This window comes from Blautia hydrogenotrophica DSM 10507, from assembly GCF_034356035.1.
Classification (GTDB): Bacteria; Bacillota; Clostridia; order Lachnospirales; family Lachnospiraceae; genus Blautia_A; species Blautia_A hydrogenotrophica.
The window spans coordinates 1-57,671 of sequence record NZ_CP136423.1 but is presented as its reverse complement, the minus strand read 5'-3'; the positions used below and the strand labels follow the sequence as shown (position 1 = coordinate 57,671).

The window sequence follows — 57,671 nt, the reverse complement described above, 5'->3', positions numbered from 1 at the left end:
TCAACCGTCTCTTCATCTTTTTCTGTGCGAACTGTCCATTCCATCCCTCTCACTTGCGCCTTTCCCGTCTCTTTCAAGTTGTCGACTTTTTCCAAAATCACTGCGCTTTCTCCGATCAGACTGTCCACGTTTGTCTTTTCTCTGTTGGAATTCATAAACCGGATGGCCCAAGGTCTCGTAAAAATCAGCAATACCAAGGATATCACCAAAAATAGGAGTACTTGAATAACCAGATTCACCTGAAAAAAAGAAGCGATAGCTGCCACCAAAGCGCCCCCGGCGAACCAAATCGTCGTAAGGCCGACTGTCATTGCCTCCGCTAGTAGCAGCACCGCTACCAGCCCTAACCATATCATCGGAGTCATCTCTCAAACCCTCCTTCTCCTCTGTCTCCCCGCTTCGTACATTAAAATTCCAGCTGCCATAGCCGCATTCAAGGATTCCACCTGTCCTTCCATGGGAATTCGTATCCAGCAATCTGCCTTTTCCGAGAGCTGTCTACTAAGACCGTTTCCTTCATTTCCTACAAAAAACGCAGTCCCCCGAAGATAGGATTCCCCGTCATAAGTATTTTTACCCTGAAGATGAGCAGCATAAGTGCTGACCTTCTTTTTTTTCAGCAGTCTCAATGCCTCTTCCATATTTTCTATATATACAAAAGGCATTCTATAGATAGACCCCATTGTCGACCGAATCACTTTGGGATTAAAGATATCTACCGTATTTTTGCTCAACAGTATTCCATCTGCCCCGGCCCCTTCCGCCGTTCGGATAATCGTTCCCACATTCCCCGGGTCTTGGAGATCTTCTAAGACCATCAACAGAGGATTCTCTTTTTCTAGAATTTTCTCTAAACGATAATGGGGACAACGCAGCAAGCATAGAATCCCCTGTGGGGTTTTTGTATCGCTGATCTGCCGAAAAATCCGATCATCCACAATTTCCACTGGCAGGCTCCCTAATCTCTTTTGAATCTCCTGCTCCTCATACAGCCTGTCCGCAATATAAACTTTTTCAATCCAGGAGTCCGGTGCCTCCTGAAACATTTTCAGCCCTTCTGCAACAAAAAGCCCTCGATCTCTCCGGGCTTTTGTCTTCTGCTGCAGTTGTATGATATTTTTTATCTGTCCATTACTGGCGCTCGTAATCATAATAACTCCTATTCACAAATCCGGGATAAATCTTCATTCTCTCCGATGACAATCAAAATTTCATTTCTCTGAAGCATTTCGCTGGGATCAATATTAACCGTCACCTTCTCTTCTTTTTTTATCCCTATCACATTGAGATTCAATCTCTCACGCAGGTTAAGCTCAATCAATGTCTTGCCAATCCACTCTTCTGGGACTTTAGTCTCCACGATGCTAAAGCTATCCGAAATCTCAAATAAATCCACAAATCCACCTGAAATCAGATTTTTAGCAACTCTCATCCCCATAGCCTTTTCAGGGTAAATCACCTCGTCGGCGCCGATTCTCGTCAGAATTCTTCCATGCAAGGGATTCATCGCCTTAGCAAGAACATAAGGAACACCCGCATCTTTTGCATGGATGACCGCTGTGATGCTGGCCTCCATACTCTCAGCGATACCGATCACAGCCACATCCGTATTTCCCACGCCCAGAGACTCCATAACCCCATTTTCTGTCACATCCGCGCAGACTGCATAAGCTACTCTGTCCGACATCTCCTGCACTATCTCTGGATCTTTGTCCACCACCATGACATCGCAGTTTGCCTCCGCCAAAGTCAGTGCAACTGTATATCCAAACTTTCCAAGCCCTATTACTGCATAAGATCTCTTCTTCATACTTTACTCCTATCCAATCAGAACTCTTCCCTCAGCCAGCCTCACATTCCCTGGTCGTTTGTTGGATTTCAGAAACATAGCTGTCACCAGAGTGATCGGTCCAATCCGACCAAAATACATAGAAAAAATTACCAACCATTTGCCCGCGGTGCTCAATGCTGGAGTCATTCCTCGGCTCAGTCCCACAGTCCCCAGAGCGGAAGTTAGCTCATAAGTAATATCTACGAAGTCTGCGTGGGGCATCATCACCGACAACACAATAACCACGATAATTAAAACGGCAAATGAAATCATAGACACCGCTATCGCAGCTCTCACCTGCAATTCCCGAAGCTTTCGGTGGTATACTTCCACATCCTGTTTTCCTCTCAGATAAGCATTTACTGTCAATATCAGCACTGCTATCGTGGTCGTTTTGATTCCCCCTGCCGTTCCCATGGGAGAACCACCGATAAACATCAACAGCAGAGATACCAGCACACTTTGGTCTCTCAGACCAGCTTGGTCAATCGTGAGAAATCCTGCCGTTCTGGTAGTGACAGACTGAAAGGCTGAGGCCAATACTTTCCCGCTGGGCGTCAATGTTCCAATTGTCTCAGGATTATCATACTCAAAAATCAAAATGAATACCATACCTGCCACTAAGAGAATAGCCGTCATATTAAGGACCAGTTTGCTGTGAAGCTGCAAATTTTTCCATAAATTCCTCAGAGTGATCTCTCTTCTGTATACCTTTTTGATATTCTTCCCCAAATCCCACCAGACAATGAATCCGATTCCACCTGTGATAATCAGCAACATTGTGATCAAATTCACAGGCACATTTTCCACATAGGAACTCAGGCTGTCCGGCCCTAAAATGTCAATTCCTGCGTTACAAAATGCTGAGACAGAATGAAAGACAGAATACCAAATTCCTCTGGCAATCCCATACCGTGGAACAAAAGTAAATGCATAGAGCACCGCGCCTAATCCTTCCGCTATAAAAACTCCCTTGGCAATTCTCTTGACCATCACAACCATGCCTGATAGATGGTCCTGATTGTAAGTTTCCTGTATAATCCGACGGCTCTTCAGATTAATTTTCTTTCGAACTGTGATGAACACCAGACTCACCAAAGATACAATTCCCAGGCCTCCCACCTGAATCAGTCCCAAAATCACGATTTTCCCAAACAACGTCCAATGTGTCGCTGTGACCTGTGTGACGAGCCCTGTCACACAGACAGAAGTCGTAGAGGTAAACATCGCATCTGTAAATGAAGTATATTCCCCCTCCACAGTCGCCCATGGAAGCCAAAGAAGAAGTCCTCCTACGAAAATCACCCCCGCAAAGCCGAGGGTAATGATCTGAGGGGTACTCAATTTAATTTTACTTTTAAATCTTTTCCCATCCATATTTTATTTATTGAGCTTTGAATAGTTATGCGACAGAGAATTGCAGACTTCGACCTGATATTCCGGCACATCTTTTCTCATTGCCAGAGCCTCGTTGATATCAAAATCCACATACTCTCCATGTCTATAGCCCACCACTCGGCAGGTCTTTCCTTCTCTTAAAAGATCTACTGCTTTTGCTCCCATTATAGAAGCATACACGCGGTCTTTACAGGTCGGAGACCCTCCCCGCTGCATATGCCCGAGAATCGTTGCTCTCGTCTCAATGCCTGTGGCAGCCTCTATTCTCTTTGCCATAGCTTCTGAATGACCGATACCCTCCGCATTGATAATAATATGATGTTTCTTACCTGCTTTGCGGCTCTCAATGATATTGTTAATCAGTTTCTGCTCATCGTAATCATAACGCTCTGGCAGTAAGACATCCTCCGCTCCGTTGGCGATTCCACACCAGAGCGCAATATACCCTGCATTTCTTCCCATTACTTCAATAATACTACAGCGTTCATGAGAAGTCGAGGTATCTCTAACCTTATCAATCGCTTCCATCGCAGTGTTTACCGCTGTATCAAACCCTATCGTATACTCTGTACAGGCGATATCCAGGTCAATCGTCCCTGGAACCCCAATCGTATTAATTCCTAGATTTGCTAATTTTTGTGCACCCGCAAAAGAACCGTCTCCTCCAATGACAATTAAGCCCTCAATTCCATGCTTTTTGCAGACCTCAGCGCCTCGCCTCTGTCCCTCTTCCGTGCGGAATTCCGCACATCTTGCAGTGTACAAAATTGTACCGCCGCGCTCGATGGTGTCTGAAACATCTCTGGCTGTCATGTCTATAATCTCTTCATTCAAAAGGCCATTGTATCCCTTGTAAATGCCTTTAACCTTCAGTCCGCTGCTGATTCCCCTTCTCACAACAGCGCGGATTGCCGCGTTCATTCCCGGCGCATCCCCACCACTGGTTAAAACTCCAATTGTCTTAATTGCCTTTTTTTCCGTCATAAAATCTCCTCCATCTTATATGATGATCTATCGCGGTTTTTATACTTTTACACACTTTTGTCCATTCTAAAGCATTTCTAAAAATTTTTCAATACTCTTTCTACAACTTTCACGTTCTGTCCGCCAAACTTTCCAGCCAGTTTTGCCAGCATCCCATCCTCTATCTGAACATTGTATGACACCGGCAAACGCTTCATGGCCTTGACATCTTTCAGGTAAACCACTACCGCATTTCGTCCCGGTGATTCTCTCAAAAGCTGCGTCAATTCTTCATCCTTTTGAGCATAATCCTGCCGAGACTCAAACTGAATCCAAAGTTCCCTCGGCATCTCATCGAAAGACCGAATCTTTTCACAAATCAATTTGCTGGCTCGGTCATCTTCTGCCGAGATTCTTCCCTGTATGAGAACCTTGTTATCCACCTCGATCAGTCTTTGATTCTTCTCGTAATCCCTTGGAAACACCACAACTTCCACGATTCCCACCAAGTCTTCCAAGGTCAGAAACGCCATGACTTTATTCGTTCTAGTGTACTTAACCTTTTTCTCCGTTATCATACCACCAATGATAGCTTTAACCCCATCTTTTACCTTGGGAAAACCAGTCTCCTCGTCAGGCTGAAAATCTGAAGTCCATGCGGTCACATTCTTTTCCATCAAAGCTCGATATTTCTCCAAGGGATGTCCGCTGATATAGATACCAAGCACTTCTTTCTCAAAATTCAGCAGCGTGTCCTGGTCATACTCTTCCACCTTCGGAAGCTGTATTTCATAGTCCTTTTTATCCTCCTCACCCACAAGATCAAAAAGGCTCATCTGTCCCGCCATCATATTTTTCTTTTCCTGTATCGCACTCTCCATAACCAGAGGATAAACCATCATCTGCTGCCTGCGGTTTCCTTCCAGACAGTCAAAAGCTCCTGCCTTGATAAAATTTTCCAGGCTCCGCTTATTGATATCTTTATTATTTATTCTGGTCACAAAATCCTTCATCGAGACAAATTCTCCATTGGTTTTTCTCTCTTTAACGATCTCGTCAATCACAGATTTTCCAATGCTTTTTATAGCTGCCAGTGCATAACGTATTGCACCGTGATCCACAGAAAACACGGTTTCACCGCGATTAATATCTGGCGGCAGTATCTGTATTCCCATCTTTCTGCAGGTGAAAATATACTCCGATACCTTTCCTGGATTATCAATCACCGAAGTCATCAATGCCGCCATAAACTCCACCGGATAATAATACTTCAAAAAAGCCGTCTGATAGGAAACTACCGCATAGGCAGCTGCATGAGACTTATTAAAAGCGTATTTTGCAAAATCTATCATATTGTCATAGATTCTATTGGCAATCTTCTCATCTATTCCATTGTTGATGCAACCCGGTACACCCTCTTCTTCATTTCCATAGACAAAGCTCTGCCTTTCTTTTTCCATCACAGAAGCTTTTTTCTTAGACATTGCTCTTCGTAAAAGGTCACTTCTGCCTAACGTATAACCTCCCAGATTTCTCACAATCTGCATAACCTGTTCCTGATAGACGATACACCCATAAGTCGCTTTCAAAATCGGTTCTAGCTGAGGACAATCATAGGTAATCGTCTCCGGATGATTTTTTCCTCGGATATACTGGGGAATAAAATCCATCGGGCCAGGACGATAGAGGGAGATTCCAGCGATCACATCCTCCAAGCTCTGAGGTTTTAGCTCTTTCATGAAGCTTTTCATCCCTCCACTCTCTAGCTGAAATACCCCGTCCGTATGTCCTGTTCCCAGAGAATCCAAAACTTTCGGATCGTTATAGTCAATCGCATCCATATCCAGATGAATGCCTTTGTCCGCTTCCACCAATTCTACTGCATTTTGAATCACTGTCAGCGTGCGAAGTCCCAGAAAATCCATCTTCAAAAGTCCCAGCTCTTCTAGAGTAGTCATCGTGAACTGGGTAGTAATCGTACCGTCAGCCGCCCTTGACAGTGGCACATACTCATCCACATCCTTCTGGCTGATTACTACTCCGGCAGCATGCATAGAAGTATGTCGCGGTAGTCCTTCCAGACGCTTTGCCATATCAATCAAATGGTGAATTTCCGGGTCTTCCTCGTATACTTTTGCCAGTTCTGGATTTTTTTTCAAAGCCAGATCAATCGTAATGTTCAGTTCTGTAGGTATCATTTTCGCAATGGTGTCCACCTGAGAATAAGGCATATCTAATACTCGCCCCACATCCCGAATCACACCTCGAGCAGCTAAAGTACCGAAAGTCACAATCTGAACCACCCGGTCTTTTCCGTATTTTTTCACCACATAGTCGATAACTTCCTGACGGCGCTCGAAACAGAAATCCACATCAATATCCGGCATCGAGACACGTTCCGGATTCAAAAAACGCTCAAACAGAAGATCATAACGCATTGGGTCCAGCTTCGTAATTCCCAGTGTGTAGGACACCAGACTTCCCGCAGCACTGCCCCTTCCAGGGCCAACCATGATTCCATGGTCCCTCGCATACTTTATGAAATCCCATACAATGAGAAAATAATCCACATACCCCATATTTTTTATCGTGTCCAGCTCATAGCTTAGGCGTTGTCTCAGTTCCTCCGTCACCGGCTGATAACGTTCTTCCAATCCTTCAAAGCACAATTTATTCAGATATTCCCAAGACGTATACCCCTCAGGCACATCATATTTTGGAAGCTTTGTAACTCCAAATTCAATGTCCACATGGCACCGCTGTCCGATTTTATAAGTATTCTCAAGAGCCTCCAAAGCATAGGGAAAAAGCTCCGCCATCTGTTCGGCAGACTTTACATAATACTGTCCCCCCACGTAACGCATCCTATTCTCATCGGACAGTTTCTTACCTGTCTGAATACACAAAAGAATATCATGAGGTGCTTCGTCTTCTGCATAAGTATAATGCACATCATTGGTAGCCACCAGGTCAATTCCCGTCTCCTGATGCATACGCAAAAGCTGCTGATTCACCGTCTGCTGCTGAGAAATGCCATGGTCCTGCAATTCCAGGAAGAAATTTCCCTTTCCAAAAATCTCTTCATACCTCAGTGCCGCTTTTTTTCCTTCCTCATACATTCCTCTAGTCAGATATCTGGCTACTTCGCCGGCTAGACAGGCACTTAACGCTATAATTCCTTCGTGATACTCCCTCAAAAGGGCCAGATCAACTCTAGGCTTATAGTAAAAACCTTCCACAAAGCTCTTTGAGACAATTTTCATCAAATTACTGTAGCCTTGATTGTTCTCTGCCAAAAGCACCAGATGGTAATACCGATCTTCTCCTGCCCCAGTTTCCCTGTCGAATCTGGAACTCGGAGCCACATAGACCTCACATCCTAAGATTGGATTAATTCCTGCTGCTTTGCAGGCACGATAAAAATCTATACATCCATACATAACTCCGTGGTCCGTGATGGCCGCACTGTCCATTCCTAATTCTTTGACCCGCTCCACATACTCTGTAATCTTATTCGACCCATCCAGCAAACTATATTCTGTATGAACATGAAGATGTGTAAAATTCATCACCAATTCTCCTTTGTGTCGCACAAGGCATCTTTGTCACCATTCATCTATCAACATATCATCGTATTCGTGTCAATCTCTTCTGTAAATTCTTCCATCTCTAATCTCGATCTCTCCGTTTTTCAACATATGTCCCACTGCCCTTTTAAACGCATTTTTACTGAGACCGAATTCTCTCTCGATCACCTGAGGAGAGACCTTGTCATCAAAAGGTAACACTCCTGCAAACTCATCTATCACCTTTCGAACCAGTTTCGCGTCTTCTCCAATCTGAAGATACGCTTTTTGATGAGCGCTCAGATTCATTTTCCCGTCCTCTTTCACCTCAGTCACGCGGAATTTTCGAACCTCTCCAATTCTAAATTTCCCCTGTGCCTCCCTCTTTGGCACCATCGCACAGTAATGGTCATCCACTGCCACAAATACTCCGAAACGTTCACTGATTTCATAGACACGACCCTGCACTTCATCGTTCATTCCATAGGGAGTTCTCAATGACAGATATGGATAAACTTTCATGGTCGCACATAATCTCTCACTTTTATCAATATAGAGCGCCACCAGACACTCCTGCCCCTCCTTTACCCTCATCGTCTGTTCACGGAATGGAAGCAAAAGATCTTTTTCAAGTCCCCAGTCCAAAAAGGCGCCGATTCTAGAAGTCTGAACTACCTTCAAGACGGCCGTCTCTCCCACCTGAAGATCTGGTTCTCTCACAGTGGCAATCATACGGTCCATAGAGTCTTTATAAATGAACACCTCTAGAATATCACCTTCCTTTGTCTGTTCCGGCACCTGTTTGATCGGAAGCAGTACTTTCTCCTTCACATCTGCCTGCATAGGCTCTCCCAGATATACTCCAAAATCCACTTTCTTTAACACCTGTAATTTCTGTTTCTTACCTAATTGAATCATAGATTCTCCTTTTCTTTATTTTTCTTTCTTGCTAAATTCCACTATAGCATAAGGCTTTCCAGTTTCCTGATTCAATGACACCACACAACGTTTGGGCTCCTCGGATACCCAAGGTATAATCCGTTCTCCCAGTCTCGCCTGCATTTTATACTCTGCCCGCATCTGCCAGATTTCAAAATCCTTTGGAAGATACTCTGTAGCCATCGTAATATACTGGCTGTTGTTCACATGATGATTGGTATCTAAATGATGTTTCTGCACCAGAAAACTTTCCCGCTTTTCTCCCTGACTCAAAAGTCCGATTTTTCTAGGTGCGTACTCCATCTCCAATTTAGGTTCCAATTGATATCCCTGTGTGTTCTCCGGCTGCAATTTTACCGGCATCCCAGAATCCGTATTCATAAAACTCCACAGAGTATTCGCCTTGCACAAGCTCTCGCCCTGAGAAGTGCGCAATATAAAGTTCCTCATTCCCATAAAACCTTTAAAATCATAAGGCCAAGTTTCCACTGTCAGCTCTTCCCCATGTTCTGGATAGCGCTCCACAATGATCTGCCAGGATGACAAAACCCAGCCTCTGTGTATTTTTCTCAATTTTTTCATTCCTAAGCCTACATCCTCAGAATGAAACGTACAACAATCCTGAAAATAATTTAAAATAGCTGGCAGTGTCAGCTTTCCATCTTCATCGATTTCACTGTATCTTACTCTGCTCCTAAATTGATACCCCATATCTCTCACCCGTCCTTTTCATCCTTCATCGATATGATGTTTCTAATCTAAATTTTTTGCTCGCTTTGCGAGACACCTCAACCTAGCGTATCAAGGTTTTTTCTATTACATAACACAAAAAGGACTTTGCAGACACCTGCAAAATCCTTCTCTCAGACAGGGCTACCAGGATTCGAACCTGGAAATGACGGAGTCAGAGTCCGTTGCCTTACCATTTGGCGATAGCCCTATTCACGCGACAAAATGAATTATATACTATGTCTTTTAATAATGCAAGCACTTTTTTCATTTTTTTCAAAAAAATGTAACTGCTTAAGCAGAAGATTTTACATTTATTTTCATTATAGCATAGGTTTTTTCATTTTACATTAAGAAAACATGTGGTATAATAGGAATACGTTACAATTTAGACTTTCAATATTCCGCGAGGTGTTTTTGTATATTTTGTACAAAAATCCCGAGACATACTCGCGCCAAACTGCTGCAACAGCAGTTTGTGTGCATTGCGAAGCGTGTTGTTGCTCACGGACTGCAAGTGAGTGAACAGGAATACTTATAGCGATGCTACCCTCAATTGATAAGGGTAGGACTGATAAAAAGTCAATTATACTCGTGAAAACATAAGAATAAGGAGAACAACTATGAGAGCAAATAATTTGACTCTGTTGACAGATTACTACGAATTGACAATGATGCAAGGCTATTTTAAAAATCCCACAGACCAATCAGTAATCTTCGACGTTTTCTACCGCAATAATCCCTGTGGAGGAGCCTATGCTATCAACTGTGGTCTGGAACAGGTCATTGAGTACATCGAAAATCTTACTTTCTCTTCTGATGATATCGAATATCTGCGCAGTCTTCATACCTTTGACGAAGATTTCCTGGAATATCTGTCCGATTTTCACTTTTCCGGTGATATCTATGCTATTCCTGAAGGTACAGTCGTATTCCCTCATGAGCCTCTGTTAAAAGTTATCGCTCCCGTCATCGAGGCACAGCTTTTAGAAACTGCAATCTTAAATATTATCAACCATCAAAGTCTGATTGCGACCAAGGCATCCAGAGTCGTACACGCCGCCCGCGGGGACGGTATTATGGAATTTGGACTTCGCCGTGCTCAGGGACCTGATGCCGGAATTTTTGGCGCAAGAGCTGCCATTATCGCCGGCTGCATCGGTACCTCCAACGTACTCACCGGACAAATGTTCGATGTCCCAGTACTTGGTACCCATGCTCACAGTTGGATCATGAGCTTTCCAGATGAATATACCGCATTCAAAACCTACGCAAAGCTCTATCCGGACGCCTGTATTCTGCTCGTGGATACCTACGATACTTTAAAATCCGGAGTTCCCAACGCAATCAGGGTATTTGAAGAAATGCGTGAAGAGGGAATCCCTCTGACCCGGTACGGAATCCGTCTGGACAGCGGCGATCTAGCCTATCTGTCCAAAGAAGCTTATAAGATGCTTGCCGCCGCTGGATTTGACGACGCCGTCATTTCTGCTTCCAGTGATTTGGACGAATACCTGATTGACAGCTTAAAAGCTCAGGACGCAAAAATCAACTCCTGGGGAGTCGGCACAAACTTAATTACCTGTAACGATAACCCTGCATTCGGCGGTGTATACAAGCTAGCCGCAATCAAGGATAAGGACAGTAATGAATTTATCCCCAAAATCAAACTCTCCGAGAACACAGAGAAAGTCACAAATCCCGGCAACAAAACGATTTATCGAATTTACAATAAATCCACCGGTAAAATCAAAGCTGATTTAATCTGTCTCGCAGACGAAACCTTTGACGAGAGCGAAACTATGGTAATTTTTGATCCCATTGACACCTGGAAAAAGACTCGTGTCCTGGGAGGAACCTATATTATGAGAGAGCTTTTAACTCCAATATTCCTAAATGGCAAAAAAGTTTACCACTCACCTTCCGTGATGGAACTTCAGGCATACTGCCGTCAGGAAATGGATACTCTCTGGGAAGAATCCAAACGTCTCATCAATCCTCATGAAGTCTATGTAGATCTTTCTCAAAAACTTTATGATCTGAAAACTCGCCTGCTGGATGAAATGGGTTCTGAGAATCTCTATGACGATCAAGAATTCTTCTAACATAAAACCTCCTTTTGTTTCATATAGTTATACGAAGCAAAAGGAGGTTTTTTATGTCTCAGTATACACGTCTTATCAATCGGTCCCATCCGTTATCCCCTGATTATCGCCCGGTCTCTCTGATAGATGCCGGAATTCCTTTTGACGCCCCTCTCACAGATCCAAAGCGTCTTTTGGAGCCACAGGCTGCCTATGCGGCACGAGAGTTATTCGCACTGGCCTCCTCCTGTGATATCCAACTTTATGGTATCTCCGGTTACCGTTCCTACAGTCGTCAATCACAATTATACAATGGTTCTTCTCAAATTGCACCGCCTGGCGCAAGCGAACATCAAAGTGGTCTTGCCTTGGATGTGTCCTGTCTCAGCATTGGCCTTAATTTGTCAGAAAAATTTGCAGACACCCCTGAGGGAAAATGGCTCTATGCCCATGCTCCACTCTATGGCTTTATTCTGCGCTATCCTAAGGATAAACAGCATATTACCGGATACCCCTGGGAACCCTGGCATATCCGGTATGTCACTAAATCTCTGTCTGTCTACTTAAAATGGACTGGGATGACATTGGAAGAATACCATCAGCTAAGTCACTGTTCCATCTGACGGCCTAAAAAACCAGCGGCTGTCTGGACCAGTTTTTTCTCAGTCTCTCCCATAATGTCTTTCTCTTCTCTGCCCATCAGAATAACCGCGCCAATAGCATCGCCTGAACAGATAATCGGCCAAATCACTTGTGAAGGAGCTTCATTTTTCTGTTCCTTGACTACCTGAATGTGTCCTTTTTCTCCAAATTTACTGCACTTTGCTTCTCTTCCTCCAATCAAAGCTTCCAGTTCCTGGCTGATTTCTTTTCCTTGGAACTCCCTGCTTCCACTTCCAGAGGTTGCCACGATTTGATCGTGATCCGCGATACAGGAAATCAAACCTGTCGTCTGAGAAAGAGCTTCGGTGTATTCCTTCGCAAAAATGCTAAGTTCGCCAATCGGTGAATACTTCTTTAAGATAATCTCCCCTTCACGGTCTGTAAATATCTCCAAAGGAGTTCCCTCTTTAATCCGAAGTGTGCGACGAATTTCCTTTGGTATTACCACTCTTCCAAGATCGTCAATTCTTCGGACAATTCCTGTAGCTTTCATATAAAAATCCCTCCGTTTTATATCTTCATCGTGTAGATGATTGTAGTATCTGTAAAAAAGAGGAATTTATACGCGTTTAACCTTTCTCACTTTATTTGAACTATTTTCTTTTTCATTATATAATAAAGAAATGAGGAAATTTTAACAATTAAGGAAGGTATCTGCCATGAATCAATCCAACATGCTCACAGGCTCACCAGGAAAAACTCTTTTCCTTTTTGCAGTCCCCATGATGATTGGAAATCTGTTTCAGCAACTTTATAACCTCGTAGACTCTGCTGTAGTCGGTAAATACGTAGGCGAGAACGCTCTGGCTGCAGTGGGAGCCTCCTATTCTATTACCAATGTGTTTATCGCCATTGCCATAGGAGGTGGGATTGGAAGTTCTGTGATTATCTCTCAATATCTGGGGGCCGGAAATATACGAAAAATGAAGACTTCCATTTACACTGCCCTTTTCAATTTTCTGGGAATCAGTTTATTTCTAGGAGTCTTCGGAGCTTTTTTTCATCACCAAATCTTAATATGGATGGATACGCCTCAAAATGTATTGGCCGAGGCAGGTATCTACCTGAAAATATATTTTTATGGCCTCCCGTTTTTGTTCATGTACAATATACTTGCTTCTATTTTTAACTCTATGGGAGATTCGAAGACACCTCTTTGTCTGTTAATTTTTTCTTCTGTTTTGAATATCTTCTTTGATCTGGCGTTTGTGATAGGACTTGACCTGGGAGTCTTAGGCGTTGCTGTGGGCACTCTGATTGCCCAAGGAATCTCATCCATCGTCTCATTTCTTTTACTAATGCGCCGACTTAAAGCTAATTATCAAACCAATGGCCTCTCAGACAGTCCACAGACCTCAGATCCCCAAAAAATCTACAGTAGAACCATTACATGGAAAATGACCAAAATCGGCGTTCCCTCTATCTTGCAGCAGTCTATCGTCTATATAGGAATGCTTTTAGTCCAAGTCGTCGTCAACAGCTTTGGTTCCTCTGTAATGGCTGGCTACACCGCTGGAATGCGCATAGAATCTATATGCATTGTACCCATGACTGCCGTTGGAAACGCAATGTCTTCCTTCTCCGCCCAAAATTTAGGGGCTAGGCAACCTGAACGTGTGAAGCAAGCATACAAAGCCTGTTACCTCATAGATGCATCCATTGCCGTTTTTCTCTGCCTGATCTTGCATTTGTTCGGCAATACATTTTTGAGTGGTTTTCTGGATGCCTCTTCTGGTACAGAAGCTTATTCTGTGGCCTCTGCTTATATGATCTTCCAGTCCTTTTTTTATATCTTCATAGGACTAAAATGCTGTACTGACGCGATTCTCAGAGCCTCCGGAGACATGCTGATCTTTACACTGGCAAATTTAGTCAATCTCGCCCTGAGAGTATTTATTGCCAACCATTTTGCTCATAGTTGGGGCATTCAAGCAATCTGGATGGCTGTTCCCATTGGTTGGTCTATCAACTATCTAATCTCCTTGCTTCGGGTTCTCACAGGGAAATGGAAAAAAATACATTTGATCTAAAAAATCTCTCTTTCCGGGAGATTTTTTTTTCCAAAAACCTCTTGATTTTTGAATAAAAAGTGTTATAGTTATCATATACTTAATATATAGTTTTAAAAACTACTTGTCAAAGTTTTATTTATAACAGGAGGCGACTTTTTATGACATTAAAATTAAAAGACCCAGGTAGCGCAATCACCCATGGTATCGCAATGCTGCTAGCACTAATCGGCGCAGTACCATTGCTTTTTAAAGCAGCTAGCTCTTCTGGAGCTGAGACTATCATCCCCCTTGCTATTTTTATTTTCACCATGTTCTTGCTCTACACTGCAAGCACAGTCTATCACTCCGTAGACTCCACAGAGAAAGTCAATCGTCGTCTTAGAAAAATCGATCACATGATGATTTTTATTATGATAGCTGGCAGTTATACTCCTATCTGCTTGATTACTTTAAACAATACCCTAGGTTATGGCCTTTGTATCGCTGTGTGGACGATCGCAATCATAGGAATCATTTTTAAAGCGGCGTGGATTACCTGTCCGAAATGGGTCTCTTCCATCCTGTATATTGGCATGGGTTGGCTTTGTGTTTTGGCCCTGGTTCCTATCTACCACTCACTTTCCCATGCTGGATTTGGTTGGCTGTTAGCCGGTGGAATTATCTATACCATCGGCGGTGTCATTTATGGTCTGAAACTCCCAATCTTTGATGCCAAACACAAGAATTTCGGTTCACATGAGATTTTTCACATTTTCGTGATGGCTGGAAGTATCTGTCACTTTATCGTAATGTACTTTTTCGTCTGCCCATTGGCTGTCTGAATTTTAAAAAGCGCAGCTTGTCGTGGTGAAATAATTTCCCGCGGCGAGCTGCGCTAGTTGCATCCTTATTCATAGAAATTCTTTTCTTACTGTCAAAATCTGATTCTTCTTTTTCCTATAATAAATAACCCCTGTCAAATCTGCCAATATCCAGCCAATGGGGACCGATGCCCAAATTCCCGTCACTCCTATAGATGGAATCGGCGCCAAGGTATAAGCTAGAAAAACCCTGGTCCCCAGAGATATCACTGTCAATACCACGGACATGCCCGGTCTATTGACCGCTCTGTAAAAGCCATACAGAAGAAATAAAAACCCAATCCCAAAATAAAAAGCGCCTTCAATTCTCAGATACCTGACTCCCACTCCCACAATATCTATGTGAGACGGGTCCACAAATATTTCCATCAATGGCTTTGCAAAGACACAGACCACAAAACTGATAAATAGGCAAAACCCAAAGGATACCAGCGCAGAACTTTTTATTCCTTTTTGGATACGTTCCCGTTTTCCCGCTCCAAAATTTTGTGCAATATAAGTAGAAAATGCATTTCCAAAGTCCTGAACTGGCATATATGCAAACGAATCTATCTTCACCGCCGCCGCAAAAGCTGCCATCACAACTGTTCCAAAACTATTTACCAATCCCTGCACCATTAAAATGCCCAGATTCATAATTGATTGCTGAATACACGTCAGAAAAGATAGCCCCGCAATTTCCTTCAATATCTGTCCGTCCCATTTCATATGGTGTGTCTGAATCTGAAGATGCGGAAAACGAACTCTATAGTAGAGCATAATTCCGACTCCCGACACATACTGCGAGATGACAGTAGCCATCGCTGCTCCCTTGACTCCCCAGTGAAACACAAGTACAAAAACCAAATCCAGCACAATATTTAAAACTGATGAAAAGGCTAAAAATACCAGTGGTGTCACAGAATTTCCAACTGCTCTCAAAAGATTTGCGAAATAATTATAAAGAAATGTCGCAAAAATTCCCGCAAAGATATATAACAGGTAATCTCTCATCAGCTTCACAACTTCTGCCGGCACTTGAAGCAATTCAATAATGAAATCAATCTGAGCAAATACGATAAAATTCAGTAAAATTGTAACAGAACCAATCAATACAAAGGAAATAAAAAATCCTTTTTTCAATCTGTCATAGTTTTCTCTCCCAAATTCCATGGAAAAGAAAGCGCTGCTCCCCATACACAGCCCCAGTAATATCGACGTCAAAAAAACCATCAATGTATAAGACGAGCCCACGGCTGCGAGAGCATCTGCTCCGAGAAATCTTCCTACAATCAAAGTATCCGCCACATTATACAATTGTTGCAGTAAATTTCCTACCATCAGCGGAAAAGCAAATTTCAACAGATTCTTTGTGATACTTCCCTCAGTTAGACGATATTCCACAGTTTATTTTCCTTTCGAAATTAATATCATTCTTTATGAATAAAATAATATCAAATTTTATTCATATCGTCAATTATTACTTACTTTTCGTTTTATATGATCTGTGCTATAATATAACAAAAATATATTAAACAAAAAAGGAGAAGCTCTATGTACTTAGACAATCTGGATTCTTTCGATCAGCAAATACTTTCGCTGTTGACCAAAAACGCAAGATATTCCTATTCAGAAATCGGTGACATCATTGGTCTTTCCAGAGTCGCTGTAAAAAGTCGTATTGACGCCCTTGAAAAAAAAGGAATTATCGAAGAATACACAACTATCATCAATCCTCAAAAAATCAGCGGAGCAGTCTCCTGTTATTTTGAGATTGAGACACAGCCAAAATACCTGAATGCCATTATCGACAAACTAAAATACAACGACACAGTCACTCAGATCTACAGAATGAGCGGCAATTGCTGCCTCCACATTCATGCGGTCGCAGCTAGTCAAGACGAACTTGACCATTTTATTCGCAAAGAAATTGATTCTCTAGAGGGTGCCATCCGTATTCAAACCCATATTATTTTATCTCGAATTAAAGATGTCAAGGGCCTGCGACTCTAATCGCAGGCTCTTTTTAGGTACAGTTCGTGTATATCCTCATAACATCTCACATACTCTAATTAAGAGAACAACTTATCGGCGGTCAGATATGAGAACACGTCTTTCTATTTTTTTGTCTTCCTTTTTTATCCTGCTGTTCTTTCCTTTCCTCTGTACCTTCGTTTTTCACGGAGCACAGGCTTGTACTCTCCTCCAACCTGCCAAAGCAGAAAAATTTCTTCCCTATCTTCTAAGCCTACAGATTGACGATAATAAATCCTCAGAAGCTCTCAAAACCCAGGCAGTTATAGCCCGCTCGAATCTAAACTATCAACAATCCCAGGGAAAATCTCTCTTAGAAATATTAAAAACTCAATTTTCTGATATTTTGTCCTCGCCATCTTGGTATCGAATTTTTTTCATATCAGATTCTTATCAAAATGCCACCGAGAGCACCTCCGGTCAGATTTTGACTTTTGAAAATACTCCTTGCCTAACCCCTTATCACGAAGTCAGCTGTGGAAAAACCCGCAGCGGCGAGGAAGTTTTCCACAATTCTGCGTTTTCCTATCTAAAATCGGTGGACAGCTCACAGGACCTTGAAGCTCCCAACTATTTTACAACTCAAGATATTGCCTCCCAACAGTTTCCTTCTTCACTCGAAATACAAAAAACAGATTCTTCCGGTTATGTTCTCACTCTCAATGCTGATGACACAACTTTTTCCGGAGAGTATTTTCGCCATGAATTCGGTTTGGCATCCAGCTGTTTTTCCATACAAAAAAATGGTGACAACCTGCGTTTTCTATGTAAAGGTCAAGGACATGGTGTCGGATTAAGCCAGTATGGAGCCGAAATTATGGCAGAGGATGGCAGTACCTACGATGAAATTCTGCTTTGGTATTTTCCATCACTTATGCTGACTACAACTGACTTTTAAGATATCTTATGATAAGTGACACAAGCATATTTTCTCAAATAAATTGAAAACTATTGCATAGACTCTCAGATTCTGGCAACCCTATCTTTATAGAAAAGATGATAGAGGTGAAAAGAATATGATGAAAAAAGGAACCATCACAAGAATTATTGTCAATGGCGTGTTATTAGCTGCCATCATTGCGTTGGGTATTACACTATTTCAATCAAAACCACAGACAAAAGAAGCCGTTCCCGAGACTGAGAACACCGAAGAATTGGCTGAGGCTGAAGAAGAACCTTCCGTGGACGCAGATACCAATGATGTCCAGGCAAACTTAGAGGAGTCAGCAGAAACCAGTGATGAAGATTCTGAGCCAAGTGTGACTGAGGAAGAAACCCCTGTTGAAACAGAAGAGACAACAGATAACCCGGACAGTGAAACCAGTTCTGAAGAAGAGACACAAAGCACATCCGCTTCTGTTCTTCCACAGGTAAATTTCACAGAAGCCTCACTGATGCAGTGGCCAGTTGAGGGAGAGCTGATGATGGATTACAGTATGGAAAACACTACTTATTTTTCTACTCTAGATCAGTACAAACTAAATCCTGCAATTGTAGTAAAAGCCGTAGTCGGCGCACCTGTAAAGGCTGCCTCAAACGGAACGATCACTTCAATTGCTGACACAGCTAAGACCGGTACTACTCTTACCATGGATATGGGTAACGGCTATCAATCTGTATACGGACAACTGACAGATCTTCTAGTAGAAGAAGGACAAACAGTAAAAGAAGGTACCATATTAGGTTACATCGCTGAACCAAGTAAATACTACAGCATCGAAGGAAGCAGTCTCTACTTCGCTATGACAAAAGATGACCAACCTATCGATCCCATTACCTATCTTCCTTAAGGACAATATATAAAAAAGGCCCGTTTTGGGCCTTTTTTATATTTGTTACTGTTCACTCACTTACGCTTTTCCCTAAATTTAAAAATCTAAAATCATACGTTCACATATCAGAAAAATTTACGTATAATAAAGAAGATACCAAAGAAAGCCCGCAATCGACTTCTCTACTCTTACTTGTTCTTTATGGGAAATATACTATTTCATCGATTGCTTCAGATAGACTGGGATGCCTTCTCCGCCATCAGGTATTCGGCATCCCTTTACATAGATATCGCAGCATCTTTACCGTCAGAGGAATAAATATGAACTACACTTACATTGTCCAATGCTCGGATGGAACTTTCTATACAGGCTGGACCAACGATCTCTCACAGCGTCTAAACGCCCATAATTCTAGAAAAGGCGCTAAATACACACGAAACCGCACTCCTGTCGTTCTCGTCTATTATGAGGCCTTTTTAACACGTCAGGAAGCCATGAAAAGAGAATATTCGATCAAACAGCTGTCCAGGAAGGAGAAATTGGCATTGATTAACTTTTAATGTCTGCTCATGTGAACACGGCAGTCATTTGCTGAGATTATTGCACAAAAAAAGAATCTCAAAAACTGAGATTCTAAATTTATCTTTCATGAGGCATCGGGGATTCGAACCCCGGACAACTTGATTAAAAGTCAAGTGCTCTACCGACTGAGCTAATGCCCCAAAAGTGCCTAGTTCCGGAATCGAACCAGAGACACGAGGATTTTCAGTCCTCTGCTCTACCAACTGAGCTAACTAGGCACAAAATAGCGGGGACAGGATTTGAACCTATGACCTTCGGGTTATGAGCCCGACGAGCTTCCAGACTGCTCCACCCCGCGACAATATAAAACCATATAATGGTTACTTTTTTCATTCAAGCCGATGATCGGACTCGAACCGATAACCTGCTGATTACAAATCAGCTGCTCTGCCAATTGAGCCACATCGGCATATGAAGCACATTGACCTATGGCCTAATGGCAAATGGATGGAGGTGGATTCGAACCACCGAAGCAATTTGCAGCAGATTTACAGTCTGTCCCCTTTGGCCACTCGGGAATCCATCCATATAAATTTAAATGGGACCTATAGGGCTCGAACCTATGACCCTCTGCTTGTAAGGCAGATGCTCTCCCAGCTGAGCTAAGATCCCATTTGCACACACATGAGTATCATGTGGACGACCCAGAAGAGACTCGAACTCTCGACCTCCGCCGTGACAGGGCGGCGCTCTAACCAACTGAGCCACTGGGCCTTAATTAAAAGGCATTGCACCTTCAAAACTGCATACATGATTCCTTGGAAATCTGGCTGCCAGAAGCCTTCTCTTCCTCTCCTGGCTATTGGTCAAGCCCTCGACCGATTAGTAGCAGTCAGCTCCATACGTTACCGCACTTCCACCTCTGCCCTATCTACCTCGTCGTCTTCAAGGGGTCTTACTTCCTAAGAATGGGATATCTCATCTCGAGGGGGGCTTCACGCTTAGATGCCTTCAGCGTTTATCCCTTCCCGGCTTGGCTACTCTGCCATGCTCTTGGTAGAACAACAGATACACCAGCGGCCAGTCCATCCCGGTCCTCTCGTACTAAGGACAGCTCCTCTCAAATATCCTACGCCCACGCCGGATAGGGACCGAACTGTCTCACGACGTTCTGAACCCAGCTCGCGTACCGCTTTAATGGGCGAACAGCCCAACCCTTGGGACCTACTACAGCCCCAGGATGCGATGAGCCGACATCGAGGTGCCAAACCACTCCGTCGATGTGAACTCTTGGGAGTGATAAGCCTGTTATCCCCAGGGTAGCTTTTATCCGTTGAGCGATGGCATTCCCACTTAATACCACCGGATCACTAAGTCCTACTTTCGTACCTGCTCCACCCGTCGGTGTCGCAGTCAAGCTCCCTTCTGCCTTTGCACTCTTCGAATGGTTTCCGTCCATTCTGAGGGAACCTTTGAGCGCCTCCGATACCCTTTCGGAGGCGACCGCCCCAGTCAAACTCCCCACCTGACATTGTCCCCCAGCCGGGTCACGGCTGCTGGTTAGAAACCCAATACCGCAAGGGTGGTATCCCAACGCCGACTCCGTGAAAACTGGCGTCCTCACTTCTTCGTCTCCCACCTATCCTGTACATGCAATACCGAATCCCAGTATCAAGCTGGAGTAAAGCTCCATGGGGTCTTTCCGTCCTGGCGCAGGTAACCAGCATCTTCACTGGTACTTCAATTTCACCGGATGCATTGTCGAGACAGCGCTCAAATCATTACGCCTTTCGTGCGGGTCGGAACTTACCCGACAAGGAATTTCGCTACCTTAGGACCGTTATAGTTACGGCCGCCGTTTACTGGGGCTTCAATTCAGAGCTTCGTTTCCTGACTCCTCCTCTTAACCTTCCAGCACCGGGCAGGCGTCAGCCCATATACCTCACCTTTCGGTTTTGCATAGACCTGTGTTTTTGCTAAACAGTTGCTTGAGCCTATTCTCTGCGGCCACATCTTCTGTGGCACCCCTTCTCCCGAAGTTACGGGGTCATTTTGCCGAGTTCCTTGACAATGCTTCTTCCGTCGGCCTTAGGATTCTCTCCTCATCCACCTGTGTCGGTTTCCGGTACGGGTACTGTATAAACAATAGCGGCTTTTCTTGACACATGGCTTACGCTCTTCGCTACTAACTTTCGCTCCGCATCACGTCTTCCCATTGCCACGCGGATTTGCCTACGTGACTGGTACCTCGCTTGCACCGGGCTTCCCATTCCCGGCTCGCACTCACCACATATGTCCCCACAGTTCTGTTACACAGCAGTGCAGGAATCTCCACCTGCTGTCCATCGACTACGACTTTCGTCCTCGCCTTAGGCCCCGACTTACCCAGAGCAGATCAGCTTTACTCTGGAAACCTTGGATATTCGGCCATAAGGATTCTCACCTTATTCTCGCTACTCATTCCGGCATTCTCTCTTCCATGCAGTCCACAGCTCCTTCCGGTACTGCTTCGTCCCACATGCAATGCTCCTCTACCAATCTTTCGATTCCTCAGCTTCGGTGTCGTGTTTTAGCCCCGGACATTTTCGGCGCAGGACCTCTCGACTAGTGAGCTATTACGCACTCTTTGAATGTATGGCTGCTTCTAAGCCAACATCCTAGTTGTCTTCGAAATCCCACATCCTTTTCCACTTAACACGCACTTTGGGACCTTAGCTGGAGGTCTGGGCTCTTTCCCTTTTGACTGCCCAACTTATCTCGTGCAGTCTGACTCCCGATCATCAATTACACGGCATTCGGAGTTTGATATTCTTCGGTAAGCTTTGACGCCCCCTAGGAAATTCAGTGCTCTACCTCCGCAAATCTAAATCGAGGCTAGCCCTAAAGCTATTTCGAGGAGAACCAGCTATCTCCGGGTTCGATTGGAATTTCTCCCCTATCCACACCTCATCCCCACCCTTTTCAACGGATGTGGGTTCGGCCCTCCATTGCCTTTTACGGCAACTTCAGCCTGGACATGGATAGATCACCCGGTTTCGGGTCTACTCTTACTGACTTTGGCCCTATTAAGACTTGGTTTCCCTACGGCTCCAGACCTTTAAGTCCTTAACCTTGCCAGTAAGCGTAACTCGCCGGACCGTTCTACAAAAAGTACGCGGTTCACCACATAAGGGTGTTCCACAGCTTGTAAACACAGGGTTTCAGGTTCTCTTTCACTCCCCTCCCGGGGTTCTTTTCACCTTTCCTTCACAGTACTATCCGCTATCGGTCACTAAGTAGTATTTAGCCTTAGGGGGTGGTCCCCCTGATTTCCCGCAAGGTTCCACGTGTCTCGCGGTACTCTGGATCCTGCTCAGTCTCTTCGGTTTTCGTGTACGGGGCTTTCACCCTCTCTGGCCGGCTTTCCCAAAACCGTTCTTCTAACCTTAGAGAATCTTAAATGCAGTCCGTAACCCCAGTGTGCACGCACACTGGTTTAGGCTCCTCCCATTTCGCTCGCCGCTACTTTGGGAATCGAGTTTTCTTTCTTTTCCTCCGGGTACTTAGATGTTTCAGTTCCCCGGGTTCCCTTCCATACACTATGGATTCATGTATGGATGACAGAGGTCTTCTCTGCCGGGTTTCCCCATTCGGACATCCGCGGATCAAGGGATATTTGCTCCTCCCCGCGGCTTTTCGCAGCTTATCACGTCCTTCTTCGGCTCTTAGTGCCAAGGCATCCGCCCTGCGCTCTTTTTGCTTGACCATCTGCTGTTATAGCGTTAACAGCTTGGCCTTCTTTCCTCTTGATGATAACTTATCATCGATGTCTTCCTATCTTGCGCGTTACCTAAGTAAGTGCACCATTGAATGCGTCCCTACCAGGCAACACGGCGTTTTTCAAGGATTTATTTCTCATGTATGCAATTTTCAAGGTACAATCCTGACTGATGTTTTATCAGCCATGAAAACAGACAATCTCTTCTCTGCTTTCATCACTGGTAAAACCAGTTATTGGAACAGCATTTCCCTGCTGATGTAGGTTGCATGGTTCCGACCATGCCGTTTTATCTCAACAGCTTTCCACTGTTATTTTCTTTTAATCTGGCAGCCACCTACTCTCCCACACCGTCTCCAGTGCAGTACCCTCGGCCGTCTGGGTCTTAACCGTCGTGTTCGGGATGGGTACGGGTGTCTCCCCCAAACGCATCGCCGCCAGAAGCATTGAGTACTTAGTGAGGCGCTCCGCACCGAACTTAGTACGAAAGCTGTTCTTCGCACCCCTGTGCGCAAGAACTTCCTCCTCCCTTAATACCTCAACAGTAAAACACATGTCTCCTCTACTCCTTCTCTTTTCCTTAGAAAGGAGGTGATCCAGCCGCACCTTCCGATACGGCTACCTTGTTACGACTTCACCCCAGTTATCAGTCCCACCTTCGGCAGCTCCCTCCTTTCGGTTGGGTCACTGACTTCGGGCGTTACTGACTCCCATGGTGTGACGGGCGGTGTGTACAAGACCCGGGAACGTATTCACCGCGACATTCTGATTCGCGATTACTAGCGATTCCAGCTTCATGTAGTCGAGTTGCAGACTACAATCCGAACTGAGACGTTATTTTTGAGATTTGCTCCAGGTCACCCCTTCGCTTCCCTTTGTTTACGCCATTGTAGCACGTGTGTAGCCCAAATCATAAGGGGCATGATGATTTGACGTCATCCCCACCTTCCTCCAGGTTATCCCTGGCAGTCTCCCTAGAGTGCCCAGCTCTACCTGCTGGCTACTAAGAATAAGGGTTGCGCTCGTTGCGGGACTTAACCCAACATCTCACGACACGAGCTGACGACAACCATGCACCACCTGTCTCCTCTGTTCCGAAGAAAAGGGAACATTACTTCCCGGTCAGAGGGATGTCAAGATTTGGTAAGGTTCTTCGCGTTGCTTCGAATTAAACCACATGCTCCACCGCTTGTGCGGGTCCCCGTCAATTCCTTTGAGTTTCATTCTTGCGAACGTACTCCCCAGGTGGAATACTTATTGCGTTTGCTGCGGCACCGAATGGCTTTGCCACCCGACACCTAGTATTCATCGTTTACAGCGTGGACTACCAGGGTATCTAATCCTGTTTGCTCCCCACGCTTTCGAGCCTCAACGTCAGTTACCGTCCAGCAGGCCGCCTTCGCCACTGGTGTTCCTCCTAATATCTACGCATTTCACCGCTACACTAGGAATTCCGCTTGCCTCTCCGGCACTCAAGTCTGACAGTTTCCAATGCAGTCCACAGGTTGAGCCCATGCCTTTCACATCAGACTTGCCAAACCGTCTACGCTCCCTTTACACCCAGTAAATCCGGATAACGCTTGCCCCTTACGTATTACCGCGGCTGCTGGCACGTAATTAGCCGGGGCTTCTTAGTCAGGTACCGTCACTTTCTTCCCTGCTGATAGAAGTTTACATACCGAGATACTTCTTCCTTCACGCGGCGTCGCTGCATCAGGGTTTCCCCCATTGTGCAATATTCCCCACTGCTGCCTCCCGTAGGAGTTTGGGCCGTGTCTCAGTCCCAATGTGGCCGTTCACCCTCTCAGGCCGGCTATGGATCGTCGCCTTGGTGGGCCGTTACCTCACCAACTAGCTAATCCAACGCGGGTCCATCCTATACCACCTCAGTTTTTCACACCGCTTCATGCGAAGCTGTGCGCTTATGCGGTATTAGCAGTCATTTCTAACTGTTATCCCCCTGTATAGGGCAGGTTACCCACGCGTTACTCACCCGTCCGCCACTCAGTCAATAGAAAACTTCAACCGAAATCTCCGTTCTCTATCGCTTCGTTCGACTTGCATGTGTTAAGCACGCCGCCAGCGTTCATCCTGAGCCAGGATCAAACTCTCTGAATTAGTGTTTGATGTCTCAGGATAACCCTTGGCTATCCTAATTCCTCATTACTGCTTTTGGTTCGTTCAAACCGTTCTTGAATGTAAAGAATTTTCGAGTTCTATGTGTTTTACTGTTCAGTTATCAAGGTTCTTTGCTTCCCTCTCGCGAGTCAGCTTGATTATCTTACCAAACCGCTTTCTGTTTGTCAAGAACTTTTTTAGCTTTTTTAAACTTTTTTGTCAGTTCCTGGCGCCTCGCTTGAAGCAGCTTTGTTATACTACCATGTCTTTCCTCTCCTGTCAAGAACTTTTTTCAAGTTTTTTTGACTTTCTTTTGACTGATTAATATAACGAACGGAGAAGGAGGGATTTGAACCCTCGCGCCGCGCAAACGACCTACACCCTTAGCAGGGGCGCCTCTTCAGCCACTTGAGTACTTCTCCAATGCCTGATTTATATAAAATCTGCAATTTTTTTATGCGCCAATCACAAGCGCATATTGAATTATATATAAAAAAAACCGCCTTGTCAACGGTTTTTTTCCATTTTTTATATTTTTTTGTAACTATTCAGCCATGCGATTGATGAGAACAAAAATCCGGAGCAAGCTTACTTGCAGAGAAGTTTGTCTCTTATCAGGCATATGGCACTTAGTCATATGCGAGGATTTGGCCGCATATGCGGCGATATAAGCTGCACAGCAGTTAATCCGAGCTGTTATGGCTGAATAGTTACATTTTTTCTATTTCTCATATTCCGAAATAGCAGTTTCAATACGCCTTTTCACCTCATCTGCAATTTCGGTGGTTTTCATATCTCGATATTCCTCATAGGTAAGTGGAGGCAGAAAATGAATATGTACTGTCATTTTCTCCACAGATCCTGTATCAAAAGCCTTATAAGAATCCACCAATGCTATAGGTACAATAGGGCATCTTGCCTTTGTGGCCGCCTTAAAACTACCGCCTTTGAAATCTAAAAGCTTATTTCCCTGCCTGCTTCTAGTTCCCTCAGCAAAAATGAGGAAATTTCTTCCTTGTTTCACTTCTTTTGTGACATTTAAAATTACCTGCATGGACTGTTTTACATCTTCTCTGTCCATAGCGTATGCTTTCATACATGCAAACACTTGTTTTAAGAATTGGATATTTTGCAGTTCTTTTTTCATAACCACTGCAAACGGTATTGGACACGCATCAATGATTGCCAATACATCATATAATCCTTGATGATTTGGATAAAAAATAAATCCTTTTTCCTTCGGTATATTCTCCACCCCATGGGCGTCAATCGTAATTTTTCCTCCCCAATTGGCCCTGTATACAATTTTTTTCAACATTGCATATCTTTGCTCTTCTGTATATTTGTCTACATGACTTGCATAATAGCAGAGTCTTATCCAGCCAAAAGGTACAAAAATCAAGTTTCGAAATACCATCATCAATATTCTTTTCATGGCAGTCTTCTCCATTCTTCCGTCGCTGTCTCATATAAATTATTTCCCTGTGAATCAATCACTACAATAACTGGAAAATCTTCTACCTCTAACTCGCGAATCGCTTCTGTACCTAAATCTTCATAAGCCACTATTTTAGATGAGAGAATTTTTTTTGACAACAGAGCTCCCGCTCCTCCTACGGCTGCAAAATATACTCCTTTATTCCTGACAATCGCATTTTTGACTTCTTCTGTCCTTTTTCCTTTTCCAATCATACCTCTCATTCCTAAATCCATCAGTCTAGGTGCGTATTTGTCCATCCGGCTGGCCGTAGTAGGACCTGCTGACCCAATAGGGCGGCCTTCTCTGGCCGGGGAAGGTCCCATATAGTAGATTATTGTCCCTTCTATATTAATTGGAAGTTCATCTCCTCTATCCAAAGTCTCTGACATTCTCTTATGAGCAGCATCTCTCGCTGTATAAATAGTTCCAGTTAATTTTACATAATCACCTGCTCGCAGTTCTTCGATTACTTCTGTTTCTAAAGGCAGATATATCTGTTTCTCCATACCTTTTCTCCTTTTATATTGTTCTTACTATATGTCTGTTCACATGACAACATATATTAACTGCCACTGGCAGCCCTGCGATATGTGTAGGATAGGTATTGATATTGACTGCAAAAGCTGTCACTGTTCCTCCCAATCCACCTGGCCCAATACCCAAACTATTGATTTTTTCCAGCATCTCTTTTTCCAAATCTCTTATGTAAGGAATTGGGGAACTTTCGTTTGCCGGTCTGGTCAACGCTTGTTTTGCCATCAACGCACACTTTTCAAAAGTACCACCGATCCCTACTCCGACTACCATCGGCGGACAGGCATTCGGTCCTGCATCGTCTACCGCTTGTAAGATTGCCTTTTTCACTCCTTCTATTCCATCTGCCGGTTTCAGCATAAAGACACGGCTCATGTTTTCGCTTCCAAATCCTTTTGGAGCAAGAGTAATTTTTATTTGTTCTCCCGGAACAATGGAATAGTGAATGACTGCCGGTGTATTATCTTTCGTATTTTCCCTGATCAGAGGGTCTTTTACCACAGATTTTCTCAGATATCCCTGCACATATCCCTGTCGCACTCCCTCATTTATAGCCTCTTCTACATTTCCACCTTCTAGGTGTACATCTTGGCCAATTTCCAAAAAGATTACTGCCATCCCCGTATCCTGACAGATAGGAATCCGGTCCTCTTTCGCAATTTTCAGATTGTCTTCCAGCTGTTCCAAAATCTGCTTTCCCAAAACAGACTCCTCGCAGCTTTTCGCCTCTGCCAATTTTTCCTGCATATCCTGTGAGAGTTCATGATTTACCAGAATACACATTTCTCTAATCTGTTCTGTGATTTCTTGAACTTGTACTGTCCTCATTTTCTATCTCCTCATAAAACAAAGAGGACTTGCGCCTCTTCCTTTTTCAATCTCTTTATAAAAGAATTTTCTCTACATTCCCATAGAGATTAAACTGTCAGAAGCTCCCTCTGACATTATCTCTTTCACTTATAGGAAAGACCCTGTCACATTTATATGTGAAAGTTCTTTCCTATAATGTAAATGCTTTGCAGAATTTTTTATAATAACTTACTGCTTATTTTATCCTCGTATCCTGGATTTTTCTTTATAAACACCTCATAAGCTTTCGTGTAGTCTTTATATACATCTGTGTTCATAAAAGCAGCATAGTCGGTCGCCGCCTGTCGACTCATTTTCTCAGTGATATCATCAGAAGGCATTATATAATATTTCCCATCTTTCTTTCTGGTCATATACGTTGAAATACAAGGATACGCTTTCTTATTTCCAAGATTTAGCTCATAATATACATATACCAATGCATATTTTTTGTATTCTTTTATTGTGTCGCATTTAATCACTTCGATACTTTTTGCATCATGTGCTTTAAAATATTTTATGGTCCCATCAATCTCCGCCTGCGTAGTTTTATCTGCTTTTTCATCAATTCCATAGCACTCCAAGATTGTCTTTTCTTTTTCTTTGTCATAGGCTTTGATCAGAGATTTCACCACTCCTTCCGGCGATTTGTGACTAACCCCACAGCCGCTGGCGACCACTATAAACATTAAGCATACTAAAAGTAAACGAACTCCCTTTTTCATAATAACTATTCTTCCCCTTTTGTACTCTCTTGCGACAAATTACTTGTTAATACCTGTGCACTTTCCTCTACTTTTTCTCTTACTTTTGCAACACTGGCGACCTTTACCCCTTCATCCAGATTAATTAATTTTACACCTGAAGTAATTCTTCCCAGCATTGAAATGTCTGAACACTGAAGGCGTATGATGATTCCCTCTGTAGTAATCATCATCACCTCATTTTCTTCATTCACTGCCTTGACACCAATCACATTTCCAGTCTTCTCAGTGATTTTATAACACTTCACTCCTTTTCCACCACGGTTCTGACAGGTAAACTCGCTTATAGATGTTCTCTTTCCCATTCCTTTTTCTGATACAAACAGCAGACAATCCCCTTGCGTATCTAGCTGCATACCTACAACTTCGTCGCTGTCTGACAGATTCATACCTCTTACTCCCATGGACACTCTTCCTGTGCTTCTGACATCATTTTCTTTAAATCGGATACACATGCCTTCTTTCGTAACCAATATAATATGTTTCTTGTTATCCGTATATTTTACCTCTATCAGCTCATCTTCATCTCTTAGCACAATCGCGGCTAATCCTGTCTTCCGTACATGTTCATAATCCAAAATAGGAGTCCGTTTCACTAACCCTTTCTTGGTGACCATCATCAAATATTTTCCCTCTTCAAACTTGTTGAGCGGAATTACTGCTGTGATCTTTTCTCCTGGCGCAAGCTGAAGAAGATTGATGATCGCAGTTCCCCTGGCCGTACGTCCAGCCTCTGGAATCTCATAGGCTTTCAAACGATAGACTTTTCCTGTGTTTGTAAAAAACATCAGATAATGATGAGTGGTAGTCATCAAGAGTTCTTCAATATAATCGTTCTCGATGGTCTGCATTCCTTTAATCCCTTTTCCGCCTCGATTCTGGCTGCGGAAATTATCTACGGTCATTCTCTTGATATACCCTAATTTAGTCATAGTAATAACCGTGTTCTGTTTTGGTATCAGATCTTCCATGGAAATATCAAACTCATCAAATCCGATCTGTGTCCTCCTGTCATCTCCATACTTTTCTGAAATCAGCAGAATCTCTTCGCGCACAACTCTTAACAGCAAATTTCTATCGGCCAAAATTGCTTTATATTTTCGAATCTTTTCCATTAACTCCGCATATTCTGCTTCCAGTTTCTCTCTTTCCAGACCTGTCAGCGCTCTCAATCGCATATCAATGATTGCCTGAGCTTGAACCTCCGTTAATCCAAACCTCTCCATCAATTGCTCTTTTGCCGTTTGAGGAGTTCTGGCCCCTCGGATAATACGAATTACCTCATCAATATTATCCAATGCCTTTAAAAGTCCTTCTAAGATATGTGCTCTCTCCTGCGCTTTGTTCAGTTCATACTGCGTTCTCCTGGTAACAACCTCTTCCTGATGCGCCAGATAATGCTTCAACATCTCTAAGAGATTCATAATCTTTGGCTGATTATTAATCAGCGCCAGCATAATCACTCCAAAGGTATCTTGAAGCTGCGTATGTTTATATAATTGATTTAAAACTACATTGGCATTGGCATCTTTTTTCAGATCAATGCATATTCTCATACCTTCCCGGTTAGAATGGTCATTAAGATCTGTAATCCCTTCAACCTTTTTATCTCTTACCAGCTCGGCAATTTTTTCGATTAGACGTGCTTTGTTTACCAAGTATGGAAGCTCTGTGACTATAATACGGCTCTTTCCATTGGGCAGGCTCTCAATATCTGTCACTGCCCGAACACGGATTTTTCCTCTTCCTGTGCGGTATGCCTCCTCAATTCCGTGAGTACCCAGTATCGTAGCCCCTGTCGGAAAATCAGGCCCTTTTATCACTTGGAGAATTTCTTCCAGGCTGGTATCTCTGTCCTCCTCGATGATATTATCAATAATTTTTACTACTCCGTCGATCACTTCTTTTAGATTGTGAGGTGGAATATTTGTAGCCATTCCCACTGCAATACCGGAAGTTCCATTCACCAGCAAATTAGGATAGCGCGAGGGCAGAACCACCGGTTCTCTCTCAGTCTCGTCAAAGTTGGGGACAAAATCAACTGTATTCTTATTGATGTCCGCCAACATTTCCATAGAAATTTTACTCAGACGTGCCTCTGTGTAACGCATAGCAGCCGCTCCATCTCCGTCCACAGAGCCAAAATTTCCATGTCCATCCACCAGAGGATATCTCGTAGACCACTCTTGGGCCATATTTACCAGTGCTCCATAGATGGAACTGTCCCCATGGGGATGGTATTTACCCATGGTATCTCCGACAATACGCGCGCATTTTCTGTGCGGTTTGTCAGGACCATTGTTCAATTCTATCATTGAGTACAGAACTCTTCTCTGTACTGGTTTTAATCCATCTCTTACATCGGGCAGCGCACGGGCAGCAATTACACTCATCGCGTAATCGATATAAGAAGTCTCCATGGTCTTCTTCAGATCAACATCATGGACTTTGTCAAAAATATTGTCTTCCATTATCTTCCTCCTGCTAACTGAGCTTCAGTTCGTCTGGTTAAATATCCAGATTTTTTACAAACCGTGCATTTTCTTCGATGAACTCCCGCCGCGGCTCGACCTTGTCTCCCATCAGAGTTGTAAATGTTAAGTCAATTTCCGCTGAAGATTCCTCATCCATGGTGACACGCAGCAATATACGCTTTTCTGGGTCCATAGTAGTCTCCCACAATTGGTCCGCATCCATCTCTCCCAAACCTTTATATCGCTGAATTTTATTATTCCCATCACGACCTATCTCTGTCAAAATCCGATTCAGCTCATCATCGCTGTACGCATACCATACTTTCTTATTCTTCTCCACTTTATAGAGAGGCGGCTGCGCCAAATATACATACCCCTGTTTTATCAATTCTGGCATAAAACGATAGAGAAATGTCAAAAGTAAAGTCGCAATATGCGCCCCATCCACATCGGCATCCGTCATAATGATAATCTTGTGATATCTCAGTTTCGTAATGTCAAAATCCTCATGGATTCCGGTTCCAAAAGCTGTAATCATCGCTTTGATCTCTTTATTTGCATAAATTTTATCCAGCCTTGCCTTCTCCACATTGAGGATTTTACCTCTTAATGGAAGAATTGCCTGAGTAGCGCGGCTTCTGGCAGTCTTTGCTGAACCTCCGGCAGAATCTCCCTCCACAATGTAAATCTCGCAGTTTTCCGGATTTTTATCAGAACAATCAGCCAGTTTTCCTGGCAGGGACATTCCATCCAGCGCAGATTTTCTGCGAGTCAGATCTCTGGCCTTTCTCGCCGCATCCCTGGCTCTTTGTGCCAGCAGAGATTTCTCTACAATCACCTTAGCAACAGATGGATTCTGTTCCAAAAACAGCTCCAGTTGTTTACTCACAATATTGTCCACCGCACCTCTAGCTTCACTATTACCCAACTTCTGCTTCGTCTGACCCTCAAACTGTGGTTCCTCGATCTTAACGCTGACAATGGCTGCCAGCCCTTCTCTAATATCTTCACCGCTGAGATTCGGCTCACTGTCCTTTAACAGCTTATTCTTTCTCGCATAGTCATTAAATGTCTTTGTCAGAGCGTTTCGAAAACCTACCACATGGGTTCCCCCTTCAGGGGTTGTGATATTATTTACAAATCCATAGGTGTTCTCTGTATAGGAATCATTGTGCTGCATGGCTACTTCCACAAACACTCCGTCTTTTTCTCCCTCACAATAAATAACCTCAGGATAGAGTTCCGTCTTACTACGATTCAGATATTTGACAAATTCTTTGATTCCGCCTTCGTAGTGAAAAGTATGACTGATTCTCTCATCTGTTCTCTCATCCGTCAGCACAATTTTCAGACCTTTTGTCAAAAAGGCCATTTCACGGAATCTCTGCTTTAAAATATCATAGTCGTACACTGTCTCCTCAAAAATTTTTTTATCCGGCAGAAAGCTTACCATAGTCCCTGTCTTCTCTGGCTCACATTCTCCCACGATCTTTAATTTGTAGACTGTGTTTCCTCTCTCATATCGCTGGCGATAGACCTTTCCCTCATGATAAATCGTAACTTCCAGCCATTCTGACAGTGCATTTACCACTGACGCACCTACTCCGTGCAGTCCTCCGGACACTTTGTATCCTCCGCCGCCAAATTTACCGCCTGCATGTAGTATTGTAAATACAACCTCCACAGCCGGTATTCCTGCCTTGTGATTGATTCCCACAGGAATCCCCCGTCCATTGTCAATGACCGTAATGGAATCTCCCGAATTTATCGTCACCTGTATTTCATCACAAAATCCAGCCAGAGCTTCATCCACTGCATTGTCTACAATCTCATAGACCAAATGATGCAGCCCACGGCTGGATGTACTTCCTATATACATTCCGGGTCTCTTACGTACAGCTTCCAGTCCTTCCAGAATCTGGATTTGATCGGCCCCGTATTCTTCCAAATTTTCTGTACCCATCTTATTCCTCCCGTTCATTTTTAGATGCTATCATCCAACTCCACAAGTGCCAACGAAGTCCCTCAATTTACAAGAACACACAGTGCCCTGGAAAAACAATTGGTTGCATCTGATTTCCTTCAAAACAATATCTGTGCTGCTCTTGTAAACCGAGGGTTTGTGGTCAATATTGAATAATAACTAGACACACTTATACTAATCTAGTATATCATAAAATCACTTGATTTTCCAGCTATTTTACGATATACTATTTGGCTTCTGTAACAGTTTGCGTGCATCACGAACCGCAGGTGAGTGGACAGCAACAACAGTTCATCCATACAGTGTACGGGAAGCATAAAACATACTTGTATGTTTTTGTGAGAGAACATTTGTATGAACTAAGCGCCTTTTCATGAGCAAAATGGTGGCGTCAGCCACAATAAATACGCAGTACGATTTTACGAATGGCGTTGGCTGAACTGTTTCTACCCCTAAAACGTGCACATCCTTAGCAAATCATTTCCTATAACAGAAAACTGCCCACAGAATTTAATCTGTGAGCAGTTTCTGATAAATTTCTCTTTTGGTAGTTCCCCGATCCTTCGCCACCTGTTTCATGGCGTTCTTTCTCTCCATTCCCTGTTCTTCGTAATATTTCATGTGTTCTTCCAAAGTCATTTTCATCCATTCCTTACGACTTTCTTCTTCCTTCTCTGCTTGGCTTTTTCCCTCGATCACTAAAACACATTCTCCCTTTGGTTCCTGAGTCTGGTAATATTCAAGCAGTCCATCTAAACTGGACACAAAAGCTGTCTCATGTTTTTTCGTGATTTCTCTGCACAGAGTTGCCCTGCGGTCTCCAAGAAACTCCCTAAGCTCTTTCAGCGTTTTTATCAGTCGATGGGGTGCCTCATACAAAACAATGGTCCGCGTCTCTTGAATCAATTCATCCAACACCTTTTTCCGTTCTTTTTTATCTGCGGGCAGAAATGCCTCAAATGCAAACCTACGGGTCGGAAGTCCTGACATAGTCAAAGCTGTGATACAAGCTACCGGACCTGGCAGAGAGGTGACTTCTATTTCTTCCTGATAACACATGTCTACCAGTTCTTCTCCCGGGTCTGATATTCCCGGCGTCCCTGCATCCGTAATCAGCGCAATGTTTTTTCCGCTCAATAGCTTTTCTACGAGCTTTCGGCCTTTCTCAATTTTATTGTACTCGTGATAACTGGTCATAGGTGTTGAAATCTGAAAATGATTCAAGAGCTTTATGCTGTTTCTCGTATCTTCCGCGGCAATCAAATCCACTTCTTTTAATGTTCTCAATACCCGAAAGGTGATATCCTCCAGATTTCCAATGGGTGTCGCGCACAGATATAATTTTCCGCTCATCTTACGCTCCTTTCCAAAACTCTAGCCCATTCCATAGGTTTCGAGTATTTCACGGGTATACACACCCGGTTTTTCATATACGATTAACGGTTTCTCCACGGTAATTCTGGACCTTCCTCCGTACAGCGCTTCAATCAGCACCATATTAGGCTCCCTGTCCACATAAGGATAGACCAGGCGCATTCTTTTCGGCTCTAACTTATGCTCATGAAGCGTTCCCAATATCTCAGTCAGGCGAAACGGCCGGTGTACCAGATAAAATCTGCCCTTTGATTTTAATACATTGGCCGCCTGGCTTACCACATCCTCCAAAGTACATAAAACTTCATGGCGCGCAATTGCTTTTGGCATATGGGGATTGACTAAGCCATGCTGTCCTATCATATAAGGCGGATTACAGGTAACTACGTCAAAAGAAGCCCTGCCAAAAATGGCAGAAGCTTCTTTCACATCTCCTGTTACAATCCGAATTTCTTTTTCCAGATGATTGTAAGAAACACTTCGCCTGGCCATATCAGCACACATTTCCTGTATCTCCAAGCCAGTAAAGTCTCTACCTTCTGTTTTTGCTCTCAGCAAAATCGGTATGATTCCTGTCCCGCAGCACATATCCAACACTTTTTCTTCCGGCCTTACTCTTGCAAAACCAGACAACAGAACTGCGTCCATTCCAAAACAAAACTTCTGCGGGTCCTGTATCAGACAATATCCATTTTGAAGATCGTCCAGGCGTTCTCCTTCCAACAATACATCTCTCATTCTAACTTGGATTTTCCTCCCTCATCTTCTAGGGCTTTCAGTTCTCTCAGCTCTTGTTCTGTCAGCTTTACTTTTTTCTTACGTGGACGGAATTTCAATTCTTCCGCCTTATATTCCCGAATTTCTTTCTCATCGTTAATATCTACGACTACCTTTACTTGTTGACGAAGCACATTCACACTGTGTACATTTCCCTGCAGTCCCTCAGGAGTCGTGACAACATCTCCAATAGCCGGAAGCTTTTTATTCAGCTCCTCATAAGTCTCTTGTTCGTTTTTCAGACAGCACATCAATCGCCCGCAGACTCCCGATATCTTCGTCTGATTCAGAGATAAATTCTGCTCCTTTGCCATCTTAATAGAAACAGGAACAAACTCTGACAAATATGTGTGACAACAAAGCTCCCTGCCACAGATTCCCATTCCTCCCAAAATTTTCGTCTCATCCCTTACACCGATCTGGCGAAGCTCAATCCGGGTCTTAAAAATGGAAGCCAAATCCTTAACTAACTGCCGAAAATCAATTCTTCCGTCTGCGGTAAAATAGAACAATACTTTATTGTTGTCAAAAGTATACTCCGCATCGATCAATTTCATGGCTAAGCCATGCTCCTGTATTTTCTTCAAACATATCCGAAACGCTTCTTTTTCCTTTTTTCGGTTCTGTTCTTCTCTCTCATCGTCCTTCGGCGTTGCAATGCGGATTACCTCTTTCAAAGGCTGAATCACTTTTTCATCTTCCACATCTCTAGGAGCCAGAACTACCTTTCCGTACTCCACTCCTCTAGCTGTCTCCACAATTACGTGATCGTCTGCTTCAATTTGCAGGTTCTTGGGGCTGAAATAATATATTTTTCCCACGTTTCGAAATCGAACACCAACAACTCTTATCATGTCATTTCTCCCTGATTGTCAGGAACAGCAATTCCATAGCAAGATCGAAATTGACATTCGCTCTCAGACGGGTCTTGGTCTTCTCTAAGGCTTCCAAAATTTTTTCCAATCCCTCATAGGACCTCTCACTTGCCTGTTCCCTAATATAATTAATTTCCTGTTTAAATACCAGATTGTCAATCTCTCTGGTAGCCTTAAACATCAGCACATCTCTAAACCAAAACATCATCATATCCAAATAGTCATTGACATTTTGTTTGTCCTGAGAAATCTCTTTGATCGCATCCACCAACTCAAAGACTTCCATGCGATTTACATTTTTTAAAATGTGCAGCACATTCTCAGTCATCTTCGCAAAGTCTTCTGAGGTAGCCGCTTCTTTTGCCTTCCCTATACTTCCCTGGGCGTACGATGCATCCACCTCCGCCTGATAATCCGGTACCTGAAGATGTTCCATCAGATAGTCCTTCACAAGCGCATCATCCACTACCTTCATATCCAAACGTATACATCTGGATTGAATCGTCGGTAAAAGCCCATCAACGTTTTCTGTTAAGAGTATAATCACCGCATAGCTTGGTGGCTCTTCGATAGTCTTCAGCAAGGCATTCTGTGCCTGTGGCGTCATCTTATCTGCCTCTGGAATAATATAAATCTTATATTCACTGTTATAAGGTTTTATATCGACATCCAAAATCAACTGCTGACGTATTTCATCAATACTTATGGAATTAGGCTTTTCATGGGTCACTTGAATGATATCTGGATGATTTTTGCCCAGTGCTTTTTTACACGAATCACAAGTCTGACAAGGTTCAAATCCATCTTTTTCACATTGAAGCGCCATGGCAAATGTAGATGCCATTAATTTCTTGCCTGCACCCTTATCTCCATAGAATATATAAGAATGGGATACTTTTCCTGTCTCTATGGCGTTTTTCAGATGTTCCACTACATCTTCATGACCAATAATTGAATCAAAACCGCTCACAAAAATCACCTCCCTGATCATGTGTCATTTTTATATTTATGTTAACACAAATAACATTTAATTTAAAGTTCTATTTTCATCACTGTTCACACCGTTCATTTCTAATCTGATATAATCCTCAATCTCTCCAATACAAAGAGAGAGATCGTCATTCTCGAACCGTCTGTCGATCTGAACTTTCTGTAGCTTTTCCTCTGAAAAGTCTTCACAGTCGGCCAAAAAACGTCTACACATCTCCGCATACTGAGGAATTTTCTGTTTTCCTTCACGAATCAGAGCTCTGGACAATCTCTCTCCGTCCTCGACCTCTATATAGATTGGACAAATTTTATCCTGGCCAAAATAATCTTTCAGCTTTTTATAAGACTCCAGCGTCCCTATTCCCAGATAGTTCCAATGCTTCAAATCCAACTGCTCATCATCCCCTGTAAAATACGTCCATTTTCCATGCACAGTTTCGTAGGAACGGTACTCAATAATTTTTCCTTCTAAAAGCATCTTCTCAAAATAAGCATTGTCCACAAAGAAGTACTCATTTCCATTTACTTCTCCACATCGAATAGGCCTCGTTGTGTATAAAATCAGGCGATGAAGCTTCAAATCTGTCTTTTCCAAAAGAGACTTATAAATTTTGTCTTTCCCCGATGCGCTTTTTCCCATGATATAGAAAATTCTTCCCATTTTCTCCCAACTTACTCCTCATACCACTGTTTTTATCCATTTTCCCTCTAAGTCCGCCAATCCTTGGATCTCAATTCCCTGTTTCCTATATCTGTCCAAAGCCCTCAAAAGGCTTTTAGATATCTTTTCCCCTGGCGTAAGCAGAGGAATTCCAGGCGGGTAGAGATAAACAAATTCCGCAGATATTTCTCCCTCGCTCTGATTTAAAAGAACTTTCTTTGTGGATTTTTCCAAAGCTTCTGCAATAGTAATTTTCTGCACAGGCATATCCTCTTTATCTATAACGAATCTTTTTTCCCATTCTCTTCGTTTTTCTGACGGAACCTGAGCATCTATCTCACCCATAGCTTTTATCAGCCGTCTCATTCCATTCTGACTGTCACATACAGAAGAGATTCCTAACACGTATCTCTCCGCTTCCATCTCCATCTCCAAATGGTAGTCTTCTCTCAGTTTGTGATTCAGCCAGTGTCCATTTCCTATTCCTTCTGGGAGACAAAAAAGAAGCTTAGACAAATCCACATCCTTCACATTTTTTTTTCCTATCAGTTCTTCTCCTACGAGACGTATATTTTTTAATTTTTTTAAATCTGCTCTCGTACTTTTCAGAAGCTGGACATAAGCCTCCCAATACAAAGCCGCCTCTTCCGCCAGAAATCCTACGCACCAGTCAATACTGGCCATTAATAAATAGGACGGACTGCTGCTTTGATAGATTCCCATAAATCTTTGCAGACGGTCTCTTTCTACCCTGTCACTGCATCTGTGCAAAAGTGCTGTCTGAGTCAATGCCGGAAGCGTCTTGTGCATACTTTGAATAACCAGATCTGCACCTTCGTCCACAGCAGAATTTGGAAAAAATTCAGAAAACCTAAAATGTGCCCCATGAGCTTCATCCACAATCAGAGGAATTCCATATCTGTGTACAATCTCACTGATTTTTTTTATATCAGAGACAATACCGTCATAAGTCGGCGACGTGATTAACACAGCTTTTATATCTCTGTCTTCATCCAAAGCTCTCGACACTTCCTCTGGATCGACGCCCCCATTGATTTCATACTCTCTGAATACTTCTGGATATAGATAGACTGGAATCAAATTTCTGAGGTAAATTCCATGATATACAGCCTTATGACAATTTCTAGACATCAGTATCTTTTTCCCTGGCTCCATCGCCGCTGAAACTGCCGTCAGCAATGCTGCTGTACTACCGTTGACACTTAGAAAACTCTCCCGAACGCCATATAGTTTTGCAGCATTTTTTTGAACCTCCGCCAAAATTCCTTCTGGATGATGCAAATTGTCAAAACCGTCGATCTCTGTGATATCCATTTCCCATGGTATGTTTTTTTCCAAAGAAAAAGGATTACGTTTATGTCCCGGCATATGAAAGGGATAGTAATCCTTTTTGCTATAACTTTTTAACTGATGATATAATTCCCGCATTTTACACTTTAAATCGATAGCCTACGCCCCAGATCGTCTCAATATACTGAGGTTTCGCTGTATTAAATTCTATTTTCTCACGGATTTTTTTGATATGAACCGTCACAGTAGCAATATCCCCCACTGATTCCATATCCCAGATTTCTCGGAACAACTCTTCTTTTGTAAACACGCGGTTCGGATTTTCTGCAAGAAAAGTAAGCAAATCAAATTCTTTCGTTGTAAATGTTGTCTCCTCACCATTTACCCACACTCTTCTAGCCGTTTTATCTATCTTAATTCCACGAATCTCAACCACATCATTTTTAGGCATTCCGCTACCCACCAATCTCTCATAACGGTCCAAATGTGCCTTTACTCTGGCTACCAATTCGCTGGGACTAAAAGGCTTCGTCATATAGTCGTCTGCTCCGAGACCAAGTCCTCTTATCTTATCAATATCATCCTTCTTTGCCGATACCATGATAATCGGCGTATTTTTAATCTCTCTCACCTGTCGGCAAATATCAAACCCATCTACTTCTGGAAGCATCAGATCTAGGATAATTAAATCAAAATCTTCTTCCATAGCTCTCTTTAGTCCAATATCGCCACGATGAGCAATCTCCACCTCGAAGCCGCTGATCTCCAGATAATCTCTTTCCAAATCTGCAATCGCTTCTTCATCTTCTACAATTAAAATCTTACTCATTCTGCTGGCACCTCCTGGTATTTTCTTAACACAAAGTACATGATTGTCCCTATTCCTTCCCGGCTAGTGGCCCACACTTTGCCCCCATGATCTTCCATGATCTTCTTCACAATAGATAAGCCGATTCCGCTTCCACCTTTTGAAGAATTTCTGGACACATCTGTACGATAAAAACGATCAAAAATATTCGTTAAATCTTTGGCAGCTATTCCTTTTCCATTATCCTCAATCTCAATCTGAATAAAATCTCCCACATCTTTAACCCTGATCTGGATGATTCCTTTTTTCTTATCCATATATTTAATGGAATTGCTGATAATATTATGTATCACTCTTCTAATCTGTTCGCCGTCGGCAATAATCTGAACCTTATTATCAACATAATTTGCGTAGACCAATTCAATATTGCGTGTTTCCATCTCCACACTCAGTTCTTCCGCACAGTCATTGAAATAGTCCTCTACATTTAATTTGCTAAAAGTATAGGGAATGCGATTCGTATCAATTTTAGAATAGAAAGTCAACTCATTGATAAGATGATCCATTTCATTTGTTTTATTGTAAATTGTCCGGATATACCTCTCCATTTTTTCAGGGGTATCTGCAATGCCATCCATAATACCTTCCACATATCCCTTAATTGCCGTCATAGGTGTCTTCAAATCATGAGAAATATTGCTGATTAATTCCTTATTTTCTTTATCCAGCACAACTCTCTCCTCTGCAGATTCCTTGAGTCTCTTTCTCATGTCCTCAAAGTCTTTACAAAGTTCCGAGAATTCATCCGTTCCCTCTACATCCAAAACAAAATCTAAATTTCCTGCTTTGATATTATGAGTTGCTTTTTTTAATTTTACCAAAGGTCCTGCGACACTCCGATAAATCCAAGATCCTACAGAAAGGCCAGTAATAACTAAAATCATAAATGCAGAAAAGAATAAATCTTTCGTCATTAACTGTACTCTTGCTGTCCTTGAAGCGCTATCTAATATGCTGATATCATAGGTGGGTTCCTCACTCATTTCTTCTGTCACGTGCTGCTGCGCCTGATACTCTCCCAAACCGTACAAAGTAGCAGCAAACAGCAGCAGTGGCACCAGAATAATCATGAGAAAACCCACTATAATCTTTGTCCTTAGTTTCATTCCAATCCCGTCCTATGTCGATATTTGTATTTATTATAACATATACGGTATTTGGAGTCTCTTAATTTTTTATAAATACTTTTTAAGAATATCAACCTTATCCAATTTTTCCCATGGAAGATCTAAATCGTTTCTTCCAAAATGGCCATATGCGGCTGTCTGTTTATAGATCGGTCTTCTCAGATTCAACATTTTGATAATTCCAGCAGGTCTCAAGTCAAAATTCTCACGGATAATTTCAACTAATTTTGTGCTCTCTAATTTTCCTGTTCCAAAAGTCTCCACGCTGATAGAAGTCGGATGTGCCACTCCTATCGCATAAGAGAGCTGAATCTCACACTTATCTGCCAGTCCAGCTGCAACAATATTTTTAGCCACATACCGAGCTGCATACGCCGCAGAACGGTCTACCTTTGTGCAGTCTTTTCCAGAAAATGCTCCGCCTCCGTGACGTCCATATCCACCGTAACTGTCCACAATAATCTTTCTGCCTGTCAAACCGCTGTCTCCATGAGGTCCGCCAATTACAAAACGGCCCGTGGGATTGATAAACAGTTTTGTCTCACTGTCAATCATTTCTTCTGGAATGATTGGGTCAAATACATACTTTTTAATATCCCTGTGAATTTGTTCCTGTGTCACATCAGGGTCATGTTGGGTAGAACATACCACTGCATCCAGACGAATCGGCTTTCCATCCTCACTGTATTCCACAGTCACCTGAGTCTTACCATCAGGCCTTAAGTACGACAGAGTACCATCCTTACGTACCTTTGTCAGCTGACGCGCAAGCTTATGTGCCATATTAATCGCATAAGGCATGTATTCTTCTGTCTCATTAGAGGCATATCCAAACATCATCCCTTGATCTCCTGCTCCAATCGCATCCAAATCCGTATCTGTCATCTGGTTTTCTTTTGCCTCTAAAGCTTTATCCACACCCATAGCAATGTCTGAGGACTGCTCATCAATGGCAGTGATCACACCACAGGTATCTGCATCAAAACCAAATTTCCCTCTGGTATAGCCAATTTCTCGTACTGTATCACGGACTATTTTTTGAATGTCTACATAGGCTTTCGTTGTGATCTCACCCATAACAAGTACTAATCCTGTAGTGGTACAAGTCTCACACGCCACACGACTCATAGGGTCCTGTTCCATCAATGCATCTAAGATTGCGTCAGAAATCTGATCGCACATTTTATCTGGATGTCCCTCGGTCACAGATTCAGAAGTAAATAAAATTTTTTCCATCTTTCTTTCTCCTCTTGATATTTTTCAGTTTTTTTTTGATCTTAGGAAATTCAACGGATTTTCCTAGTAACAAAGTAGGCAAGCCCACTTCAGCTCCCCCATCCCTTCCGTTTTTGAAGGGTGCAGCTCACTTTGTTCGCCGCCGCAACACCGCTTTGCGGTGAACTACCCTATTGCGGCCTGCGCATCCTGCCCGGAGGGCTTTTATTTACTAGGAAATCCAACGGATTTTCCTAGTAAATAAAAATTGAGTCCATCATAAGATGGACTCAATAGATTATCTTATCAAATCCTCTTATTGTTCGAATTTCTTCGCTCAGGTTGGCACCTTCCTTTTGTCAGGGGTTGCCGTGGTTTCACTGATCCTTAATATCTCCACCACTCTGAATAAGAGAAAAACTATCATTATTCCCAAATATGTTATCCTACTTGAAGGCAGAATTTCTGAATTTCTTTTTCTGTAGTAACCCTCTCGATTTCCGCCCCAAGACTCTTCAGCTTCTCCTCAAATCTCTCGTAGCCTCTCTGAATATACACAATATCATCCACTACCGTTATGCCCTCTGCTGCCAATCCTGCAATCACAAGAGCCGCTCCTGCTCGCAAGTCCGGAGCGCTGACTCTGGCACCAGTCAATCCTTCCACTCCATCAATAATTGCACTGTTGCCCTCCACTTTTATATTGGCGCCCATTCTGGACAGCTCGTCAACATATTTGAATCTATTTTCAAAAATACTTTCTGTCACAATACTTGTACCCTTGGCCAAAGCTAGTGTGACCGCTATCTGTGGCTGCATATCTGTGGGATATCCCGGATATGGAAGAGTCTTCACGTGAGTACGAGTCAATCTTTTGTTCGCCACGATGCGAACCGCGTCATCGAATTCTTCCACTTGACATCCAATCTCTTCTAACTTCGCAGTCGTCGCCTCCAGATGTTTTGGAATCACGTTTTTAACCGTCACATCGCCTTTTGTAGCCGCCGCCGCAAACATGAAAGTGCCTGCTTCAATCTGATCTGGTATAATTGCGTATTCCGTACGATGTAGTTTTTCTACACCCTTAATACGTATAATGTCGGTACCCGCACCTTTGATGTTCGCACCCATACTGTTCAAAAAGTTTGCGACATCCACGACATGAGGCTCTCTCGCCGCATTCTCAATAATTGTTCTGCCCGGAGCCATAGCTGCTGCCATCATAATATTGATCGTAGCTCCCACTGATACCATATCCAAAAAGATATGACTTCCATGCATATTCTCAGCTCTGGCCACAATCGCTCCATGCTTAATCTCTACGGTCGCACCTAGAGCACGAAAACCTTTTAAATGTTGATCAATCGGACGGCTTCCAATGTTGCAGCCTCCCGGAAGAGGTACCTCTGCGTGTTTATATTTTCCCAGCAGAGCTCCCAACAAATAATAAGAAGCACGAATTTTTTTGATGTATTCATAGTCAACACTGACATCTGAAATCGTCGAACCGTTAATTTTTACTGTAGAACTATTGATTCTCTCCACCTGTGCGCCAATTCCAGAAATAGCTTCCAATAACACATTGATATCTCTGACGTCCGGGAGATTCTCAATCAAAATAGTCTCGTCTGTCATAATAGCTGCTGAAAGAATTCCCAACGCTGCATTTTTAGCTCCGGCAATCTCTACTTCACCAACTAAAGGATTTCCGCCTTTAATTACATACTGTTCCATAACACACCTCTAAGTTTATTTATTAACTCCTCTGAAGGCATCGTCTAATTTTCACCTGGCTGATTTTATAAAAAACGCTTAATAATTCAGTCTCAACTTGTTTACAGCCATGTCATAAAATATTTACTTTTTGGAATATTCTATAACATTTTTTTACATTTGTAAATCAAAACAACTGTTCTACTTACACGAGCCTCATTTTTGTGTTACTGTTCACTCCGTTCACAGTAACGTTCTACCCTTCAACTTCAGTATCTAATTTCTCCAAAAGTAACTGTAGACATTCCTCTAGATCTCTTCCTTTTTCATCCACAACAACATCCGCATACTTCTCATAAAGTGGTACTCTTTCCTCGTATAAATCCTTCAATGTCTGTCCTTTTTTTAGAATAACGCCTCTCCTTTTTAGATTTCCAAGCCTCTTCTCCAAGGTACTCAGGGAAACTTTCAGATAAACAACCGTTCCAATCTCTTTGAGGTGACTCATAGCTTGCCGGCAATACACCACACTCCCTCCTGTGGCGATCACAGACCTCTCTGCTTCAATAGAAGCGTTAACTTGATTCTCAATTTCCATAAATCCATTGATTCCGACCTCTTTGATAATCTGATGAAGTTTCTTTCTTTCTTGTTCTTGAATCAATAGATCTGCATCTATGAATTGAAAACCAAGAACTTTAGCCAGAACGACTCCAAGTGTACTTTTTCCTACACCTGGCATTCCAATTAGTATAATATTGTTCATAGAATCCTATGTTCCCTTAATTTAAACAAATTTCTTTAAGTTCAATGTAGCATTATAGCATTTTGAATTCTTCTTTTCAACTATTAAATCTCTCTGTTATCTCTTATCCCTCTCTTTTTTCCTTCTTTTGCGCACACTATAGCCAAATTTTCCTATCTTTTTTCCTAAACCAAAGTACTCTCCATGAGAATAAGCTAAAGGCCTTGTCTTATTCCATTGAAATTTTCCCGTCTCATCGAGATATTCCTCATCTGCATGAACTGCCACCACTTCAGCCAAAAAAAGATGATGTGAACCTAACTCTTCCACTTTTGCTACACGGCATTCTATTGATACGGGAGATTCCGCAATCATAGGACCCTTAACAAAATCAGCTTTTTCTCTTGTCAATTTTAATTTTTCAAATTTATCTACATCTCTTCCAGATTTTACACCACAGTAATCTGTGGCATAGGCAAGCTTTTCTGTCGTCAAATTTATAACAAATTCCCCTGTCTGCCTTAACATAGCATAAGAAAATCTCTCAGGGCGCACAGAAATAGACACCATGGGCGGGTTTGTACACACGGTTCCCGCCCACGCAACAGTTATAATATTATCTTTGCCCTCAGAATCTGCCACAGTAACCATCACTGCTGGAAGAGGATACAGCATATTTCCAGGTTTCCAAGTCTGTTTTCCCATAAATACTCCTCTGACTTCTCTTTTTTCACAGCATCAAGAATAAATATCCTGCATTGCTTCCATCAAAGCCGGAATCAACTGTTTCTTTCTGGAGACAACACCTGGCAATATTACGCTTCTATTTTGGGCCTTCACATGAAAAGCCTCTTCTAGCAGGTTATCGCAGTTTTCCCCGTAGAATATTAATTCTGTAGATTCCTCCAAAATATTGGTCAGCATAAAGTACACACTGGATACCCCATTTCGACCATATTCACTTTTCATAAATGGAATCAATTTTTCTTTGATTCTTCCAAGCTCTTCCGCTTCCATGGAACTGATCTGTCCAACCCCAAAAGTCTGTTCTCCTGAGATAAATTTCTTGTAATCCTGATAGAAAATTTCCTCTGACGATTTATCTTTCAGACTGCTACCAGCATGGAACATCTCTTTTGCGAAACTTTCAATCTCAATATCTGCGATCAAAGCCAAAGCACCTGCTGCCATCTTGTCATGTATCGTACAAGTCGGTGATCGGAACATCAACGTATCTGAGATGATAGCTGCACATAAAAGTCCCGCTATCTGAGGAGTAATCTCTAATCTCGCTTCATTGTACATCTGGTACATAATCGTACCCGTACATCCCACCGGCAGATTTCGAAACATAACCGGAGCCATTGTCTCAATATTTCCTAACTTGTGATGATCAATAATTTCCAAAATCTGAGCACTATCAATATTATCTACCGCTTGACTTCTCTCATTGTGGTCTACCAAAATCACTTCTTTCTTGTGCATTCCCAAAAAATTTCTCCTGGAAATCGTACCAATACACTTTCCATGTTTACTGATGACCGGAAAGGCACGGTGTCTATTCTTAACCATCACGTCCTGGATACTATCTGTGAAATCCTCAGTATGAAACGTAACCAGATTCTCAGTCCTCATCAAGTACCTCAAAGGGATGCTCTGATTAATGGTTCTAGCCACTGTAAACGTATCAAAAGGAGTCACAATAATTGTCACTTTCTGCTGCCTAGCAACTTTCAGAACTCTTTCACTCACCTCTGAATCCAAACAAATAACCAGACAACTGGCTTTTTCTTCCAGTGCTTTCAGATGATCTTCTTCTCTGTTTCCTAAGATGACCAAATCACCAGCACCTATATACTCCTTCATTCTGTCTGGATGGAGAGCTCCCACCAAGACCTTTCCATTCTCGAAGTAACCTTCTTCATCCCCAGCAACGACCCTTGCATCCAAAGTCTGTGCAATCTGCAAATACTGTGTCCTTGCTTTTCCTAGAGTATAATTGTCCGCACACATAAGACTCTGTGCAATGTCCCCAATGGTGATAAGCCCTTCCAATGTACCGTTTTCATCCTTGATTGGAAGCGTCACAATCCCATTCTCTCTCATCAGATTCCATGCATTTCTCACAGGCATATGTTTATTTACATCAGGACTCGTCCTAATATCCATATCTTTTACTTGTGTTCCCACATTTCCAAGATAGGGAGGCGCCTCAATTCCAAAACGATTTAAAACATACTGTGTCTCCTCGTTGATTTGCCCTGCTCTTCTGGCTACATATTTCACTTTGCCGGACGTGGTCCTGTTCTTGATATCTGCATAAGCAATCGCAGAACAAATAGAATCTGTATCGGGGTTTTTATGCCCAATAATATATACTCTCTTCTGACCTCTCATACTATTTCCTTTTTACTGATCTAACTTGATATTTGCAAACAGCGCTCCTAAAGAAGTAGTCGCCTCTCCAGCTTTTGGAAGTTCATAAACCTCTTCTTCAATCTCTTTTGCAGCGACATCAGCCAAAGCCTTCATACTCAAACTCAGTTTTCCGTCCTTAATCGCGATAACCTTTACTTTTACTTTATCACCCACCGCAAGAACCTGAGAACAACTCTTAATTCTCTTTTCGCTGATCTGTGAGATGTGAACCAGACCGGACAATCCATTTCCCAGATCTATAAAAGCTCCATATGGTTGAAGACTTTCCACTATCCCCTCTGTCACCAGACCAACCTCCACATTGGAGATTTTAGCTTTTCTCTCCTCGTCTGCTTTTTCCTTCAGTATTTCTCTGGCGGATAAAATCAGCCGTTTCTTTTCTTTATCTACCTCAAACACTCTCACCTGAATTGGCTTATTCAGATACTCCTCCAAATTATCCACATAACTTAAGCTCAGCTTTGAAGCAGGAATAAAGCCTCTCACTCCCTCCACATAAGCTACAACTCCAGACTTAACGACACCTTTTATCACAACATCCAAAACTGTCTGTTCTTCTTTTAATGTGTTCAGTTTTTCCCATGCCAATACATCGTCTGCTTCGACCTTTGACAATAAAATATTTCCATTTCCATCATCTTTACTCATCACCATAGCTGATACCTCATCACCTGTATGTACCTCATCTTTTACATGGAATCCCGGCTCACGACTAAAATCTTCCACATGGATGACTCCTTCTGTGTAATACTTTAAATCCAGAGTAACCTCTTTGTCTGTGATCCCGATTACTGTTCCGGTTAAAATCTCTCCCTCTTCAATCTCCTGAAAGGAGGTTTCTAGTTCTTTCTCATAATCTTTCATTGTCTCTGTCATATCATACACCCGACCTTTCAAATTTTAACAATATTGTACATATATTCTAGCACATATTATCTGGTTCGCATACCCTAAATCCCCTATAAATGAGGAGTGCCCTGGCAGGTAACTACCAGGGCAATTATTATGAAAAAATTTATATGTGTAATGAAAACATTACGCTAAACAAAATTAAATATTTAAAACAAATTTATTATAACAATAATATATGAATAATTCATAAAAAAAGTATTAATTTTAGTTTAATTACACAATTTTTTTCATAAAACACTCCACTTTTTGATATAGTATTCGTCTTTCTATCCCAAACGATTTAAAAAGTCTTTAATAAATTCCACAATCTTTGAAAAAAATCCTTGTACTTCTTCACTGTCTAAATCTATATGTATTCCCATGCTGTCCAATTTATCATATAGATTACTAATCTGATCTTTCAGCTGATTCACATCCAGGTCAAGATCATCTATCTTTTTCATCAGCTCCAAAATACTCTGTTTATTTTCTTCTGAGAGAGTTACTCCAAATTCTTCTGATGCCTGATTGATCAACTCTGAGATCTGATCATCCGTCAAATTCTGAGAAGCTACTTCATTCTTGATAAACGCAATCAATTCCGCAGCTTTCTCCGGGTCCTCTAAAGTCTCTCCTAAATTACTAGTCACTACAAGCTCATTGGTCGCTGTATCGACATTGTCGCTGTCTACCTTCTGTCCAGTCATTGTCTCATATGCCTTAATCGCTCCGACTAACCCTGCTGTTCCCGATATACTGAAAGGACCTGCAACTATAATATCCGCATTTTTTATTCCAGCTGTAGCCAATGCATTTTGATACATCTCAGTGGTACAATATGATATATTTTTTGTAGTCACTCGAATACCGTTTCCCTCAGCAGTCTGTTCTACTTTCACCGAGGAGAGTGCCCTGCTTCCGATTATTTTTTTGTCCAAATAAGCGTCCAAGTACTTGTGTTCATCTGCATTCGTGACATTAATGACTGTATAGTTTCCCAACTCAGACTCTTTTACACCTAATAGTTCCAAAACTGCTGATTTTTCCGTATCATTTAAATCTGCTCCTAAAGAAAGATACGGTTTGGTTTCCTGTGCTGCCATTACAGAACATGGAAGCATCATAACCATGATTACCGCTATCAATGCAGACAACCATCTTTTTCTTTTCATAGTCATTCCTCTTTTCTCAATAAGATTATTCATAGTATATTTGATTTTTTTGTACTGAATGATTATAACATAGTTTCCATTCCTCTCTGTAACTCTTAGATTTTTCAAATTATCTCTTATTCTATCACACTATACCCCCATAAGCTCTAAATAAAATCTAAAAATTTTCTAATTTTTTTGTTTAAAATCACTATTTTTTTTACAATTTTATATATTTTTTACGATTCACAATTTTTTCTCCATTCGTTCATCTTTTCTTTACAAGTTCATCATTATTTAAACATAATTTATGGATATACTAAGACCATAAAAATAATAACAACCAATTATTTTTATAATTTCTTTTTCATATGTCGGTTGTTTAAAACAACCGACTCTCCTTCCTTTAAAAATATAGAAACGTATAGAAAAAGAGACTGCCTAGACCATCGCATACAGCAGTCTCTTTTTCTATTTCTATGTTGAAACATTACGTTTTCTCACTAAAAAATTGCTCAGATCGCTGAATTCCTTCAGGGTCAGCATTTCTCCTCTCACATTCAATGAAAGCCCACAAGCTGTCAATGCCTCCTCAATCTCTTCCTTCTGCAAGTTCAACTCTCTGCTATTCTTTAGTCCATTTACCAAGGTTTTTCTTCTTTGGTTGAAGGATGCTCTGATCATTGCAAACATCTGAGATTCGTCGTCCACTTCTACAGGAGGCTTCTCATGCCGAAGTAATTGTATCACAGCACTTCCCACCTTTGGCCTGGGCATAAAACAGTTGGATGGCACATTTGCAATCATTTTAGGTTCCGCATAATACTGTACTGCCAAGGATAAAGCCCCATAGTCCTTCGTACCAGGACCAACCTTCATCCGGTCAGCTACTTCCTTCTGCACCATAATCGTGATAGACTCAATGGGCACTTTTTTCTCAAACAATCCCATAATTATCGGAGTTGTAATGTAATACGGGAGATTCGCGACAACTTTTATGGGCTTTCCCTCATTTCGTTCTTCTGCAATTTTTCTGATATCTACTTTGAGAACATCCTCATTGATGACAGTCACATTGCTGTAACTACTCAGAGTATCTTTCAAAATCGGAATCAGAGATTTATCAATTTCCACCGCCACTACTTCTCTGGCTGCGTCTGCTAAGTACTGAGTCATTGTTCCTATCCCAGGACCTATCTCCAAGACAAAATCACTTTTCTGAATATCTGATGCCCGTATAATCTTGTCCAAAACATGAGTATCAATCAAAAAATTTTGACCAAACCTTTTTTGAAAGACAAAATCATACTTTTTTAATATCTCAATTGTATTTTTCGGATCTCCCAAATAAGGCTTGGTCATAAATTTTCCCCTCTTTTTTCGTTTTATGTATCATTCTGCTATCACGAAATTTAAGAAACTTTTTCAGCTAAAATCTTTTTCATACAGGACAATCATTCCTTCTACATCCGTCCGTTTCTTTGAAAGATTCCTTGTCAGCTTCCTCGCTCCACTCTCAGCTTTCTCAATCGCAGCATCCACCATTTTTTTCACAGCCTGAATCGTCATCGGCTCATCTTCTTTTTGATTATCACCAATCAGATTATACAACGCCAAAATTCCCATCTGATCGATCACATACCCATTTTCTTTCGTATAAATCTTTGCAAAAGCCACCAATTCATCATTTGTAAACACCGGAATATTGACCATAGAAGTAAACTTTGCCGCGAACTTCGGATACTTTGCTATCAGTTTGCGCATGCCAATCTTTTCATCCTCAATGATAACTGTCAGACCGTCTGTCCTAAATTCCATTGCCTTATTCAACTGCTCTACGGTATCTGCACTCAGCTGATTTGCCTGCTCAATTACCAAAAATCCACCGGATAATTTGTCCACTACTTTTGCAATATCCTGCCCATTTAATTCATCACCAAAGACATAAGCTACTTTTACGGCCTTTAAATTCAGCTCCCTACAAGCCGCAGGCACAAACCCTTGAATTAATCTGGTCTTACCACAGCCCCTGTTTCCCATGACAATGACATTTCCACTCTTAGAAGTCTTATCGGCTGCTGAAAGCTGTACATCCAACAATGCATCCAAAATCTGTTCCTTCATTCCCGGTATTTTTACAAAATACGTGAACAGTTTCTCTTCCTCATCATCAAAAGCCATCTTTCTTGGCACAATCTCCGTATCTGTATCTACAAGAATGTCATCTAGAACCTCGATATCTTCTTCCCTGTTATTTTCATTGTCCCAATCTTGAGGCTCCCTTTTTAAATCTTGGTTTGAGGCTTCAACTACCAGAGAATCCTCTTTTTCGGTTTCTTCCTCACTGTCATCAACTTCCAGAGAAGCTACAAATTCTTCTCTCTCTCTACTCAATTCTTCATCTAAGTTAAATTGCTCCAGTTCGAGTCCGTCGTCTTCTAAATCTGATTCTTCATAATCCTCAGATTCTGGCTTATCCGCATAACTCTCTTTTTCACGCCCTGCAAACACTTCTTGTTCCGGTTCAACATCTGCCTCTACCGTTTCTTCTACTGTCTCTTCTTCAGAAGAATCCATGTCAGAGAACTCTGACAATTCTTCCTCATCCACAGTCTCTTTCTTCACAGCATCTTCATAGTCCTCTGGAACCTCAATTCCCTGTTCGCTGGCTGCTGCAAGAATCATATCCTCAAGATTTAAGTCTTTACTCTCTTCTTCTTTTTGTTCTTCCTGCTGCTTTGCTAATTCCTCATCCGTAGGAAGAACAAATTCTGGAATCACTTTGGCCTTCGGCGCTTCGATTTGATTCGAAAGCTTTATCCTATCCGGAATTTTTAACTCCGGCATCTTTAATGGCTCATTCCATATATCAGGCTTCTCCTCAGAATCTTCTGTTTTTTCTATGAAATTTTCTTCCTCTTTTTGCTGTTCTTCCAGAAGTTTTTCTGATTCCAGCGGCGGTGCTTCTTCAACATCTACGGATTTTTCAATATCGTCGACTACTTCCTGTGGCTTCATCTCCTGTTCAAGTTCAGAAGTTTCATCACTTACCTGACTATCTTCTTCCAACCTCTGATCAAAAAGCTCTTCTTCTTTTCTTTCTTTATGGATTCCTGAGAAAATATCCTTGATGCCTTTGGCAATCTTTTCTTGAAGAACTCCCGTAGTCTCAACAATTCCTCCAACTCCCGCATTGGCAGCCTCTTGTTTGATCTTGATTTTTTCAATCTCGCCGGCCTTCACAGAAAGCTCTTCCTCAGAATTTTCACTCTGAGCATCCTGCACTTCCTCTTTGACCACCGCTGCCTCCTCTGGAGTAATCAGTTTTGGTATAAATTGTTTCTCATATTTTTCTCTCTCACTCTGAGAAATAGCCCCCATCCTTAATTTCAGATCTAAGGCCTTTGTCACATATTTTCCTTCACTAAACCAGAGTATTAAATCATCACAAACTTCCAAACTCTTTTCTCTCTCTCCGATTTTATAATAGAGCTTTGCAAGTTCAAATGACCACTTCTCTGTAAATTCTTTTTCTTTATACTCCTCAAGAATTTCAATCTGCTTTTCTATCGGAGCTTTCTTCACTCTCAGAATTTTATATTGAAGGACATAACAGCTTGTATCTTTTGGAGCAATATTTTTGTACTCCTCATAAAATTCTTCTGCCTCTTTTACATCTCCCATCCTCAGCGACACTTCTATCAGACGGTACAGTATCGTTTTTCCTATGGGCGCACGATGGTAAGCAAGGAGAAAGATTTCCTTACTTTCCTCATATCTTTTATTGGCAGCATAAATCTCACCCACGACACAGAGCGTACGGATATTTTTCACTTTACGCCAATCAATACTATCCACAATATCCATGGCACTCTCATAATCTTTTTTTTCAATCAGCTTATTGATTTCTTCTAGTTTTATCCGAAATTCTTCTTTGTCCAACGCATTCACCAACTTTCCATAATTAAACCCAGTTTATCATACGCCATTACCCTTGTCAAAATTCTTTCTCTCCCTTAATCTCCCAATTAGTAACAGTTCAGCCAGCGCTTTTTGTAAAACTGTACTGCACGCTTATTATGCCTGGCTCCACCGTTTTACTCATGAAAAGGCGCCCATCCACACAACTATATTTATAGTTTTTATTGGATTAATGAAACAGATAAACATTTCCCTTTATTACTTTAAAAACTTTATTTATCTGGAATTGATGGTTTACAAAATCATCCAGTCCAGTACAAGTTATCAAAGTCTGTATATCATGGATACTGTCTAAAAGGTAATTCTGTCTATTACGGTCAAGCTCTGACAAGACATCGTCCAATAGAAGTACTGGCGTATCCTTTATCAACTTTTTAACCAGATAAATTTCCGCCAATTTCAGAGAAAGCGCTGCAGTTCTCTGCTGTCCCTGAGAACCATATCTGCGAATATCAATTCCGTTGACTGTCACACACAGATCATCTCTATGAGGGCCGACTGTGGTCGTTCTAAGCTGCATATCTCTCCTGTTTTGACGCTGCAACTCTCCTTCAAAATTATTACTTTCTACATTTGGCTCATAAGTAACCTCTAATTTTTCTGTTCCGCCAGTCAGATTTTGATGAATTTTTTGAATCAGTTCATTCAACTCTTTCACAAAAGAATAACGCTTTTCTATAATCTTCTTCCCGTGACTAGCTAACTGCTGGTTCCAAATATCCATGGTATCCTGAAGCTCAGGCTGAAACGCCAAATCCTTCAGCAACTTATTTCTCTGATTTACTATCCGATTATAATTTGCCAAATCATTCAAATAAATCCTATCCAATTGGCATAATTCCATATCTAAGAATCTTCTTCTCTCGCCCGGACCATTTTTTATGATATTCAAATCCTCGGGAGAAAAAAATACAAAATTTACAATTCCAAATAATTCTCTCGCCTTTTTGATCGGGATTCCATTGATCGCAATGCCTTTTGCCTTATTCTTCTTCAGATGCATATCAATTTTATAAGAAATATGCTCCTTTTTTACGATCATTCTGATATGGGATTCCTCCTCATCAAAATGAATCATCTCTCTATCTTTGCTTCCTTTGTGTGACTTTGTCGTACCACACAGATAGACAGCCTCCAAAACATTTGTCTTACCCTGGGCATTATCTCCAAATAAGATATTAGTCCCTTGATCAAATTCCAATTCAAGGGACTGATAATTTCTGAAATTTTTTAATTGAACAGATTCAATATACATAGATCACCTGACAATTCTAATCTCATTATCTTCAAATGAGACCACATCGCCTTCAACTAATTTTCTGCCTCTTCGAGTTTCCACCTCCTGGTTTACTTTCACCAGACCTTCTTGAATCACATACTTTGCTTCGACTCCATCTTCCACTAAACCAGCCGCTTTGATTGCCTGTCCCAATTTTATAAATTCTTCTCTCAACTTAATTTCCATCATTTCCTCCTAAAATCAAGCGGTTCTTCACCTGGCTTGGCTAAAATTTACCGGGAGAATCAGATACGTATAAGACCCTTTATCATCTTTAATAAAACATGGGGCTTTTGGATTCACCAGATAAATGGTGATTTCTTCGTCATCAATTACTCTCAGAGCATCAATCAAAAATTTCGGATTGAATCCGATCAAGATATCTTTTCCCTCTTTTACAATATCAATTTCTTCATCCATAGAACCCATAGCAGAATCTATGGTAAGCACCATGGAAGTATCTGTGATGTTTATAATAATTGGTTTTTTATCTCCTTCACGAACCAAAAGTGTTGCACGATCAATACAGCTTAAAAACTCTTTCTTATTAATCTTTAGCTTCGTCTCATAATCACTAGACAACATCTGATCAATTCTGAAATACTCTCCCTCAATCAACCTGGAAAGAACTAAGGTTTGATCAAACTCAAACAATATGTGATTCTTAGTAAAATATATCGTTACTTGATCATCTACTTCTCCAGAGAGAATTTTACTGATTTCATTCAACGTTTTTCCAGGCACTATAATTTTTCTATCTTCATAGTCTTTTGCCAGTTCCATTCGCCTGATCGCTATACGGTGACCATCCAAAGACACTATTTTTAGATAATTATCTTTGATTTCAAACAATTCTCCAGTCATTAATTTGTTGTTTTCATTGACTGCAATTGAAAATATTGTCTGACGAATCATTTCTTTTAGAGTGAATTGAGACAACGTTATACTAGCATCTCTTTCAATCATCGGAAGATAAACAAAATCTTCTCCTGATTTACCAGGTATATTAAATTTTGCTTTTTCGCAAGTTATCAGAGTATTTAACTTATCATCTGTTTGAATTGTGACATCATTATCTGGGAGTTTTCGTATAATCTCAGAGAAGATCTTGGCATCTAAGGCAATCATTCCTTTTTCAGAAATGGTTCCATCTACCATAGTCTCAATTCCAAGTTCCATGTCATTTGTGACAAATTTAATTTGGTTGGCAGTTGCATCAATTAAGATACACTCTAGAATAGGCATAGTTGTCTTTGAAGGTACTGCTTTGAGTGCTATATTTACTCCTTTTGATAAGTTACTTTTTGAACAAATAATTTTCATAGTGTGAATAACTCCCTTCTGAGAAAAAAAGTGGGTTTTTTTATAATATATAAAAGAAGAAGTTCGTAGTCCTCGCCGTAGGGGCTGTGAATTTGTGAAAAACTCAATTTAAGCCTGAAAAATAGGGTTTTTGAGGCTTGGATAACTGTGTGTAAAAACATTTTTAAGTTTGTGAATGGTTTGTGTAAAAGGGTTCATCTAAATTTTGATGAAAAATTGGAAAGTAAACTTATACACAGTTATTTTGAGTTATAAACGTTTTATACAGCCTATAAAGTGGATAACTTGTTCAACGGTGTGGATTAATTTTTTTCATTAATACTTCAATGGTATTTTTCATTGTGTCTGAAGTCTGGAGTTCGTGTTCTATCTTTTCGCAGCCATGCATGATTGTGGTGTGATCTCGGTTTCCTAGACATTTACCTACAGATTTCAGAGGAATGTCGATCATTTCTCTACAAAGATACATGGCAATTTGTCTGGGAATGACAATTTTAGAGTTTCGCTTATTTCCCTTAATTTCGTCTATTGTGATGTCATAATGTTCTGCCACCATACTAATAATGTATTCTGGTGTAATTATTTTTTGTTGATCTGGTGAAATAATATCTTTCAGTACCTGTTCTGCCAGTTCTACTGTGACTTCACGTTTTTCTAGGTTGGCGAAAGCCATTACTTTATTTAGAGATCCTTCCAGTTCACGAATGTTTGATTTAATGTTTGTGGCGATATATTTTATGACATCTTCGTTGATATCGTATCCGTCCATTTCCTCTTTTTTCTTTAAGATAGCTACCCTTGTCTCATAATCGGGAGAGGAAATATCTGCGATTAACCCCCATTCGAAACGGGAACGGATTCGGTCTTCCAGGATCTCCATATCTTTCGGAGGTTTATCTGAGGATATGATAATCTGTTTCTTGGCGCTGTGCAAGGAATTGAAAGTATGAAAAAATTCTTCCTGTGTTGCGTCTTTTCCTATAATAAACTGTACGTCATCGACTAAAAGTACGTCGATATTGCGGTATTTGTCTCGAAATTGAGTCATTGCAGTGTTATTGCCGTTTCGAATTGCTTCAATCAGTTCATTGGTGAACTCTTCACTGGTGACGTAAAGTACTTTACTGTCAGGATTATGTTCTAATATAAAACGGGCAATGGAATGCATTAAGTGTGTCTTTCCAAGACCAACACCTCCGTAAATAAAGAGTGGATTGTAAATCTCTCCTGGTGATTCGGCTACTGCGAGAGATGCGGCGTGAGCGAATTTGTTATTACTACCGACTACAAAAGTACCGAAAGTATATCTGGGATTTAAGTTTGCCTCTTCAAAACGGGTATCGTTGGATATTAAATTCTTTGAAGTTATTTTCTTGACATCGTCAGAAAGAATGAATTGAACTTCACACCTGTCGATTCCAGTAAGTTCACTAATTGTTACTTGTAGAGGAAGTTTGTACTTTTTGTTGATATAATTTAGTCCTACCTGTTCGGAAGGAACTAAAATAGTAACAATGTTTCCTTCCACACTGTAGACTTTAAGTGGTTTTAGCCAGGTGTCAAAAGAAATATCTGACAGGTCATGGTCAATTTTTATGGTTTGTAGTATTTCATCCCATTTTTCAGCTACTATGTTCAT

Annotated in this window: 45 protein-coding genes, 9 tRNA genes, 3 rRNA genes and 1 riboswitch (1 of these 58 running past the window's edge); of the genes, 8 read left to right on the top strand and 49 right to left on the bottom strand. The window is 41.8% G+C overall.

What is annotated here, in order from left to right:
* The 9 genes from BLHYD_RS00285 to BLHYD_RS00245 all read right to left on the bottom strand — a co-directional run.
* Positions 1-365, bottom strand: partial view of an NfeD family protein gene (locus BLHYD_RS00285; protein ID WP_005946659.1) — the 5' portion only. The gene continues 79 nt to the left of window position 1, outside the view; 365 of the gene's 444 nt are visible here — the first part of the coding sequence; its start codon is at positions 363-365; its stop codon lies off the left edge, out of view.
* Between the two features lie 3 nt (positions 366-368).
* Positions 369-1,151: a TrmH family RNA methyltransferase gene (locus tag BLHYD_RS00280; protein ID WP_005946657.1), complete on the bottom strand. Its 783-nt coding sequence runs from the start codon at positions 1,149-1,151 to the stop codon at positions 369-371.
* Between the two features lie 8 nt (positions 1,152-1,159).
* The gene (locus BLHYD_RS00275; protein ID WP_005946655.1) at positions 1,160-1,810 is read right to left on the bottom strand and encodes a potassium channel family protein; all 651 of its coding nucleotides are present in this window, start codon (positions 1,808-1,810) and stop codon (positions 1,160-1,162) included.
* Positions 1,811-1,819: 9 nt separating this feature from the next.
* Positions 1,820-3,175 carry a TrkH family potassium uptake protein gene (locus tag BLHYD_RS00270; RefSeq protein WP_242648383.1) on the bottom strand — a complete coding sequence of 452 codons (1,356 nt, stop codon included), beginning with the start codon at positions 3,173-3,175 and terminating at the stop codon, positions 1,820-1,822.
* A 36-nt stretch (positions 3,176-3,211) separates the two neighbouring features.
* Positions 3,212-4,213, bottom strand: coding sequence for a 6-phosphofructokinase (pfkA, locus tag BLHYD_RS00265; RefSeq protein ID WP_005946651.1), 1,002 nt, complete (start codon positions 4,211-4,213; stop codon positions 3,212-3,214).
* Between the two features lie 77 nt (positions 4,214-4,290).
* Positions 4,291-7,761 (bottom strand): DNA polymerase III subunit alpha, encoded by a 3,471-nt coding sequence (locus tag BLHYD_RS00260; RefSeq protein WP_005946649.1) that lies wholly within the window; start codon positions 7,759-7,761, stop codon positions 4,291-4,293.
* Positions 7,762-7,833: 72 nt separating this feature from the next.
* On the bottom strand, positions 7,834-8,676 hold the full coding sequence (locus BLHYD_RS00255; protein WP_005946648.1) for a CvfB family protein: 843 nt from the start codon (positions 8,674-8,676) through the stop codon (positions 7,834-7,836).
* Between the two features lie 15 nt (positions 8,677-8,691).
* Positions 8,692-9,408 carry an acyl-[acyl-carrier-protein] thioesterase gene (locus tag BLHYD_RS00250; RefSeq protein ID WP_005946646.1) on the bottom strand — a complete coding sequence of 239 codons (717 nt, stop codon included), beginning with the start codon at positions 9,406-9,408 and terminating at the stop codon, positions 8,692-8,694.
* A 157-nt stretch (positions 9,409-9,565) separates the two neighbouring features.
* A tRNA-Gln gene (locus tag BLHYD_RS00245) sits at positions 9,566-9,637 on the bottom strand.
* Between the two features lie 412 nt (positions 9,638-10,049).
* Here BLHYD_RS00245 and BLHYD_RS00240 point away from each other — a divergent pair.
* A complete protein-coding gene (locus tag BLHYD_RS00240) occupies positions 10,050-11,531 on the top strand; it encodes a nicotinate phosphoribosyltransferase (RefSeq protein ID WP_005946644.1) in 1,482 nt (493 codons plus the stop codon).
* A 53-nt stretch (positions 11,532-11,584) separates the two neighbouring features.
* The gene (locus BLHYD_RS00235; protein ID WP_005946642.1) at positions 11,585-12,133 is read left to right on the top strand and encodes a M15 family metallopeptidase; all 549 of its coding nucleotides are present in this window, start codon (positions 11,585-11,587) and stop codon (positions 12,131-12,133) included.
* On the opposite strand, the gene spoVT is transcribed toward BLHYD_RS00235, so the two are convergent.
* A complete protein-coding gene (gene spoVT, locus BLHYD_RS00230) occupies positions 12,118-12,666 on the bottom strand; it encodes a stage V sporulation protein T (protein ID WP_005946640.1) in 549 nt (182 codons plus the stop codon). The two genes, BLHYD_RS00235 and spoVT, sit on opposite strands and share 16 nt — an antisense overlap.
* Before the next feature lie 166 nt (positions 12,667-12,832).
* Between spoVT and BLHYD_RS00225 the strand changes: the two genes are divergently transcribed.
* Together BLHYD_RS00225 and trhA are read left to right on the top strand one after the other, a co-directional pair.
* Positions 12,833-14,203, top strand: coding sequence for an MATE family efflux transporter (locus BLHYD_RS00225; RefSeq protein ID WP_005946638.1), 1,371 nt, complete (start codon positions 12,833-12,835; stop codon positions 14,201-14,203).
* A gap of 140 nt (positions 14,204-14,343) precedes the next feature.
* A complete protein-coding gene (trhA, locus tag BLHYD_RS00220; RefSeq protein ID WP_005946636.1) occupies positions 14,344-15,006 on the top strand; it encodes a PAQR family membrane homeostasis protein TrhA in 663 nt (220 codons plus the stop codon).
* Between the two features lie 69 nt (positions 15,007-15,075).
* Here trhA and BLHYD_RS00215 read toward each other — a convergent pair whose 3' ends face one another.
* Positions 15,076-16,428, bottom strand: a complete 1,353-nt coding sequence (locus BLHYD_RS00215; RefSeq protein ID WP_005946634.1) for an MATE family efflux transporter — start codon at positions 16,426-16,428, stop codon at positions 15,076-15,078.
* Positions 16,429-16,578: 150 nt separating this feature from the next.
* Between BLHYD_RS00215 and BLHYD_RS00210 the strand changes: the two genes are divergently transcribed.
* From BLHYD_RS00210 to BLHYD_RS00195, 4 genes are all read left to right on the top strand, one after another.
* Positions 16,579-17,037, top strand: coding sequence for an Lrp/AsnC family transcriptional regulator (locus BLHYD_RS00210; RefSeq protein WP_005946632.1), 459 nt, complete (start codon positions 16,579-16,581; stop codon positions 17,035-17,037).
* 88 nt (positions 17,038-17,125) lie between these two features.
* Positions 17,126-17,956, top strand: a complete 831-nt coding sequence (locus BLHYD_RS00205; RefSeq protein ID WP_005946630.1) for a SpoIID/LytB domain-containing protein — start codon at positions 17,126-17,128, stop codon at positions 17,954-17,956.
* A 118-nt stretch (positions 17,957-18,074) separates the two neighbouring features.
* Entirely contained in the window at positions 18,075-18,848 is a 774-nt protein-coding gene (locus BLHYD_RS00200) for a M23 family metallopeptidase (RefSeq protein WP_005946628.1), read from the top strand.
* 302 nt (positions 18,849-19,150) lie between these two features.
* Positions 19,151-19,390, top strand: coding sequence for a GIY-YIG nuclease family protein (locus BLHYD_RS00195; RefSeq protein WP_040350994.1), 240 nt, complete (start codon positions 19,151-19,153; stop codon positions 19,388-19,390).
* A gap of 89 nt (positions 19,391-19,479) precedes the next feature.
* On the opposite strand, the gene BLHYD_RS00190 is transcribed toward BLHYD_RS00195, so the two are convergent.
* From BLHYD_RS00190 to dnaA, 38 genes are all read right to left on the bottom strand, one after another.
* Positions 19,480-19,552 (bottom strand) — tRNA-Lys (locus BLHYD_RS00190).
* Positions 19,553-19,557: 5 nt separating this feature from the next.
* Positions 19,558-19,630, bottom strand: a tRNA-Phe gene (locus BLHYD_RS00185).
* A 6-nt stretch (positions 19,631-19,636) separates the two neighbouring features.
* A tRNA-Met gene (locus BLHYD_RS00180) sits at positions 19,637-19,710 on the bottom strand.
* Between the two features lie 38 nt (positions 19,711-19,748).
* Positions 19,749-19,821: transfer RNA gene (locus BLHYD_RS00175), tRNA-Thr, on the bottom strand.
* 35 nt (positions 19,822-19,856) lie between these two features.
* Positions 19,857-19,938 (bottom strand) — tRNA-Tyr (locus BLHYD_RS00170).
* Positions 19,939-19,951: 13 nt separating this feature from the next.
* Positions 19,952-20,024, bottom strand: a tRNA-Val gene (locus BLHYD_RS00165).
* Positions 20,025-20,052: 28 nt separating this feature from the next.
* Positions 20,053-20,126, bottom strand: a tRNA-Asp gene (locus tag BLHYD_RS00160).
* 87 nt (positions 20,127-20,213) lie between these two features.
* Positions 20,214-23,098, bottom strand: a 23S ribosomal RNA gene (locus BLHYD_RS00155).
* A 335-nt stretch (positions 23,099-23,433) separates the two neighbouring features.
* A 5S ribosomal RNA gene (gene rrf, locus BLHYD_RS00150) occupies positions 23,434-23,551 on the bottom strand.
* Between the two features lie 142 nt (positions 23,552-23,693).
* Positions 23,694-25,227 (bottom strand): 16S ribosomal RNA (locus BLHYD_RS00145).
* Together the 16S, 23S and 5S rRNA genes with 8 tRNA genes alongside form the textbook arrangement of a ribosomal RNA operon.
* A 334-nt stretch (positions 25,228-25,561) precedes the next feature.
* Positions 25,562-25,649: transfer RNA gene (locus tag BLHYD_RS00140), tRNA-Ser, on the bottom strand.
* A 299-nt stretch (positions 25,650-25,948) separates the two neighbouring features.
* Complete coding sequence (locus BLHYD_RS00135) at positions 25,949-26,662, bottom strand: lysophospholipid acyltransferase family protein (RefSeq protein WP_021844461.1); 714 nt, start codon at positions 26,660-26,662, stop codon at positions 25,949-25,951.
* The gene (locus BLHYD_RS00130; RefSeq protein WP_005952469.1) at positions 26,659-27,213 is read right to left on the bottom strand and encodes a Fe-S-containing hydro-lyase; all 555 of its coding nucleotides are present in this window, start codon (positions 27,211-27,213) and stop codon (positions 26,659-26,661) included. Before BLHYD_RS00130 ends, BLHYD_RS00135 begins: the two co-directional genes overlap by 4 nt.
* Before the next feature lie 13 nt (positions 27,214-27,226).
* Entirely contained in the window at positions 27,227-28,069 is an 843-nt protein-coding gene (locus tag BLHYD_RS00125) for a fumarate hydratase (RefSeq protein ID WP_005952468.1), read from the bottom strand.
* 200 nt (positions 28,070-28,269) lie between these two features.
* On the bottom strand, positions 28,270-28,815 hold the full coding sequence (locus BLHYD_RS00120; protein WP_005952467.1) for a hypothetical protein: 546 nt from the start codon (positions 28,813-28,815) through the stop codon (positions 28,270-28,272).
* Positions 28,816-28,820: 5 nt separating this feature from the next.
* Complete coding sequence (gene gyrA, locus BLHYD_RS00115; RefSeq protein WP_005952466.1) at positions 28,821-31,325, bottom strand: DNA gyrase subunit A; 2,505 nt, start codon at positions 31,323-31,325, stop codon at positions 28,821-28,823.
* 37 nt (positions 31,326-31,362) lie between these two features.
* The gene (gyrB, locus tag BLHYD_RS00110; protein WP_021844458.1) at positions 31,363-33,291 is read right to left on the bottom strand and encodes a DNA topoisomerase (ATP-hydrolyzing) subunit B; all 1,929 of its coding nucleotides are present in this window, start codon (positions 33,289-33,291) and stop codon (positions 31,363-31,365) included.
* Positions 33,292-33,822: 531 nt separating this feature from the next.
* The gene (rsmI, locus tag BLHYD_RS00105; protein WP_005952462.1) at positions 33,823-34,665 is read right to left on the bottom strand and encodes a 16S rRNA (cytidine(1402)-2'-O)-methyltransferase; all 843 of its coding nucleotides are present in this window, start codon (positions 34,663-34,665) and stop codon (positions 33,823-33,825) included.
* 21 nt (positions 34,666-34,686) lie between these two features.
* Positions 34,687-35,424, bottom strand: coding sequence for a tRNA1(Val) (adenine(37)-N6)-methyltransferase (locus BLHYD_RS00100; RefSeq protein WP_005952461.1), 738 nt, complete (start codon positions 35,422-35,424; stop codon positions 34,687-34,689).
* A complete protein-coding gene (locus BLHYD_RS00095) occupies positions 35,421-36,317 on the bottom strand; it encodes a PSP1 domain-containing protein (protein ID WP_021844456.1) in 897 nt (298 codons plus the stop codon). The genes BLHYD_RS00100 and BLHYD_RS00095 overlap by 4 nt, the downstream gene beginning before the upstream one ends.
* A gap of 1 nt (position 36,318) precedes the next feature.
* Positions 36,319-37,308, bottom strand: a complete 990-nt coding sequence (gene holB / locus BLHYD_RS00090; RefSeq protein ID WP_021844455.1) for a DNA polymerase III subunit delta' — start codon at positions 37,306-37,308, stop codon at positions 36,319-36,321.
* Between the two features lie 57 nt (positions 37,309-37,365).
* Complete coding sequence (locus BLHYD_RS00085; RefSeq protein WP_005952457.1) at positions 37,366-37,989, bottom strand: nucleoside/nucleotide kinase family protein; 624 nt, start codon at positions 37,987-37,989, stop codon at positions 37,366-37,368.
* An 18-nt stretch (positions 37,990-38,007) separates the two neighbouring features.
* The gene (locus BLHYD_RS00080; RefSeq protein ID WP_322141403.1) at positions 38,008-39,378 is read right to left on the bottom strand and encodes an aminotransferase class I/II-fold pyridoxal phosphate-dependent enzyme; all 1,371 of its coding nucleotides are present in this window, start codon (positions 39,376-39,378) and stop codon (positions 38,008-38,010) included.
* Positions 39,379-39,439: 61 nt separating this feature from the next.
* Entirely contained in the window at positions 39,440-40,129 is a 690-nt protein-coding gene (locus BLHYD_RS00075) for a response regulator transcription factor (protein ID WP_005952454.1), read from the bottom strand.
* The gene (locus BLHYD_RS00070; RefSeq protein ID WP_005952453.1) at positions 40,126-41,274 is read right to left on the bottom strand and encodes a sensor histidine kinase; all 1,149 of its coding nucleotides are present in this window, start codon (positions 41,272-41,274) and stop codon (positions 40,126-40,128) included. Before BLHYD_RS00070 ends, BLHYD_RS00075 begins: the two co-directional genes overlap by 4 nt.
* Positions 41,275-41,343: 69 nt before the next feature.
* Positions 41,344-42,531, bottom strand: coding sequence for a methionine adenosyltransferase (gene metK, locus BLHYD_RS00065; protein ID WP_005952452.1), 1,188 nt, complete (start codon positions 42,529-42,531; stop codon positions 41,344-41,346).
* 292 nt (positions 42,532-42,823) lie between these two features.
* Positions 42,824-42,925, bottom strand: a riboswitch (SAM riboswitch).
* Positions 42,926-42,951: 26 nt separating this feature from the next.
* A complete protein-coding gene (locus tag BLHYD_RS00060; protein ID WP_005952451.1) occupies positions 42,952-44,244 on the bottom strand; it encodes a UDP-N-acetylglucosamine 1-carboxyvinyltransferase in 1,293 nt (430 codons plus the stop codon).
* A gap of 235 nt (positions 44,245-44,479) precedes the next feature.
* Positions 44,480-44,989, bottom strand: coding sequence for a shikimate kinase (locus tag BLHYD_RS00055; RefSeq protein WP_005952450.1), 510 nt, complete (start codon positions 44,987-44,989; stop codon positions 44,480-44,482).
* A 96-nt stretch (positions 44,990-45,085) separates the two neighbouring features.
* Positions 45,086-45,673: a flavin reductase family protein gene (locus BLHYD_RS00050; RefSeq protein ID WP_005952448.1), complete on the bottom strand. Its 588-nt coding sequence runs from the start codon at positions 45,671-45,673 to the stop codon at positions 45,086-45,088.
* Positions 45,674-45,706: 33 nt separating this feature from the next.
* Complete coding sequence (locus tag BLHYD_RS00045) at positions 45,707-47,365, bottom strand: putative manganese-dependent inorganic diphosphatase (protein ID WP_005952446.1); 1,659 nt, start codon at positions 47,363-47,365, stop codon at positions 45,707-45,709.
* Positions 47,366-47,377: 12 nt separating this feature from the next.
* Entirely contained in the window at positions 47,378-48,283 is a 906-nt protein-coding gene (locus BLHYD_RS00040) for a S1 RNA-binding domain-containing protein (protein WP_005952444.1), read from the bottom strand.
* Between the two features lie 302 nt (positions 48,284-48,585).
* Positions 48,586-49,470: a DUF1002 domain-containing protein gene (locus BLHYD_RS00035; RefSeq protein ID WP_050769945.1), complete on the bottom strand. Its 885-nt coding sequence runs from the start codon at positions 49,468-49,470 to the stop codon at positions 48,586-48,588.
* Between the two features lie 456 nt (positions 49,471-49,926).
* Positions 49,927-50,811: a 16S rRNA (adenine(1518)-N(6)/adenine(1519)-N(6))-dimethyltransferase RsmA gene (gene rsmA / locus BLHYD_RS00030; RefSeq protein WP_005952440.1), complete on the bottom strand. Its 885-nt coding sequence runs from the start codon at positions 50,809-50,811 to the stop codon at positions 49,927-49,929.
* A gap of 63 nt (positions 50,812-50,874) precedes the next feature.
* A complete protein-coding gene (locus BLHYD_RS00025; protein WP_330634490.1) occupies positions 50,875-53,391 on the bottom strand; it encodes a hypothetical protein in 2,517 nt (838 codons plus the stop codon).
* 208 nt (positions 53,392-53,599) lie between these two features.
* Positions 53,600-54,685 carry a DNA replication/repair protein RecF gene (recF, locus tag BLHYD_RS00020; protein WP_005952434.1) on the bottom strand — a complete coding sequence of 362 codons (1,086 nt, stop codon included), beginning with the start codon at positions 54,683-54,685 and terminating at the stop codon, positions 53,600-53,602.
* A gap of 3 nt (positions 54,686-54,688) precedes the next feature.
* Positions 54,689-54,898, bottom strand: a complete 210-nt coding sequence (locus BLHYD_RS00015; RefSeq protein ID WP_005952432.1) for an RNA-binding S4 domain-containing protein — start codon at positions 54,896-54,898, stop codon at positions 54,689-54,691.
* A gap of 24 nt (positions 54,899-54,922) precedes the next feature.
* Entirely contained in the window at positions 54,923-56,032 is a 1,110-nt protein-coding gene (gene dnaN, locus BLHYD_RS00010) for a DNA polymerase III subunit beta (protein WP_005952430.1), read from the bottom strand.
* Positions 56,033-56,321: 289 nt separating this feature from the next.
* Positions 56,322-57,671 carry a chromosomal replication initiator protein DnaA gene (gene dnaA / locus BLHYD_RS00005; protein WP_005952428.1) on the bottom strand — a complete coding sequence of 450 codons (1,350 nt, stop codon included), beginning with the start codon at positions 57,669-57,671 and terminating at the stop codon, positions 56,322-56,324.

What these genes read in the sequence shown, in the direction of transcription:
- BLHYD_RS00280 (WP_005946657.1), bottom strand. Translation starts at nt 1,151, where the DNA reads ATGATTACGAGCGCCAGTAATGGACAGATAAAAAATATCATACAACTG.
- BLHYD_RS00275 (WP_005946655.1), bottom strand. Translation starts at nt 1,810, where the DNA reads ATGAAGAAGAGATCTTATGCAGTAATAGGGCTTGGAAAGTTTGGATAT.
- pfkA (WP_005946651.1), bottom strand. Translation starts at nt 4,213, where the DNA reads ATGACGGAAAAAAAGGCAATTAAGACAATTGGAGTTTTAACCAGTGGT.
- BLHYD_RS00260 (WP_005946649.1), bottom strand. Translation starts at nt 7,761, where the DNA reads ATGAATTTTACACATCTTCATGTTCATACAGAATATAGTTTGCTGGAT.
- BLHYD_RS00255 (WP_005946648.1), bottom strand. Translation starts at nt 8,676, where the DNA reads ATGATTCAATTAGGTAAGAAACAGAAATTACAGGTGTTAAAGAAAGTG.
- BLHYD_RS00250 (WP_005946646.1), bottom strand. Translation starts at nt 9,408, where the DNA reads ATGGGGTATCAATTTAGGAGCAGAGTAAGATACAGTGAAATCGATGAA.
- BLHYD_RS00240 (WP_005946644.1), top strand. Translation starts at nt 10,050, where the DNA reads ATGAGAGCAAATAATTTGACTCTGTTGACAGATTACTACGAATTGACA.
- BLHYD_RS00235 (WP_005946642.1), top strand. Translation starts at nt 11,585, where the DNA reads ATGTCTCAGTATACACGTCTTATCAATCGGTCCCATCCGTTATCCCCT.
- spoVT (WP_005946640.1), bottom strand. Translation starts at nt 12,666, where the DNA reads ATGAAAGCTACAGGAATTGTCCGAAGAATTGACGATCTTGGAAGAGTG.
- BLHYD_RS00225 (WP_005946638.1), top strand. Translation starts at nt 12,833, where the DNA reads ATGAATCAATCCAACATGCTCACAGGCTCACCAGGAAAAACTCTTTTC.
- trhA (WP_005946636.1), top strand. Translation starts at nt 14,344, where the DNA reads ATGACATTAAAATTAAAAGACCCAGGTAGCGCAATCACCCATGGTATC.
- BLHYD_RS00210 (WP_005946632.1), top strand. Translation starts at nt 16,579, where the DNA reads ATGTACTTAGACAATCTGGATTCTTTCGATCAGCAAATACTTTCGCTG.
- BLHYD_RS00205 (WP_005946630.1), top strand. Translation starts at nt 17,126, where the DNA reads ATGAGAACACGTCTTTCTATTTTTTTGTCTTCCTTTTTTATCCTGCTG.
- BLHYD_RS00200 (WP_005946628.1), top strand. Translation starts at nt 18,075, where the DNA reads ATGATGAAAAAAGGAACCATCACAAGAATTATTGTCAATGGCGTGTTA.
- BLHYD_RS00195 (WP_040350994.1), top strand. Translation starts at nt 19,151, where the DNA reads ATGAACTACACTTACATTGTCCAATGCTCGGATGGAACTTTCTATACA.
- BLHYD_RS00135 (WP_021844461.1), bottom strand. Translation starts at nt 26,662, where the DNA reads ATGAAAAGAATATTGATGATGGTATTTCGAAACTTGATTTTTGTACCT.
- BLHYD_RS00130 (WP_005952469.1), bottom strand. Translation starts at nt 27,213, where the DNA reads ATGGAGAAACAGATATATCTGCCTTTAGAAACAGAAGTAATCGAAGAA.
- BLHYD_RS00125 (WP_005952468.1), bottom strand. Translation starts at nt 28,069, where the DNA reads ATGAGGACAGTACAAGTTCAAGAAATCACAGAACAGATTAGAGAAATG.
- BLHYD_RS00120 (WP_005952467.1), bottom strand. Translation starts at nt 28,815, where the DNA reads ATGAAAAAGGGAGTTCGTTTACTTTTAGTATGCTTAATGTTTATAGTG.
- gyrA (WP_005952466.1), bottom strand. Translation starts at nt 31,325, where the DNA reads ATGGAAGACAATATTTTTGACAAAGTCCATGATGTTGATCTGAAGAAG.
- gyrB (WP_021844458.1), bottom strand. Translation starts at nt 33,291, where the DNA reads ATGGGTACAGAAAATTTGGAAGAATACGGGGCCGATCAAATCCAGATT.
- rsmI (WP_005952462.1), bottom strand. Translation starts at nt 34,665, where the DNA reads ATGAGCGGAAAATTATATCTGTGCGCGACACCCATTGGAAATCTGGAG.
- BLHYD_RS00100 (WP_005952461.1), bottom strand. Translation starts at nt 35,424, where the DNA reads ATGAGAGATGTATTGTTGGAAGGAGAACGCCTGGACGATCTTCAAAAT.
- BLHYD_RS00095 (WP_021844456.1), bottom strand. Translation starts at nt 36,317, where the DNA reads ATGATAAGAGTTGTTGGTGTTCGATTTCGAAACGTGGGAAAAATATAT.
- BLHYD_RS00085 (WP_005952457.1), bottom strand. Translation starts at nt 37,989, where the DNA reads ATGGGAAGAATTTTCTATATCATGGGAAAAAGCGCATCGGGGAAAGAC.
- BLHYD_RS00080 (WP_322141403.1), bottom strand. Translation starts at nt 39,378, where the DNA reads ATGCCGGGACATAAACGTAATCCTTTTTCTTTGGAAAAAAACATACCA.
- BLHYD_RS00075 (WP_005952454.1), bottom strand. Translation starts at nt 40,129, where the DNA reads ATGAGTAAGATTTTAATTGTAGAAGATGAAGAAGCGATTGCAGATTTG.
- BLHYD_RS00070 (WP_005952453.1), bottom strand. Translation starts at nt 41,274, where the DNA reads ATGAAACTAAGGACAAAGATTATAGTGGGTTTTCTCATGATTATTCTG.
- metK (WP_005952452.1), bottom strand. Translation starts at nt 42,531, where the DNA reads ATGGAAAAAATTTTATTTACTTCTGAATCTGTGACCGAGGGACATCCA.
- BLHYD_RS00060 (WP_005952451.1), bottom strand. Translation starts at nt 44,244, where the DNA reads ATGGAACAGTATGTAATTAAAGGCGGAAATCCTTTAGTTGGTGAAGTA.
- BLHYD_RS00055 (WP_005952450.1), bottom strand. Translation starts at nt 44,989, where the DNA reads ATGAACAATATTATACTAATTGGAATGCCAGGTGTAGGAAAAAGTACA.
- BLHYD_RS00050 (WP_005952448.1), bottom strand. Translation starts at nt 45,673, where the DNA reads ATGGGAAAACAGACTTGGAAACCTGGAAATATGCTGTATCCTCTTCCA.
- BLHYD_RS00045 (WP_005952446.1), bottom strand. Translation starts at nt 47,365, where the DNA reads ATGAGAGGTCAGAAGAGAGTATATATTATTGGGCATAAAAACCCCGAT.
- BLHYD_RS00040 (WP_005952444.1), bottom strand. Translation starts at nt 48,283, where the DNA reads ATGACAGAGACAATGAAAGATTATGAGAAAGAACTAGAAACCTCCTTT.
- BLHYD_RS00035 (WP_050769945.1), bottom strand. Translation starts at nt 49,470, where the DNA reads ATGAAAAGAAAAAGATGGTTGTCTGCATTGATAGCGGTAATCATGGTT.
- rsmA (WP_005952440.1), bottom strand. Translation starts at nt 50,811, where the DNA reads ATGACCAAGCCTTATTTGGGAGATCCGAAAAATACAATTGAGATATTA.
- recF (WP_005952434.1), bottom strand. Translation starts at nt 54,685, where the DNA reads ATGTATATTGAATCTGTTCAATTAAAAAATTTCAGAAATTATCAGTCC.
- BLHYD_RS00015 (WP_005952432.1), bottom strand. Translation starts at nt 54,898, where the DNA reads ATGATGGAAATTAAGTTGAGAGAAGAATTTATAAAATTGGGACAGGCA.
- dnaN (WP_005952430.1), bottom strand. Translation starts at nt 56,032, where the DNA reads ATGAAAATTATTTGTTCAAAAAGTAACTTATCAAAAGGAGTAAATATA.
- dnaA (WP_005952428.1), bottom strand. Translation starts at nt 57,671, where the DNA reads ATGAACATAGTAGCTGAAAAATGGGATGAAATACTACAAACCATAAAA.